Source organism: Mesorhizobium sp. M0923 (genome assembly GCF_040319365.1).
Taxonomy (GTDB): domain Bacteria; phylum Pseudomonadota; class Alphaproteobacteria; order Rhizobiales; family Rhizobiaceae; genus Mesorhizobium.
In genome coordinates this window covers 113,362-170,126 of sequence record NZ_JAMYNW010000015.1, presented here as the reverse complement: position 1 = coordinate 170,126, position 56,765 = coordinate 113,362, and the positions used below count along the sequence as shown (strand labels likewise).

The window sequence follows — 56,765 nt, the reverse complement described above, 5'->3', positions numbered from 1 at the left end:
GTCGACTGGCTTCGTCGCCACCATGACCTTGACCGCACCCGTTGGCCCGATCACGTCGTTGCCTTCAGCGCGCGGATTACAGCAGCCACCGTCTTGGTATCGGTGCCCCGGCCGACGCGCATCGCGATGCCGTCGATCTCAAGCTCGATCACTCCGACGTCTCGGGTGGCTTGCCCTTCCGCTGCTTCGGTGGATGCCTGGCTACAGGTTCCGGCTCCGTCACAACCGCCGGCACAAAGGCAGGAGAATCTTGCTGCACCGAAGCGACCTCATTCGCCGAAAACTGTGAGGCTTGGTCGCAAACGCGAGCTGGTGGCGGAGACATGTGATGAGTGGAACGTATCACTACAACTCCCGCCGCCGCGATCAGGCCGGCATCGAAGCTCGGATCAAGGACATCTGCGCCACACGGGTCCGTCGGATACCGGCGCGTGCATGTAATGCTCACGCGCGAGGGCTGGGACATCAACATGAAGCGAACCTATCGATTTTACAGGGACTTGGGCCTGCAGCTCAGGAACAATACGCCGAAGCGGCGTGTGAAGGCGAAGCTGGGGAAGGCCGGGAGGAAGCCGTCGGCCCGAACGACGTCGGGGCGATGGACTTCCTCCACAATCAGCTCGCGACGGGCAAGAAGATCCGTGTGCTCACGGTCGTCGACACGTTCCCAGCTATGTGCCTGTGCTCGACCCGCGGTTCAGCTATCGGGCGGAGGATGTGGTCAGGGCATTGGAACAGGTCTGTCCAAAGATCGGCTATCCGAAGACGATCCGCGTCGACCAAGGCTCCGAGTTCATCTCCCGCGACCTCGACCTATGGGCCTACGCGAAAGGCGTGATGCTCGACCTCAGCAGACCGGGAAAGCCCACCGTCAACGCCTACATCGAAGCCTTCAACGGCCGCTTCAGGGCGGAGTGCCTGAACGCCCATTGGTTCTTGACCCTTGCCGACGCCGCCGAAAAGTTGGAGGATTAGCGCAGATACCACAATCCTGTTCATAACACCCATCTGTCTATGTCGTTGAAGCGAATAGGTTTTGCTGATCAGAGTGCGATCCTGTGGGGTATTTTGGATTCTGCCTCGCACGCCAAACAATGCTCTGAGCCACCGGTTCGCCGAGCGTTGATCGGCTGAAGATCCACGGACCATCCGGCAGGGGATGAACCCCGGGATGAACCCCCATCGACCTCGCCTGTCTCGACGGCGAGCCTGAGTGTCTTCGGTGCAATGCCGAGCAAACGCGCCACATCATGGCGCGCCTCCTGCCGTTCCCGAGTGAGGTCGCCGTCGGCGTGGTCGAGGATCAGGCGGACCATCAGCTTCGTCAGCGTCCGGCGCGTCTCGGCGGGCAATGTCTGCCATTGCGGCGTCCGCGGCGTCTCGACATCGTGCGGATTGGAGAACAGATCGAACTGATACGTGGTGAGCTGGCGCGGCATGGACATCTCCGCGATTCGCCTCGTGAGAGCCCAATGCGGCGCTCGAATCTCGCATTTGCGATGGGTACCCGAAGCGGGTGCAACATCCTGCAACAGCGTCGCCAAGGCGCGTAGCGCAGCAATATCGACATGGGGAGCGGCGCCAACCTGCCAGGCGGCGCTAGCCACCCGATCAAACATCCAGGCTGGAATCTCCAGCCACCGATCGGATCCCCGACCAGAGAGGCTGCAACGGAAAACCTCTCCACCCGCCTTCTCGACCTCCTCATTAATATGGGCCAGGCTCCCGGCCCAAGGATGCCACGGTAAAGAAGCTCGTGCTCCGCGATCCCGTGGCCGTTCTGTCGTCGTGTTGGATAACGAGGGTGCGCCCGCATGGGGCGATCGGCAAGGCCCGATTTCGTTGCTCAATCCCGATGGCGCCGCCAGCCCGTCATCGTGAGAAAGCCGGGAAACTCTACCTTCCGGCGGTCCAGAGAATGGTATTAGAGCAAGCCATGCCACGGGTAAAGAAGCTCGTGATCCAAAGACGGGGAGCACCTCAAAACGTGAACAGGGCTAACTTATAAACGCGGACAAACGAGGAGCACGTCAGACCCCGCCAATGGGACAAGCGTATCGGCGTCTAACGCGATCACGTCGGGAATGATGTATTCCAGCTTGCGGAGTTTGTTTCCGCCAAACGCGAGACCGGAGTTGCAGTCCTCGCGTTTGGCTGGATTTCCACCTTTCCCGATGCTTGCCGAGGCGGTCGAGCTTCTCGATGGGCATTGGTCCCAAAGGTGAGCGGATAGGCGTTCGAATTTTCCAGCATGTTCGATCCGGCAACACGGGATCGAGCTGCAATAAGCTTGCACGCGTCATCTCATTGTCTGGCTTCATTTTAAGTTACCTGCCATCTCCAACATTCCCGAAGAGACCTTCAGTATTTCGATTGCCTCCGCATCCCGGCGTGCTTCGACAATTCACCGATGCTTATGGAACCGAAAAACGGCATCAGTCGAGATCAGAACGACCGGAATTGGGTCGCCGCCAATCATAATAAGCGCAGTATTCCGTGAACGATCGCCCGATGTTCATGATTGATTAAAGTGGCACGAAACTGAGCGCTGGCTTATCACCGCGCCTCAACGGAGCAGCGATAAGCCGCCCACCGGAACGAGCTGAGCCACGTCCGAATCATTCCTCACCTCATCATCGTCTGTCGGGTGATATCCAACTTCCTTGCAACTCCCGAAACGCTCGGCTCCTGCCAGCTCTGCAAGCGCAGCCCGACCGCCAAATCAGAAAGAGCACACTTACGAAGTAGGCTACCTGAAGGAGCAGCGAACAAGCCAGCGTTGTGACCACTACTGTGCGGATGGAATGCGAAGCGACGTAGGCAGCCAGAGCGTTGCTGCACAGGACCAGCCACAAAACGCGACAAAAGTTTTTAAAGAGCAACGCCGTTCTCCTGGTTTGTCGGCCATGTCACGCAGCGTCGGCCGCAAGATGGGTCTGGCAGTTCTTGGGGCAAACGCGGGCGCAGGCTCCGCAGCCAACGCAGCGGCCGGCCTGGTCGACGACCATGATCATGCGATTGAGCTCGCCATCGAAATCGTCATCCTCGTCGTCGCAGGCGCCGAGGGTTTCACCCGCGTCATCGACGCCGTAAAGATGCATGACCTCGCGCGAGCAGACCTTGAAACAGCGGCCGCAGCCGATGCAGGTCGTGCCGTCTATAGCGGTGAGATATTCCGGCATCCATCCGGAGCCGTCGCGGGTGGTGAATGTGCTCCTCATCGTAACTTCTTCATTGCAGCGAGCTCTCTCTTGGCACCATCCAACTCGGCAAAAACAGCGGACGTTTCCTCGGCAACTTCCTCTATCTCCGTCCATTTTCCCGGGAGATCCTCTGCAAGGTCGCGCAATTTCATCTTGGCAACCGCCGCGCGCAGCTGAAGCTTTCGGACTTTCTTCCCCATCTCATCTAGCTTTGTCATAAACCCTTCCTCGAAATCGGTTCATCACGCCCGCGCCACGTCGGGATAGGCTTCAATGGCTGCGGTCGCATCGTCGACCAGTTTCGTACCGGCCTCCGCGAGCTTCCAGAACGTCTCGAAGCCGAACCGGTGGACGTCTGGACAGAACGACCAACCGCCCGGCCGTGAAACGCACGCGCCCGAAGCCCTCATGGGGTTTCATCTCCATCATTGGCGGTGTCATCAGGCCGGAGCGCTCCTCGATCGCAAGCTCCACGGCGGTGTAAAACATGTCGAGCCTCCAGAGCACGTCCGGATCGGGATCTCCGATGACAGGGATCGCACGGCGCTGCTTCTGGTGACGATGAAGTCGGCCAGCAGCTCGGCGTCCGATTTGCCTTCCCATAAGCCGCAGGACTCCTGAGCACGGATCAGCCGCACGAGGCATTTGACGAACGGGGGGCAAGGGCCGCCTCGTCCTCGTTGACAGCAGGGCTGACCGCGGTTCAGGCATTTCATATTCTCCTCTGCAGTCCTCTTCTCGATGGACGATTTCCTTTTTCGGAGACGCCTTTTCGTGCAGACTTGCGCAGCCGACGCCCGGCTCGGGGCCGCCAGTTCCAAATAATTGATGCCTCGGTGGCCGAGCTTGGACGTGTCTTCGACTGCGAGGCCTTCCACGCGGATTCGAGTCGAACATCACTTCCACCGTGATGCGGCCGCAGGTCATTACAAGATTCGAGCCTCGAACCCGCTGCAAACAATCCATCTTGTGCCGCATGGGGCCTAGTTGCGGCCACGCCAGGGAAATGGACAAATTGGCCAGTAAACATTCCGACCATCCACCTTTTTAAGTACTCTTCTCGCCCGGCCGCGCTTTAGCCACTTCGGGAAGCTTGTTTTGCGAAACCGCACAGAGAGCGCCGTAACAAACCTTTCCACCCCTGTAGTTGGTCAGAGCCTGCAGCAGATCCCGGAGAAGGTGCTGTTTCAGTTCGTCCGGGATAGGCTCCGAACCGTCCAGTGACTTCAGTGCCAGTTCGACCAACTCGATCGCGCGATCGTTGTTGCCGTTCTCGTGATAGTACCGGGCGACCGCCGGATAAGACCGGAACTTATGGCTGTCGCCTTGTGGGGGATTCAGTGTCAGGATGTGTTGGGACAGTTCCTTGCCCATCGCGAAGCGCTCGGCAGGGGGAAGGCGCGAATGGTTATTAGCCGGATGGAAAAGTTGGTCTAGCGCCGAAACCATCCAATCCTCGGAGTTTTTGTCGATCGCGTCGCGAACCAATTGGCGCATGACGGGCAAGCCGGTCCACATGTCTTGAATTTTGTGAAGCAACAGATGCGCATGAGCCAGGCGGAAATTGATGTCGTCCGGCATCAAGGCGATGCCCTCTTCGATCGCCCAGAGCGCTGTCTTCCAATCTTCTAACTTCACCGCCGCCCAGAATCTGTCATCGATCGGCTGCTTCAACGCTTGTTCGCGCGCGATTGGTTCGCTTGTGGCGGTCCGCTCCGTATCGGCGGCTTTAGCTTTATCGCTGATGCGCCAGCTGCCGTTGAGCACTTTCGGCAAAACCTCATCGAGTTGGCTCGGATGACCGATAAAGGCGATGTGGCCGTCTCGGTCGACCACGAACGAGGTCGGAATCCCAACAGAAAAGCTGGGTTCCCTCCAAAGCTTCTTCATTTCACCTGGGTAGTCGAACGCGATCCGATAGTTCAGATGCGAGCACTTTTCGGTCAACCACGCGTCCAACTTGGTTCGAGCCTCAATGGCCGTTGGAGCGTCTTCATCAGCCGCGACGCCGACGACCTCAAGTCCGCCGTCCTTGTATTTTTCCTGGAGCCGCATCAGATCGAGCATCTCCGCCACACATTGTTCGCACCAAGTTGCCCAAAATTCGACGATATACACTTTGCCGGGTTGGAAGTTCGTCAGGGGCTCGCCACGAAGCCAGGTGTCCACTTTGATCGGAGGAGCTGGTGACTTCATCTGCAATACCATGCTGCTCTCCAAAGCTGTTGCCACAGGTTGCGCGATCTTATGCGCGAGCTTGTTCCCTCTTTAGAGAGGGGCACACGGCAGGAAAAGGAGAGCATCGCTCGTCTCGCGCGTCTGCGTGCAGTCAGCTTTCAGGCAGTGTTGCCGCATCACAATCCGCAAAGGCCGTGCCAGCGCGCTCAGCGGGCAGTAAGCGCATGAATCGCTTGAAAAAGCCTCCAAATGCCAAGATGGCCGGTTGTATTGAAGCCGACATCTTTTCTGCCGCTGTCAGGTTTTGGACAAGCATCACGCGCTTCGCGTCGGCAGAAAAGCGTGGCCACAAATGACTGAACAGGTATTCTGGCTGAGCGACGAGCAGATGGACATCATGACTGGGTTGGCTGCCGCCAGGCTCGTCGTCATCATCCGCTCGCGTCACAAAATCTAGCTTGAGCTTCTTGCCGTTCCGGTCCGGAAGCGGTAGCGATCTCGCCATTTGCGATTGCAAGGGGCCGCTCCATCCGAGCGCGGCCTGTGCCCCTAGCCCGCCTTGCGATTGAATTCCTGGGCTGACGACTCGGGAGTTTTTCACGACCGAAGCCGTCCAGCTGTGGCTCGCCAAACAGCCATCGTCAGATCGACGATAATGTGGCGAAAAAAGTCAGGCCGAGTGCCGGCATGTGCCGGCCGGTGAACTCTCCGGGCTTCCTGCTTTGTGCCGGATATTTCTGTGTTCCCTGTGCTCAGGCGCTGCAGGGACCGCCTAGTGCGAATGTGAGCGTTGTCGGATTTGACCAGCCCCAAAGACCGCTCGGTCGCCACGCGGGTCGGGCCCGGACCGCCTGAACCGCTGAAGATGCGGCCGTCCTGACTCCTAGCCCGGCTATCGTGCCAGACGGTGACACCGTGATTGATACGATCGATTCCTGCCGAACCCGGCAAGAGCCCGACCGTCCCGACTCGAAGTTGAGGGGCGTCGGCCTCGGCACGGTCATCGCGCTGTTCAGCTCCCGGCCAGTAGTCAGGAGAGATCGTGATACCGCCCATACGATGCCGCTGAAACGACTCTCTTTGACCTGACGCCGACCTGCGAAGCCGTGATCTTCACTGCATTGAGGACTGCCCATATCTCTGCCCGGCCGTTGGTCCACGGGGCCTTGGTCGTTCGGTGCTCGATGTTGTTCGTGGCGCAAGCGTATTCGAAAGCATGGGCCCAGAAGCGTTCGCCGTTTGCGATGGCCTCCTTGATCAATGGCACGGCCGAACCGCCGGCGCCGGGCGTCGTGAACTGGATGCCGTTGTCGGTGAGCACGGTGTGGATCTTGTAGGGAACGGCCGCGATCAGGCGCAGCAAGAAGTCTCTTGAGACGGCGGTGGCGGCCTTCTCGTGCAGTTCGACGAAGGCAAACTTCGATGTCCGGTCGATGGCGACGAACATGTGCAGCTTGCCCTGTTCGGTGCGTACCTCGGCGACGTCGATGTGGAAGTAGCCGATCGGATAGCTCTTGAACTTCTTCTTTGCCGGCTTGTCGCCCTCAACGTCCGGCAGGCGGCTGATGCCGTGACGTTGAAGACAACGCTGCAGTGACGAGCGCGTCAGGTGCGGGATCGTCGGTTGTAGGGCATAGAGGCAGTCATCGAGCGGCAACAGAGTGTAGCGCCGGAAGGCGACGATGACGGCCTCCTCCTCGGGCGAGAGAACCGTCGATGCGGGGCTCTTTGGCCCTGTCGGCAGATCGGCCACCGAGGTCCGCTCCCGCCATTTGGCGACCGTCTTCTGGTTGATCCCGTAGCGTTTGGCCAGCGCCCTCAGGCTCTCTTGACTATGCTGTATCGCTCGACGGATCGCCTCTGTCGTCGTGGCGCTCCCATGCAGAACCTGGCCCATAGCGCATCCTTTGATTCGGAGGACAAGGATGCCCCATCAAGGCCTGGGATCAAACATCTAGTCGTCCGGCTTCTCGAGCGAGTAGCCGGCCGACCTGACGGTGCGAATGACGCTACCTGGCGAGGCCGTCTTCAGCGCCTTTCTGATCCGGCTGACATGGACGTCGACGGTGCGTGCACCGATGTGGATATTGTTCGGCCAGGCGGCGTCGATCAGCTCGTCTCGGCTGAAGACCTTGCCGGGATTCTCAAGCAAATGCCGCAGCAGGTTGAACTCGAGAGGTCCGAGATGGATGTCGTGGCCATTGCCGCGAACTCGGTGGGCATCGAGCTTCATCTCAAGGCTGCCGCAGCAGAGCCAGCTGCCGTTTTCGATCCCGTTTGAACCCGGCTTCGGCAGCGCCAGCTTCGTCCGTAGACAGTCGAGCAGCTTGGCCGGCGCGAAGGGCCGCACAAAGCTCTCGTCAATACCTGCCTTCAAGAGATCGAGGTGCTGGTTCTCGGCGCCGGGCGCGATCAGCGCAATTACGGGCAGGCCGCCGGTCCGGGGCTCCCCCTTGAACCGGGCGCAGATTGTGGAGCCTGTCGCGCTTGCCGGCCCGCAGTCCAGTACTACCGCCTGGAGCTCCCGTTCATCGGCCAATGCAAGTGCTTCCTTCACGCCGCCTGCCGGCTCACTCGTGAAGCCGTCCACCCCCAGAATGTGGCTGAGGAACAGATACAACTCCGCATCTTGCGAACAGATCAGGACCCGTGGCTTCATCAGCGCTACCCCAAGAACCACATCGGCCTCGACCGCCTCGATTGAGAGGGCTGGCCATCGCATGTCCTCAAGGCCTGACATGATCCCCTTGACCGAAAATCGGTTCCATCACGCCCGCGCCACCTCGGGATGAGCCTCAATGGCTGCGGTCGCATCGCCGGCCAGTTTGGTACCGGCCGCGGCGAGTTTCCAGAACGTCTCGAAGCCGAACCGATGGACGTCGCGTAGGGTCTTCGACAGAACGACCAACCGCCCGGCCGTGAGAAGCACGCGCCCAAAGCCCTCATGGCTCATCTCCATCATCGGCGATGCCATCAGGCCGGAGCGCTCCTCGATCGCAAGCCCGACGGCGGTGTAAAACCTCTCGAGCCTCCACAGCACGTCCGGATCGGGATCGCCGATGATCGGGATCGCACGGCGCTGTTCCCTGGTGATGATGAAGTCGCCCAGCAGCTCGGCGTCCGATTTGCCTTCCCAAGACCCGTGGGAATCATGAGACCGGACCAGCCGCACGAGACATTTGACGAACGGGGTGGCAAGGGCCGCCTCGTCTTCGGCGACAGCAGGGCTAACCACGGCGTCAGACATTTCGCCCACTCCTCATTTCAGTCCTCGTCCTCGAAGGACGGTTTCTGTTCGGCGACACCTGCCTGCGCCAGCACCTTGCGCAGCCAAGGGGGAGGACACGTCCTGAGCATCATCTGCGTGCGCAACAGCACCTCTTGGATGCTTTGGGGGTGCGGCACTTTGATCGGATGAATTTTTGCCGAAACAACCTTGGCTGCCGAAGGCCCCCCGATAGCCAGACAAAACAGCAGATGACAGCCCTTCAGCGCGGCCACCTTCGGGGTGATGCGGTCATCGCCCTCAGTTCGGTGCTTCCCGCTCTCGTCGGAAACGTCATCGAAGGCTACGGCTTCGACGAGATTCCACTCCTCGCGTCCCACGTCGTAGACAGCAAAGCGCCTGGCCGAACCGAAATGGGCATTGAGGTTCTTCATGTCCTGCGTGGCGATCGCCACGCGCAATGCGCCGGCTTGGCGTTCCGGCGTCGGTGCGTGAACCTCGTCAGTGACGAGCGAGAGGCGACGAACGGAGCTCATCTGGCATTTCTCGCTTACGGAGTGGATCAAGCGCCTCAGTCGTCGGCGCGTGCCGGTTGGCTTCAAAGATGTTGGCAACCTCGAAGATCAGGTCGCGGGTCCCCCGATAGAGGATTGTGAGCTTGTGCTGGCTGCCGAGCCGGTCGAAGATCGGGAAGCCGACCCGCATGAGCGGAATGCTGAGGCGCTGCGCCGCCTGGCGGCCATGGGAATGGGTGACGAGAAGATGAGCGCCGGCGCCAAGAGCTTCCAAATCGCCGAGATCGCCGATCTGAACCGACTGCGCCGGTACTTCCTCCAAAATTTTCGACATGTCGGTCGTGGTGACCGCCGCCGCGATTTCGGAGCCCATTCCGATGAAGAAGCTCGCGAGTTGGTAGAGTTGGTCTGGTTCAGCAGCGATCGCAATTTTCTTGCCTCCAAAGTTGAAATGTCCGTCGAGCAACGCGTCCTGCAACTGCGCCCGGCGACGGCGCACCCGAGCCGGCGCCGGCGCGCCCGAAACCGCGGACAGCAGCGAGACGAACCGGTCGGCGTCCTTCAATCCAGTCAGCGACCGGAACAGCACGTAAGGCACGCCGGTCAACCTCTGCAGCAGCTCGGCCGGGCGGCGCATATGCTCACCGATGACGATGCATTGCTCGGCCGTGCCAAGCTCGCGGATATCCTCGACGCTGGTGCCGCCGTAGGTGGTGGTGACCCAGCGGTCGGGCACCGTACCGTCGAGCGAGCCGGAGACGTCCGGCAGAATCACGGGCTTCAGTCCAAAGCTTTCAACCATCTCACGCAAATGCTCGATATCAGCCACAGTGAGGTTCCAGCCAGGCAGGATCACGATCTTCTTCGACTGCCGCGCCTGCTCGCCGGGCCGCGTAATCCTTTCGATCATCGCGGTGACAGCCTTGGCCCAGCCCTCTTCGATCGCGCCGTCGAAATCCGGTGTGTTGGCTAGCACCACCTCCGTACCCGCGAGTTCTTTCGTGCGCTTCAGCCTGATATTGGCGATATCTCCTGCGCAGTCTTCGCCACGGGTTTCCACCAGCGCCGTCGTGCAGACCCCGATCAGCGTTGGCTTTGTGCGGGCCTTGAGGTTGAGGATTGCCTCTTCCAGATGGTCTGCCCCGCCGAGGATCGTCGCCACCTCGTCCATCGCCGTTGTCTGCAAGGGGATGGCTTCCTTGAAATGCCGCACGAAGAGCACGAGCGCGAAGCTGGTGCACCCCTGGCTGCCGTGGAACAACGGCATCGCGCCGTCGACGCCAAGAAAGGCCAAGGCGGCACCCAGCGGCTGCGATGACTTCAGCGGATTGACCGCCGCCGCTTTGGTCTGGGGAAGGATGCGGACCATCGGCTTTCCTCAACACTCGCCGAAATCGTCGGCCGTCGTGCCGGCGAATTCCTGGACAGCATGCAAGGTCGCGGCCTCGCTTTTCGTGCGCGGCAGTTCCTCCCTCACCGCAGGCTGGCAATCCCATGGTGCCGGCTCCCGCACCTGGCACCAAATCGGGTTATGAATGGCGAGGTCGATCTGGCGTACGAGTTGCACCACGCCTTCATAGCCGGCGTAAGGGTGTTGGCGCTCCTGGTTGATATCGAGCCAGGGTGTCTTGGCCTTCAGCGCGATGAATTGCGTGCGCCCGCCCGACAGCATGATATCGGCCTTGTGTTCTGAGAGCATGGCGTAAAGCTCGCGCGCTGGCATCTGCTCGAACATGTGGTTGTCGTCCTTGAGGATCTGCTTGATGCGCTCCTTGTCTTCGACGGTCGACTTCTTGACAGAGGTGCCGACGATCTCGATGCCGATCTCCATCAGCGCATGGACGACCGACCAGGACTTCACACCGCCGGTGTTGAGCAGCACGCGCTTGCCTTCGAGCCTCGGCCGGTAGGCCGCGAGCTTCTTCCAAGCGATCGCCTCCTCATCTGCAATCATTGCCTCGGTGCGGTCGAGGATCTCCGGATCGGCACCCTTCTTCACGAGCAGCTGAGAGATCTGTCGGAGCGCTTCCGAGGTGTCGGTGATGCCGTAGAAGGAGCCCTCGAAGAACGGAATATCCCAGCGCTGCTCCATCTTGCGGGCGAGATTGATGAGCGCGGTCGAGCACACCATCATAGCCGCCCGGGCGCGGTGCGCGGAGGCAATGTCGAGGTAACGCGCGTCGCCCGGAATGCAGGCGCGCACCCGGATGCCGAGCCGATCCAGCAGCGGCTTCACCAGCCAAAATTCGCCCGAGAGGTTGAATTCGCCAAGAATGTTGATGTCGTAAGGGCCGGCATCGTCGGGCTCCACCGTGCCGATGACATGCTCGAGCAACGCCTCGCCGGCAAGCTTGTTGCCGAGATTCTTGGAGCCGACGAAGCCCGGCGCATTGACCGGCACCACCGGTAGGCCGAACTTTTCCGCAGCGCGCCTGCAGACTGCCTCGATGTCGTCGCCGATCAGCGCCGTCACGCAGGTCGGATAGACGAAGATAGCCGGCGGCCTATGCGCTTCCTTGATCTCGCGGATCGCTTTGAAGAGTTTCCGCTCGCCCTGCCCCATCACAATATCGAGTTCGGTGAGATCGGTGGTGAAGCTTGTGCGCCACAGCGTTGGCCCGGACGAAGCCGCACCGCGGTTGTCCCAGGAATTGCCCTCGCAGGCGAGCGGCGCATGGATCAAATGCGCAACGTCGGTGATCGGCTGCAGCACGATCTTGGCGCCATCGAAGGCACAGCCGCCGCCCGCCGCCCCGGGGGTCAGTGGCTTCGAACAGCCCTTTTTGCGCGCCTTGGCATCCTTGCCGCGGTTCTGCTCGCAGGCGGGCTCGTTGAAGACATCCTGGATCTTGGCTCTGAGCGAGGACATTGCGTCGGTCTCCAAAGTCCCTCGAGAAGACGACCGGCCAAAGCCGACCGTCACGCTTAGCGGGTGAGGTCATACGAATAGTCCGTCACGCCCGTCTCGCTTGTCTCGCGATCGAGCTTGTCGAAGATCTTGTCGAGGATCGTCGTCAGTACGCGCAACCCGCCTTGGTAGCCCATGAGCGCAAAGCGATGGTGATGGTGGCGGTCGAAGATCGGAAAGGCCAGCCGGATCAGCGGCGTGCCGGTGTCGCGCTCCAGATACTTGCCATAGGAGCTGCCGATCAGCAGGTCTACCGGCTCGGTGAAAAGCAGCGAGCGCATCGCCCAGAGGTCCTTGCCCGCCCAGACTTGAGCATCCTTGCCGAAGGGCGATGATGCAAGCAGCTCCTTCAACTCCGCTTCCCATGCCGAGGTGCCGTTGGTGGCGAGGCAATGGGTCGGCTCGCCACCCGTCTCCATGATGAAGCGGGCCATGGCGTAGACAAAGTCCGGATCGCCATAGATGGCGTATTTCTTACCGTGCAGCCAGGATTGGCTGTCCGCCATGGCGTCAACAAGTCGGCCGCGCTCCAGGCGGATTGCCTCGGGGATTTGCTTCCCGGAAATCGCGGAGACCTCCATCAGGAAGTCGTCGGTCGCCTGGACTCCGAGCGGGTAATGGAACGAGGCAGTCGCCTGCCCTACCCCCTCGCAATACTCCAGTGTTTTTCGGGTGTTGTAATGTTGTAGCGAAAGTGTCGCTTCGGCGTTGAGCGCCTTCCTCACGTCTTCGATCTTGGTGCCGCCGTCGTACATGCGGTATTCGCCGTCCGACGGCGTGTCGAACTGGTCCGAGGCGTCTTGGATTAAGGTATAGGACACGCCTATCAGATCGAGCAGGCGCTTGAGTTCCCGGTTGTTGCCCACGCAAAAGCCGTCGAAACCCGGAATGACATTGATGGTCCCCTCGGCTTCCGTGCGCTCCTCGCCTTTCCAGAAATGCTCCAAAATGCCCTTGACCGTAACGTCATAGCCGTCGACATGGCTACCGACGAAGGCCGGCGTGTGGGCGAAGGGCACGTCGAAGTCGCGCGGAACCGAGCCTTGGTCCTTGGCGTTCTCGATGAAGCTGTGCAGGTCGTCGCCAATGACCTCGGCCATACAAGTCGTCGAGACGGCGATCATCTTCGGGTCGTAAAGTTGGTACGTGTTGGCGAGCCCGTCGACCATGTTCTTCAGGCCACCGAACACTGCCGCGTCCTCGGTCATCGAGGAGGAAACTGCCGAAGCAGGCTCCTTGAAATGGCGCGACAGGTGCGAGCGGTAATAGGCCACGCAGCCCTGGCTGCCGTGGACGAAGGACATGGTTCGCTCGAAGCCCGCGGCCGCGAACACCGCGCCAAGCGGCTGGCAGGCCTTGGCGGGGTTCACGACAAGCGCTTCGCGAGCGAGGTTCTTTTCTCGGTATTCCCACGTCTTGGTGAATTCGCGTTGGTCGGTAACGACCTGGTCCGGGTGCGGACATTCGAAATTCAGCCTCTTCTCGGCGAGCATCTGCCTGTATTCCGGCTCGCGGAACAGGGGAGCGTGGTCGAGAACTTTTTCAGCCAGCTGCGGCATGGGTGGTTACCTCTTTCCATCTGGCCCGCCATACGGCGGCACAGGGACGTCGAAACGTTTCAGGTCTCCCGCGGACAAAGCGCCACAGGCGTTCAACGGCCTCCCGGCTTCCGGGAGGCCAGGTTTTCATTCGGCTGCGATCGCCGCCGACGGCTCGGCTTTTTTCTTCCAGGGGGCGTCGTAGAGGTTCCAGACTGGGTTGTTGATGGCCAGATCCATGTCGCGGGCGAAGATGGCGAAGCCGTCGTAGCCGTGATACGGGCCGGAATAATCCCAGGAATGCATTTGACGGAACGGTATGCCCATCTTCTGGACCGGGTACTTTTCTTTAATGCCGGAGCCAACGAGATCAGGACGGATCCCCTCGATGAACTTCTCCAGCTCGTAACCAGTCACGTCGTCATAGATCAGCGTGCCCTTCTTCACGTAATGACCGGTACGCTGATAGTCGTCGTTATGGCCAAATTCATAGCCAGTGCCGACGATCACCATGCCTAGATCCTCATATGCCGTGACGACGTGACGGGGGCGCAGCCCGCCGACATAGAGCATCACCGTCCTGCCTTCGAGGCGCGGCCGGTACTTGGCAATGACGGCATCGACCAACGGCCGGTATTTGGCGATGACCGCCTCGGCCTTGGCCTCGATTTCCGGCCCGAAATGCTTGGCTATCTTGCGCAGAGAGGCTTCAGTCTGGGAGGGGCCGAAAAAATTGTACTCCATCCAGGCGATGCCATACTTTTCCTCCATATGCCGGCAGATGTAGTTCATCGACCTGTAGCAATGGATGAGATTGAGCCTGGCCTTTGGCGCTCGTTCTATTTCGGCCAGCGTAGCGTCGCCCGACCAGTTGCCGACCACGCGCAGGCCCATCTCCTCGAGCAGGATGCGGGAAGCCCAGGCGTCGCCGCCGATGTTGTAGTCGCCGATCACATTGACATCGTACGGGCTGGCCTCGAACTCGACGTCCTTCTTCTCGAACACCCAGTCGCGGATCGCGTCGTTGGCGATGTGGTGGCCGAGTGATTGCGAGACGCCGCGGAAGCCCTCGCAGCGCACTGGCACGATCGTCTTTTCGTGCTCCTTGGCCTTGTTGCGGGACACCGCTTCGGTGTCGTCGCCAATCAGGCCGATCGGACATTCGGATTGCACGCTCATGCCTTTGTTCAGCGGAAACAGTTCCTCGATCTCGTCGATGATCCGTTCCAGCTTCTTGTCGCCGCCGAAAACAATGTCCTTCTCCTGGAAATCGGAGGTGAACTGCATCGTGACGAACGTGTCGATGCCCGTCGTGCCGACATAGTAGTTGCGGCGTTGAGACCAGGAATATTGCCCGCAGCCGACCGGGCCGTGCGAGATATGGACCATATCCTTGACTGGACCCCACACCACGCCTTTCGAGCCGGCATATGCGCAGCCGCGGATCGTCATCACCCCGGGGATGGACTTGATGTTCGATTTGACCTCGCATTCGGAAAGGACCTCGTTTTCCTCGCCAGCGTCGTCGCCGCTCTTTGCGACGCTGAGGTGCTTTTTGCGGCGCTTCGCCGCCTTGTCAGGATATTGCGACAGCACCTGCTCGATAAGCTTCGCATGGAGGGCGCCGTCATTCTCGTATTCCAGGCTCATGGGACCCCTTTCAAGGTTCAGGGTGACGCCTCACCAACGAGGCGCCGTTCTTTGAAAGGCGCGCCAGGTCAAGGCCGCGCCTCGTTCGGCAGCGGTCGTTACTGTGCGGCCGCCTTGGCCGCTTCCTTGACCTGAAGCTCGGCAAGCATCTGCTCGTCAGTCTTCATGATGCCGAAGTCGAGCAGCATTTCCTCGAGCTCCTCCATGGTGATCGGGGTCGGGATGGTGCCCTGGCCCGAATTGGCATGGATCTTCTCGGCCAGCGCCCGGTATTCCCCGGCCTGCTTGGAGTCCGGCGCATATTGAATGACAGACATCTTCCTGAGTTCGGCGTGCTGGACGATGTTATCGCGCGGCACGAAGTGGATGAGCTTGGAATTGAGCCTGGAAGCCAGCGCTTCGGCGAGGTCGAGCTCGCGATCGGTTTGGCGCTCGTTGCAGATCAGGCCGCCGAGCCGCACGCCGCCCGAATGGGCGTATTTCAGGATGCCTTTGGCGATGTTGTTGGCGGCATAGAGCGCCATCATCTCGCCGGACATGACGATATAGATTTCCTGGGCCTTGTTCTCGCGGATCGGCATCGCGAAACCGCCGCACACCACATCCCCGAGCACGTCGTAGGAGACATAGTCGACATCGTCGTAGGCACCGTTCTCCTCGAGGAAGTTGATCGAGGTGATCACGCCGCGGCCGGCGCAGCCGACACCCGGCTCAGGGCCGCCCGACTCCACGCATTTGATGCCTTTGTAGCCGACCTTGAGCACGTCCGCGAGTTCCAGGTCTTCCACCGAACCTTCCTCTGCCGCGAGGTGCAGGACTGTATCCTGCGCCTTCGCGTTCAGGATCAGGCGGGTGGAGTCGGCTTTGGGGTCACAGCCGACGATGAGGATTCTCTGCCCGAGGTCGACAAGGGCGGCGAGCGTATTTTGGGAGGTGGTGGACTTGCCGATGCCGCCCTTGCCGTAAAAGGCGATCTGACGCAAACCTGACATGTAGCTTTCCTTCCTTCGTTCCATTCATCGCGGCTGCCGCGACATGAATGCCGGTCGGGCAGCTGTCGCCGCCTCGCACCCAAGGATCTCAAGACTCGTGCCAATTTGGCTGATCGAACCGAAGAATAATTTCATGGTTGCTTTTCAGGGATTTAGCTTGAGGCCAAAGAAAGGATCGTCGGAACAAGCCGTGTAGCGGAGCCGACAATGGCGACATAAAGCGTCGGATCGCGATCCTCAGTCACCGCATTCGTGAACCGCATCGTTGTGTCGAGGTGGGCGAACAGCATCTCGACCTCTAGCGTTAATTGCGGGATGCTGCGAACTCTTCTGTTCCGGCGAGCTGACGTACTTGGTTCTCGCGTGTCCTCATCGACACTGCGCGGAATCTTGCGCGCCACGCTGGCATACCATCGATCCACGGCCATCCATCCGGGGCCACGGGCGGATAATTCCGCCATATCACCAACCCAAGGGGACTCGGCTCACTTATCGGCGCAGGAGTTCAGTATCGGCGTCATCGCCTTCACATGTTCGTCGATCCGCTCGAGCACTTTCGCTGCGACAACGTCGCGCTCAGGCAGATGCCACCAGTGCTCGTTCACGAGTTCGACGGTCTCGACCACTGCCTTCAGGACTGCCGGCTCCGGAAGCCTTGCACGGTTCGCAAATGCTTTCCATCGCGGTGCTGCTAGCGCCTTGAACGAGCGCTCCCCTCCAAGTGAAAGCGCCATGGCGTCGGCGGGAATATATGGCACGGTCGACAGAACGTCGTAGATTGGTGCAAGCACCGGCTTGTCGCCGTTGCCTGGATAAATCAAAGACCAGTTCTTCAGGTGCATGTCGCCATTGCCGGTGATGACCGTCAGCACCACGCGGCGGACGAATTCGAGAGCCGCCGTAGGCGAGACGGCCACGCCAAGGGCCAAGGCTATGTCGTGATAAGCGGCCCCCTCATATTTGCGTGAGGGATAGACACCAAAGACCTGAGCGAAATCCTCGATGTGTATCCTCTCGCCATCGGCGCCGCGATCGAAGCGTTTGACGAGAAGGACCTTGCCCTCCGACAGCGTGTTGAATTCTTCGGGAACGCCCTCAAAATCGGACTTCTCGACCAGTTCGCATTCAGGAACCTCCATGCCGATTGCTGCAGCCAGCGCCAGATTGGCGAATTCGTTCTCGGAAACGCCCGGAAACGCCGTCGAAGGGAACTTGGCGATGTACCGGCCCTGCTCGTCGTCCATCGGCAAGGTAAGGCCGCCGCCTTTTCCAGTGTTCTTCATGACCGACAGCTTCATTTGCACGCCGGCAAGTGAGAACCGTGCCTTGGGCTTATCCTTTGAAGCATCTTGCGAAACCGCTATCGCGCCGTCACTGGGCAACGCCCGTACGGCTCCCGGCAGATCGGCGCCCAGCGCCGCTAAAAGATCGAAATCATTGCCTGGCCGCACATTGCCTTCGTGGTGCTTTTCCATCGCCTCGCGCAATTTCTCCTCCGGCAGGAGGTTCGCGAAGAAAGCGGGCAAGGCGCCCGCCAGAGGCTTCGGATCTTTCCGCAATCCTCCCGTCGCTGCCCGGAACGACAGGCTGAAAACCGGAAAGCCGCCCGTCGCGCGGTAGGCCTCATCGAAATTGAATGCATTGAAATCGCCCGGCGTCCTAACGATTGTGCCGATCTTCAGTGCGTTCAAGAGCACGTCCAGCGACGGGATCGTCTTAGGTGCGCGAAAGACTGGAGCCATGATCGTCATCGTCAGGTTGAGAAACAAAGGCGGGTCGATCGTCATCATCATGCGGACGCAATAGAGCCTGGACAGCCGGCACCATGACTTGCGGAACCAGCATCATTTCCAGACCGAGCGCGCGAGCGATATTCATGAGCGTCGTCGCACGCGCCGCTGCGGCTCCCTTTTCGATGTCGCGATAGCGGGGACGGGATATACCCGCCAAGTCAGCGACCTGCTCCTGCGTCATGGCAGCGGCCAGCCTCGCCTGCCTGAAAAGCCCACCGATTTCGCGCAAAATTTCCGATTCAGAGTCGATCATGATACGTATACGATCTATTCCAATCCGCAATGATACGCAAAGGTATCTCATCCAGCGAGCAAGTCAAAACTTTTATGATCTGTTCGCGTATCATATATGAAGATAATGATATGCAAAGAGATCAATCCTTCTTCGAGGATCTCTCAGGCTTTAGCGCCGCACAGCGAGCGACGTTCCTCCGAGAACAGCTGCTATGGCCACCGGGCTCCTCTGATGGCGCCGCCGGTTTGCCAGGCTTCTTGCGGCCTGCGGCCTGGCGCTGCTCTTCTTTTTCGGCCTCGATCCGGCGCTCTTCTTGCGCCCCCAGCTTGGCCTCGGCTTCCAGCGACGCCATCGCCTGCTGGATCTTGGCCAGCCGGTTCTGCTTGTCGCCGGCCCAATCCGGCATCTCGTCGCCGCGCTTGTCCTTGCCGAAAGTCACGTCGTCCTCGGCATCCGCGGCCTCGGCCGCCGTCAGCATGCGAGCGACCTCGGCTTTCAATTCCAGCTCGCGCTTCTTCATGCGCTCATAACTCATCGCCTTGTGTTTCGACGCGTTCGCCTTGATCTTCTTGCCATCCAGCGCGACATGGCCGATTTTGACCAATCCTGCCGTCGCACACAGCTTCAGAACCTGCACGAACAGCGCCACGAGCGCCTTCAAATGCCGCTTGCGGAAGTCGCTGATCGTCCGGAAATGCGGCGGATCGAGCGCCACGATAATCACAAAATCATTCCGTTCGCGGCAGGCCCTGGCCGGCTGTTTTCGCCAGCTTTGGGCCATCCACCGCCTGTCGCGTTCCTTCGCGCCCCTCTGTCCCTCCAGCATCAAAAGGGCCGTCGCGGCGCACCCGCCCTTCCTGCTCAAATCACATTCAATTCCCGAAACGGCCGCCCGTCGGCGATCCGGCTGTACCCGAACGCCGAGCAATCCACCGTGCGATAGCCGCCATGCACGATCAGTTCGCCCAGCGCTTTGCCGACCGCCGGCGCCTGCTGCAAGCCGTGGCCGGAAAAACCGTTGGCGAAGAAGAAATTCCCGACCTCGGGATGCGGGCCGATCACCGCGTTCTGGTCGAGCGTGTTGTAGTCGTAATGGCCGACCCAGGCCCGCGTCGGCTTGATCGCCTCGAAGGCCGGAATGCGGGTCGCCAGCACCGGCCAGATCACCTCCTCGAACAGCGGCCAGTCGGGCTCGAAATCGCCGGGGTCGGCGGGGCCTTCGCCCTCTTCCGGCTCGGCGCCGCCGGTGATGTAGACCGAACCTTCCGGCCGGACATAGATGCCGCTCGGGTCGACCAGCAGCGGCATGTCGTCATATTTTTCGCGCGCCTCGAAGACGAAGACATTGCGCTTGCGCGGCTCCACCGGCAGCGCCAGCCCGGCCATTGCTGCCACCTTGCCGGCATTCGGCCCGGCGGCGTTAACGACGGTGCCGGCCTCGAGCCGCTCGCCATTGTCGAGGGTCACACCGGCGACGCGCTTCCCCTGCCGTTCGATACCGGTCACCGACGCCGTGATGAAATCGATGTTCTTGCTTCGCAGTGCCTTGCTGAACAGCATCAGCATCGCATGCGCGTCGAACCAGCCTTCGCCGCTGCGGCCATAGGCGCCGGCGGAAATGCCCTCGACCGACAGCCACGGAAAGCGGCGGACGAGCGCCTCCGCATCCTCGAGCACGATGTCGGCGCCCTCGGCCATCTGCGCCCTCGTGGTTGGCCCGCAGGATCGGCAGCCCGTTCTCGCCGGCAAGGATGAGGTAGCCGCCTTCGCGAAAGCCGATATCGGCGTCCGCGCCAAACTCTTCCCTGAGCCGCCGGAACAGTTTCAGCGTGAACTGCGACAGCCGGATGTTTTCCGGGATCGAGAACTGCTGGCGGATGGAGGCGCAGGACAGCGTGGTCGCCGCATGGGAAAATTGCGGGTCGCGCTCGACAAGCGCGATCGAGCCCGAAAACCCTTCCTCGCGCAGATAATAGGCGACCGAGGAGCCGACGATGGCTCCGCCGATGATGATGACGTCGTAATGCACTTTTTCGCCTTTCCGGTTCTAGGCGCCCGCCGCGTGCGGGCGATGCCGGCATCAACCGGCGGGCAGATGTGCCGAGGGCAACAAGCGCGCCTGACGCAACGCCGCCAGATCAGCCGAGCCGGTGCAGAAGCAGGCGACGGCCAACTGGCGGATGACGATCTCGAAATGCGCGACAACCGCCTCGGTGGATACCCTAGCCGCGCGCAGCACGCCGGCCGCCTGCCCGGCGATGTCCGCGCCCAGGCGGATGGCCTTGGCCACGTCGACGCCGTCGCGGACCCCGCCCGACGCGATCAGCTTCACCCTTGGCAGCGCCCGACGTACCGCCTGCACGCTGGCCGGGGTCGGAATCCCCCAATCGGCGAACGCCATCGCTACTGAGCGGTCGGCGGCATCGCGGGCGCGCTCGCCCTCCACCGCGGCCCAACTGGTGCCGCCGGCGCCGGCGACATCAATCACCACCACGCCCGCCTCGACGAGCGCACAGGCCACCGAAGCGGACAGGCCCGACCCCACTTCCTTGGCCACGATCGGCACGCCCACGCTGCGCGCGGCGCGAGCGATCTGCGCCAGGACGCCGCGCCAGTCGCGGTCGCCCTCCGGCTGTACCGCCTCCTGCAGCGGATTGAGATGGACGATGAGTCCATCGGCCTCCAGCGCATCCACCGCCCGGCGCGCCAGGTCGAGGCCGTCGGCCTCGCGCAGTTGCGCGGCGCCGATATTGGCCAGCAAGGGAATGTCTGGGGCCAGGCGGCGCAGCGCGCGCGTCAGCCCCTGGGAGTTGCGGGATCGCAGGCTCACGCGCTGCGAACCGACGCACATCGCGATCCCCAAGGCTTGCGCTGCCTCGCTCAGATGCCGGTTGATGGCCTCGGCGCGTGGCATGCCGCCGGTCATTGAGCTGATCAGCAGCGGCGCGCGCATGGTCTTGCCCAGCAGCGAGGCGCGCAGGTCGATCTGCGTCAGGTCCAACTCGGGCAATGCGCAGTGTTCGAAACGGATGTACTCCCAGCCGGCGGCGACCGTGGCCGACGCCGTTCGCCGATCCAGCACGATGTCCAGATGGTCGTCCTTGCGCCGGCTCAGGGCGGTGTCGCTCATGCTCGCTCCATCCGTCGCATCGGGCGACGGCGTTGCGTCGGATCGGACCGACGGCAGCGCGCGCAAGCCGCCGCCTCCCGTGCGTTCAGGCCGGCGCACGCTGGCCTCCCCCCGCAGCATCGCTGCGGTAGCGGCTGGTCGAGGTCTGGTAGTACTGGGCGCGGATGGCCGCCACGGCCTCGATCAACGGTCCCCACGGCGCGGGAAAGCGTTCTTCCGCCATCACCCGGTGCAGCATGCGCGTATGGCCGGCCAGCTCATCGTTGAGGAACTCCACCACAGGCATAGCCGGATAGCGCTGCAGCAGCAGGATCGCCGCGTTGTCGGCCTCGCCGGCCGACCTGTCCTTTTCGCGTCCATGCAGATCGTTCTGCAAGCGCCCTATCGCGGAGATGAGCCGCGGGACCTGGCGAAACGCCGGACGCGCGCGCAAGGTCGCCATGTCCAGTCCCCACAGCAACGACAGGCAACAGAACACGTTCGTGTAGGCGATCGAATCGATGCCGTTGTGCAGGTACTCGGCGTAGGACCAGCGTTCCGCCCCTGCCGCCTGCGCGTGTCCGGCGCGCAGCGCCGCGCAGTAGCACCGGGTATCGTCGAGAAGCTGAGCATAGTCGCGAGGATCGTAGGCGAGCGCGGCCAGCGAAGCGCGCAGCACAGCGCAGCCATCGAATCCGGGGAGCGCGCACGGCACGCCGTGCCCCAGCGCCTGCTCCACCGCGGCGAGCTGCTCCGGCGCGATCAGGCCAAGGTCGTTGCAATCGTCGAGCCAGAACAGCAGCGCCAGTTCGCGATAGAACGCCACGATCAGCGTTTCGTCCTGCGGATCGCGGCCGGTGCGGGCGCTGGTGTGGCGCAGGCTCTGGTGGATGCGCTGCAGGATGTACTGGCCGCCCCTGACCGCTTCCACGGCATGCTCGTGGGCGAACCCGGTCAGGGAACGCCCCCACTCCAGCACCTGCTGCAGCGCGCGTTCGGTCTGGATCATGGCGCCGCTCCTGCTCCCTCGGCCAGGACGCGCCGCCCCCAACGAAGCGCCAGCCACAACCCGGCGAGTTCTGCCACGCGCACCACCCGGGTGGGGCAATACAGTTCCTTGCCGATCCACAGCGGCGTCTGCGGCAATGCATGCGCCGCATGGCGGGCGAGCATCCACTCCAGCGCACGCGCCACCGCCTGCGCGATGCGCCGGCGCCCTGTCGGCTCTTCGCTCCCGTCCATCACGTGCAACGCGAACAGCGCATAGGCGGTTTCCTCGAATGTGGACGCGCGACCGGCGCCCCAGCCGCCATCGCCGCGCTGCGCCTGCAGCAGCGCCGCCAGCGCGCGCTCGTCGCGCCACTGGGGCTTGCCTTGCGCCAGCGCAGCGACCGCATGCGCGGTGGGATACAGCCACGAAACGTGCCATTTCTCGTTGTCCCATAGACCGTGCGGGTTGCGATTGGCCTCGACGTAGGCGCTGGTGCCGGCGGCGGGCTTTCCCAACATTCGCAACGCATGCAGGGCATGGATGTTGGTCGACACCGAGGCATTGCGCTCGCCGGGAAAGGTGACGAACAGCTCGCCGATTTCGAAATGGCGCAACGCATCGACCGCCGGGTCGCGGCCTGCAAGGCGCAGGACGCACATCGCAACGGCGGTGTCGTCCGCATCGGCCGCGAAGTGCAAGGCCGGGCCCAGACCGCGCACGCCCAGGCGGGCGTCGAGCTGCGCGACGATCACTTGCACCGCCTCGGCGAGCGCGGGATGCGCGAACAGACCGGCCAGATGCAGGGTGTAGAGCGACCAGCATGGCTCGAACACATTGATCGGCCAGACATTGGGAACGACACCTTCGATGCCGCTGCGCGTCGCCCGCGATGCCGCCTGCAGATACGCGTCGGCGCGCCCGACCTGCGGCGTGCTCCCCTGTGTCACGGCGTGCGCACGCCACGCGGCGGTGGCCGCCGGACTGATGCCGATGCTGCCGTAGTCATCCGGGCATGCGGTGGTCGGCGACGTCCCCCAGGCTTCCCAGGAGTGCAGCAACGGATGGCCGCTCGGCAATGTCGCCACCGCCCCCAGCTTGACCAAGCACGCTTGCCGCAACGGCAACAGCGCCGGGTGGCGCGGAAACGCCACGCCGCCCAGCAAGGATGCGGCCTCGCCGCACAACTGCGGCAGGATCAGCTCCGCGCCGATCGGGGCGTCTTCCGGCACCGCATGCGCGTAGGGATCGGGGTGGCGCTCGAGGAACTGGGTTGCAGCCTGGACTGCGTGGGCAGTGCCGGGAAGAAGATCGGCACGCTGCAATGCCAGCAACGCCGCCCACGTGGGCGCATGGCGGAACAGCGGGAAGTGCGCGCTTCCCCATCCGCCATCGGCCTGTTGCTGCGCGATGAGCCACTCGTATGCGTCCTGCCGACCGGTGACGTTGCCGTGGAACTGCAGAGCTCGCGCCGTGTCGTAGACGGACGGACCGACGCTGCCGCCGTCGCTGATCTCGCTCAGCAGGCGGCGCAATTCGGAAAGGATCTGTTCGGACAGCGCGTTCACGCGGGACGTTCCTTCTGCAGACGGTTGACGAGAACCAGGATCGGCAGACGCCGCGCACATCGCCGCGGACTCGGACACAGTGCAGCATGCACCGCTGCCGCCGGCCGATCGCAGCGGCACAGGGGCGACTCCATGCGGACGGGCGTGCTCATGCGCATGGCGCGTGCTTGAATAGATACCCGTTGGCCCGCTGCAGTATCTGCGCCAACCGTTCCGCACGCGGCCCCAGCGGGGCGATGGCTTCCCCGGCGTCGCGCAACAAATCCAGCGCGAACTGGCGCGCTGCCTGCAGCCCCATGATCGACGCGCAGGTCGGCTTCTGCGCCGCCGCGTCCTTGCCGGGGGTCTTGCCCAGCGTCGGGGTATCCGCTGTCGCGTCGAGAATGTCGTCGACCACCTGCAACGCCAAGCCGAAACAGGCGGTGTAGCGATCGAGCGCACAGTACAGCGCAGCGTGCGCGGCATCCTCCGCGATGGCGCATAGCGCGCCCATGCGAACGGACGCGCGCACTAACGCTCCGCTCTTCATCCGGTGCATCGCCACGATCCTGTCCAGCTCGGCGTGCTTTCCGACCAGCGACAGATCCATGGCCTGCCCGCCTGCGGCACCCTCGGCGGACACCGCCTGCGCCAGTTCGCGCACGAGCGCGATACGGTTGTCGCCCGGCGCATCCAGGCTCGCCAGGGTCAGGAAGGCGTGCGCCTGCAGCGCATCGCCGACCAGGATCGCAGTGGCTTCGCCGAACTTGACGTGCACGGTCGGAAGGCCGCGGCGAAGCACGTCGTCGTCCATCGCGGGCAGGTCGTCGTGGACCAGGGTACAGGCGTGCATCATCTCGATGGCGGCGCCGACGTCGTCGAGCATGTGCGCCGGCGTGTCGGCCAGTGCGCCGGCAGCCAGACAGAGCAAGGCGCGGGTGCGCTTCCCGCCATGCAAGGTGGCGTAGCGCATCGCCGCCATCAGCTCGGTCTCACCGTCGTCTTCGGCGCAGAGAAGACGCGCCAGCGCCTGTTCGACCCGCTTTGCGCCGTCCTGCATCCAGATCTCCGGCAGCAGCCTGCCGGATGCGCCGCGCGCCTGCGCACCCAATCCGCCGAGGGCGGAAACGCCAGTTCGGTCGTCGTGTAGCGTGGAACCGGTCTGCATGTTTTTCATGTCCTTGTACCTGACACGAGATGGCCACGGCGAGCGCCAAGCCGCCGCGGTGTTGCCGGCGTCGCACCGAGCGCGTGCGCTGAGTGCAGCAATGCCGCGCCTCGCCGGCGCCGCTGCCTCGCCACACGGGCATGCGATGCCAGCTCATGAAAAGCCTATTCGGATTGCCATGGAAGGATGTGCGGTCGGGTAATAGCGCCGGCCTTTTTCGACGCCGCTCAGCAACCGCGGCCGCACCCCGGCCTTGTGCATGGTCAGCGCCAAGGCGATGCAGAACTGCACCATTTCCAGCCATACCAGGTGGTAGCCGATGCAGACGTGTGGGCCGGTACCGAACTGCAGCATGTCCACCGGCCGGATCGGCTCCGTGCGTTGCAGCCACCGCGCCAGGCGGAACTGATCAGGCGCCTCGTGCAGCAGCGCCGAGGTCGAGAAATGCAGCAGCGGGATGCACAGATGGGTGCCCGCGGGAATGCGCCGTTGGCCGAGTTGCAATTCCTGCAGGGCGCGACGCGGCAGGAGCGTGGTCGCCGGATGCAGGCGCAGCGTCTCCCGGAACAGCGCCTCGGCGACCGGACACTCCGCCAGGTCCGCGTGCCGGGTCGGCATCGCGCCCACGCGTTGCGCCTCCTCGACCAGGGCGTCCCACAGCACAGGCTGCCGCGCCAGCTCGATCACCATCCAGGCCATCGTCGAGGCAGTGGTGTCGTGACCGGCAAGCAGCAGCAAGCGGATATTGGCGACCAGGACGTCATCGGAAAGCGCATCGTCGCTGCGGTCGAAGGCGCTCACCATGTCGTTGATCAACCCGGTGCGCGCGGCATGCGCGCGCGCGTCGCGGACGAACTGGCGCAACTGCGCGTCGATCCAGTCTCGGGCGGCGCGGCCGCGCCGCAAGGGCAGTCCTGGCAGGTCGACCGGGGGCGCGACGATCAACTGCAGCAGTTGCCGGTACTTGCGATGCCATCCCGGCAGGTCCTGCGCGGGGATTCCCATGAGGCTGAAGATGAGCTTGAGCATCAGGTCGCCGGTTTCGCGCAGGATGGTTACGTCGCCGCGGTCGCGCCACGCCTGCACCCGCGCCCAGATGACGGGCGCGAACAGGTCGCCGATGCCGGCCTGGGTCAGCCCCTTGGGCAGGAACGCCGCCTTGATCGCATCGCGCGCCTGCCGGTGTGCGCCGCCGTCCTGGGCAACCAACGTTCCGCCAAGCAATTCGGGCGCGATCTCTTCGATCAGCGCCGAGGACACGTCCTTGTGCCGGAGCAGTGCGAACGCATCCGGATGCACGCAGGTCATCAGGTGTCCGGCAGGGCCGAAATCCAGCCAGAAGTGGCTGCCCAGCGTCCGTTCCGCGCGCCGCAGCAGGCGCGGCAGGTCGCAGACGATAGCGGGAAGATGCCCGACCAGGGGGAAAGCGCCGGGCATGACCGGGATGTCGTATCGCAGCCGGTGCCGACGGTTGAGCGGGTTGAGCAGCATGTCCATCAGCAGCGCGCCGCCGCGGCCGCTTCGGCGGTGTCGCCGGCAGGCCGCGCGGCGCAGCTGTTGCCACCGTCGGCGTACGTCGGCACATGCGCCAGCATGCCGCCGTCGATGCACACGACCTGGCCCGTGATGAACGCAGCATCGTCGGAGAGCAGGAACGCCACCAGCGCCGCCACGTCCTCGGGGCGGCCGACGCGCGGCAGGAGCTGGTGCCGGCGCAGATGCCGTTGCATGCACTCGTCCAGCTTGGCGAGGAGACGCTCGGTCATGACGAGACCCGGCGCAACCGCGTTGCAGCGGATCTGCGCATGACCGTACTGGGTGGCGAGCGACGCCGACAGCATGTTCATCGCCGCCTTCGACGCGGCGTAGGACGTCTGCGCGGTGTCACCGCTGAGCCCCTGGCACGACGACATGTTGACGATCGCGCCACCGCCGCGGGCGATCATCCGTGGGATGGCCTGCCGGCAGCAGAGCAGCGTGCCGCGCAGATTGGTCGCCATGGTCTGATCCCAGACCGCCAGGTCCAGCTCGAGGATCGCGCGGTCGCGCAGGGTCAAATGCATGGCGCTCGCATTGTTCACCAGCAGGTCGACCCCGCCGAAGTGCCGCTCCGCCGTCTCGAACAGCGCTGCCACCGCCTGCTCATCGGCGATGTCCATGGCCAGGGCCAGCGCGTGGCCCGCTTCAGCCGCGATCTGAGCGGTGCAGGCGATGGCCGCCGAGCCATCAATATCGGCCACCACCACTCTGCCGCCCCCGCGCGCGATGGCGAGGGCGCATGCCTTGCCGATGCCGGCGCCGGCGCCGGTCACCACGGCCACCTTGCCTTCAAACCGTCCATCGTGTCCTCCTGGATTGCGTTGGTCTTTCGCGGCATGCCGCTCGGCCTCCGCCGGAGAAGGCGCAGGGTCGGCGCTGGCGCGCTCGCCATCGCCAGCGTCGCTTTCGATGACCCGAATGGCGGCGACCGGGCACTGGCTGGCCGCGAGCCGCACTGCGGCGTGCAGCGCCTGCGGGACCGTCGCCACGCACACTTCGGCCACGCCGTCCGGTTCGCGCTGGCGAAAGGTGCCCGGCAGCGTCAGCACGCACTGCCCGGTGGTTCCGCACAGATCCTGGTCGACCACGACGCGCATCTCAGCCCCCCTGCGCATGCAGCCGCACCGGCAGCGCGCGGAACGTCCTAAGGAACGCGGAGGGCTCCCGGGTCGGCTGCTCGGCCAATGCCAGCGTGGGGAAGCGCGCCTGGATCCGCGGCAGGCTCTCGGCCAACTGCACCCGGGCCAGTTGCGCACCGAGGCAGAAGTGGATGCCGTGGCCGAAGCTCAGCATGATCTTCCCGTCGATCGACATGCCAGGACTGGTGCCGTAGAACCGCGCGGGATCGAAGCGGTCGGGATCGGCGAAGGCGTCCGGGTCGCGATTGCCGGCCGCGATCAGCACGCGCACGTCCGCGTTCTTCGGGATCACCACGCCGCCCAGTTCGATGTCGCGCTGGGCGATACGCGGAATGGAGCTGAACATGGCGGGCGCGTCGCAGCGCAGGACTTCTTCGACGAATGCCTTCACCCCCACGGCATCTCCTTGCAGCCAGTGCCGCTGTTCGGGATACGCCAGCATCGCCAGGACCGCATGGTCGATGGCCGCAGCAGTGGTGGCGAAGCCGCCCAGCAGCATGCCCCACAGCATGCTGATCAACTCCGCATCCGACAGCATGTCGGCATCGTCGTCGTGTGCGCCGACCAGCATTGACACGATGTCGTGGCGGGAATCGGTGCGCTTGCGCTGTATGAGGTCGCCGAAGTAGGCCTGCACCCTGGCGCTGGCCGCGTCCGCCGCGGCGAGCTGGGGATCGCTGGCGTGCGGGCTCAGGCCTTCCAGAATGGCGCTGATGCCGGCGACGAGCCCGAACATGTCGTCCTGGGGCATGCCGAACAGTTCGCCGAAAACCAGCATGGGCAAGGCCAGCGCGAATTCCCGATGCAGGTCCACCGCCTCCCCGCGCTCCAGCGCGGGCGCCATGCCGTCCAGGCGCGCTGCGACGATGCGAGCGATGGTTGGCCTCAGGTTGTCGATCTGGCCCATGGTGAAATCGCGCGAGATCAGCCGGCGCAGACGCGTATGCGTCGGTGGTTCCTTCATCGCTAGCGTGGACGCCAGCAGATTGAGTGACAGGCTGGTCGCCGCACGCGGGAAATAGCGCGCCAGTTCGCCCGGCGCCGGTCCCCGAAAAGCATCGCCCGTGGCCTTGAGCGCCCAGTAGATGTCGGCGTGGCGGCTCAACAGAAAGAGGCCCGACGCCGCGCGATGCACCGGATCGTGCTCGCGCAACCACCGCATGAACGGATACGGGTCGTGGATGCACGCTGGCGACGCCAGTTCGGCGAAGGCGTCCCGGCATGCTGCCGTGGTCTCTTGCACGTCCATATTGGTTACCTGTTGGCTGGCTGATCTGACCGGCGCGCGCCAGGCGCGCCGGCAAATTGCGGAGAAGATCGCGATTCCCGGCGGCGTCCGCGCATCACCAGAGCACCGGGAACTCCTCGAACCCGCCAGTGATGATCTCCTTGCGCAACTTCAGTTCTTCGGGCGCCACGGCCAGGCGCAGCGCGGGAAAGCGCTGGAAGATCGAACCGAACACCACCTTGAGTTCCAGCCTGGCCAGCGCCGCGCCGATGCAGTAGTGCGGCCCGTAGGAGAACGCCAGGTGCGGGTTTTCGTCGCGTCCGATGTCGAAGATTTCCGGGTCGTCGAAATGGCGCGCATCGAAGGACGTCGCCGGCAGGCCGACAAGCACCTTGCTCTCCGCAGGAATATCCACGCCCGCGATGGTCACGTCGGTCCTCGGATAGCGCATGATGCCGTCCCAGCCCGCGCCCGGCGGGTACATGCGCAGGATTTCCTCCACCGCCTTGTCCACCAGGGATGGATCGCCGACCAGGCGTTCGCGCTGTTGCGGATGGCGGAACATGGCCAGCAGGCCGAATTCGATCTGCGCGACGGTGCTCTCGTGCCCCGCCACCAGCATGCCCGTCGCCAGGCCGATCGCCTCTTCCTCGGTCGCCTTGCCCTGGTCGACCGCCGCGAGCAGATCCGTCAGCAGGTTGTCGCCAGGATCCTGGCGCTTGTCCCGCATCTTGCCGCGAATGTAGGCGCGCAGTTCTTCCCAGGCCAAGCGCGACGCGCTGCGCGGGCCGCTTTCATGCTGGTGCGTCATCACCTCGTCGGACAGCCCGGCGAAAAAGGCGTGATCCTCGTAGAGCACGCCCATCAGCGCGCTGATGACCATGGCCGGAAGTGGAAAGGAGAGGTGGCGCCGCAGGTCGGCGGGCTGGGGCTGGGCCGCCAGTGTCTCGAACAACTGCGCGGCGATCACCTCGACTTGCTGCGCGAGCAGCTTCACCCTGCGGTTGCTGAAGGCCGGCGCCACGGTCGTGCGTAGCCGGGCATGCTCGCCCCCCTCGTGCGAGACCAACCACCCCGGCGATCCGAGAATCACCGAATCCGGGGTGAATGCCGCCGGCGGCATTCCCGAGGGCCGGAACGCCGCGTCGGACAGCACCGCCTTGGCCTCGTCGTAGCCTGTCACCCACCAGCCTTCGTGCCCGGACGGGAAGCGCACGCGGTGGATCGGACCGTTGGCGCCTAGCGCCAACATCTCGGGCGAGGGCTCGATGTGATCGACGCGCCACATCGGCAGCGTCGGCAAGGGTTGTTCGGACATGGTGGCACTTCACTCTGTAGCGATGGAAGGGCGAAAGGTGACCGGCGAGCGCTGCGGGCAGCGAATGACCTAAGACGGCATGCAGACGACGTCCTCCGCGGCGTAGCCCGACTCGATTATCAAGATCGGCCAACGTCTAACTGCCTAGGCATACCGCGCGGCGAGATGCAGAACTTTGCACCGTCGGAGTTCAGGCTAAGGTAGGTGTGGTGGGCCTTGAGTCGAAGCCGGCCATCAACATTTCCTGCGCAAGGGGTCGACAAGGGCGGCGAGCTGTTTGGTAGGGGCGGTTTCGCCGAGGCCCCTTCCCATAGAATGCTATCTCATGCGGATTTGACATTTTGCTTTTCTTTCTTCGTTCCATCGATCGCGGTGTCATCCACGAAATGAAAGTCGGTCGGCGGCTCCCGGCCCGCAACGAAGGAGCATCAAAACTCGTGCCAATTTGGCCGACCCAGCAGAAGAAAAAATTGTGATTTCTTTTCAGCGGCCTAGCCTGAGGCCAGACAAGAGCTCGGCGAAATAGGCCGGTGTCGCGGACCAACAAAGGCGACAGAACAGTGTCGGATAGTCGTCAGACAGCCGGCGACACCTTCTTTATCAGTTGTCCTGTCCTGGAATGAGGGCAGGCCCCCTGACCGTAGATCGTGTCTCTGGGAGTGGTGTACCTACGGCATTGGTCGCCGCGCTCTCCGGCAAGGGCCGGAATGACAGCGCGCCGGCAGGCTGATGAGCGGATCATCGCTCATCCGGCTAATGGTCTCAAGAGTAGCGCGCCCGCTGCACAGCCCATTCATCGTTCTGTTCTAGGAGCAATGCGCCGACAAGTCGGACGATGGCGTTGTCGTTGGGGAAGATGCCGACAACCTCGGTGCGCCGCTTGATCTCGCCATTGAGCCGTTCGATCGGGTTTGTGCTGTGCAACTTGGTCCGATGCTCCCTGGGAAAGCTCATGTAGGCGAGCACGTCGTGTTCGGCATCGTCCATGATGGCGGCGAGCTTCGGCACCTTGGGCCGGATCTGGTCGGCAACGGCACGCCACTGCACGCTTGCGGCTTCCGCCGTCTCCTGGGCGAAGGCGGTGGCGATGAAGGCCGAGACGACGCGGCGGCCGCTCTTGCCGGCATGCGCCATCACGTTGCGGGCGAAATGAACTCGACAGCGTTGCCAGGTGGCGTTGAGCACCTCGGAGGCCGCCGCTTTGATGCCTTCGTGGGCCGGCACGGCTCAAGGCCCCATCTGCTCGGCGGCTCAGGTTCGCATCCAACTGACGACATGATGCCATCGGTCCAACCATCGTACGCTCAAGTCCCGGACGCTCTTATTCTCATCTACGTCCTGCTCGGCGTGGCCCCGCCGGCGGCCGCTGGATGGCCACAAGTGCTTTGACAATTTTTAGGCTGGCGCTTGCAGCCTCGCCTGAGAGTAGTTCGCGACTTGCGACCGAGAAGGATTGTATCGATCTCGGAGCCTGGTCGCGTCCCACCATCAGACGCGCGAATGATCAATGCGCGAAGTGGTCAACTGGCTGACATCAAGGCTTGGCCAAACGGCTGGAGTAGATGCCCTTGCGTTCGTGAGCGGACGGCTTGACGAGCGATGGGACGCTCGCCCGCATTCTGACTGCTAATCGGCAAAACTTCCGAAATTGTCCTGCAGCTTTTGCAGCCGCTCGCTGCGTTTCTTGACCGATGGGCCAAGACGCTGGATCACCTCATCCACAAGAAGACCGAGGAAGGTTGTCACTGGCGCGTTACTTTCCCAGAACATATCGACGTCGGTGGCCACTCGGAACACGTTGTCGGTGAGTTCCTGCGCCCAGTAGCACACGGAGTCCGTGATTATGACAAGATTGATGTTCGCCTGCGAGGCCTGCCGGGCCAAGAGCATGGCCTGCTTTGCGTAGCGCCGGACGTCTACAACAATGAGGAGCGGCCTTCCGGTTTCGTCTGCGAACAACTCGCTGTAGGTGCCGCTGGCGCCGTCCATGAAACCGACATTCGGGCGGGCGTATTCGAGGCGGAGGGCAAAGTCCATGGCCAGGCCGCGCACAGTCTGAAAGCCAGCCACATAGACCCGATCGGCCTTGGCGACCATCTCCCCCACTTCTCCGAAACGTTCTGTGACGGCTTGCTCATAGGCGCTGATGACAGCCTTCAATTCCAAATCGAGACTTGCGGCACGATGCTGCGCGGCACTACCCGCCTCTTTCCTGGACCGCTCAGCGGACGTCATGCGCTCATATCGTTCTCCGACAAGCCAGGCAATCTGATGGATTGTGCTGCCCAGTTCCTCCTTAAGTGCGGCGAGATTCTCATAGCCGAGTGAACGCAGGAAGCGCCCGACGGTCATAGGGCTGAGTTTGAGCTTGCTCGAGACCGAAGCCGCGGTTTCAAAGGGTATGTCGCGGATATTCGTGACGAGATAGGCGGCGATGGCGCTTTCCGCCTTCGAGAAGGTCGCCTGCCGTTCCTTGATCTTCTCCACGAAGGGAAAGGAGGGCGGCTCCGGCTGGGGCGCTTGCTTGCCGCTCATGCGTTCATTCGTCCATAGTTGCGCATAACCTCCTTTACCGCATCGTGCTCGATGGCGGCAACAAGCCTGTGCTCGCGCCCCACCATCGATTCGGCCGCCACCATGGCGTTGATGATCGCTTCCTCCACCGCCTGCGCCGTGGCCTCAAACAGGAGGTCGAGCCTGTTGTTCGGTAAGAAAGCGAGATCGCCGATAGCGGGTGCTGTGGCCGACTCACTGGTGGTCAGGTTTACTGTCGAGAAGGCAAGGCAAAGGTCGCCCGATCCGTCTCCTGCCGGCGTGCCCGTGCGGCCGATGCCGAGGCCCGCCCGCCGTGCGAGCCGCTCCAGCTGGGTTGGCATGAGAGGCGCGTCTGTCGCCACCACCGCAATGATCGAACCCTGCTCGCCGGCCCAAAGCCGGTTCGATGTGAGGTGTTCGCCGACAGGAACGCCGAGAATTCTGAGGAGCGGTCGAATTCCAAAGTTTGCCTGAACGAGGCAGCCGACGGTATAGCGGGAACCGAGCAAGTCGACCACGCGAGACGACGTCCCGGTGCCGCCCTTGAACTCGAAGCAGATCATTCCCGTCCCGCCGCCGACATTACCCTCGGCCAGCGGTCCGCTGGAAGCACCATCCAGAGCCTCCTTCACATGCGCGGCGGTAACGTGAAAGGCGTCCATGTCGTTAAGGTAGGCATCGCATGTCTCGCCGACCACGGGCAGCATGAACTTATAGGGTCCGACGCCGGTGTCGGGCTTGTCGATCATCCATTCCAGAATCGACTGATGAACGGTTCCAAGGCTGTGGGTATTGGTGATGGCGATCGGTCCCGTGAAATAACCAGCCTCCTTGATCCAGTGTGTTCCAGTCATTTCGCCATTGCCGTTAAGGGAGTGGAATCCCGCCCACACAGGCGCCCGAAGAGGACCGCTGCGGCCTCGCGGAAGGATGGCAGTGATACCGGTGCGCGCTGGTCCTCTGCCCGACGGCGGCGCGTCGCTGATCACGGTCGAATAGCCCACCTCTACGCCGGCAACATCGGTTATGGCGTTATGGGGACCGGTCTTTCCGGAAAACGGCAGCCCTAGTTCGCGTGCCCGCGGCTTCGCCGAAGCATCACATGCCAAGCGTTGAGTGGTTTCCATTGGTATCCTCGTCTGTTGAATTTCCAGTCCCTCGTACTTTAGCGAGCATTCGCGCCAAATGATAGCTAAATAATATTCTTTACAGTATGATACTTTTGTAACAAAATTAGTCAGACACACGTTTTCAGGATTGGCTTCCTGAGCGCGATATCTGATCTACCCGTTCCCTGTAGAAGGAAGCATGATGACGAGCTCCATACCTTCAGCTGCACTGAGCCATCTTCAGGATCGCAGCCCGTGGCTGTGGCTTAATGCAGGGGCGCGGGCTTATCCGGCGGATGTGCCCGAGTTGACACGGCAAGTTGACGAGGCTCGCGACCGGCTGCGCCGATCTGAAAGGTTGATCCGGGCGCTTTTTAAGCTCTCCGACACCGGATACCCACCCATCTACTCGCCCCTACTTCCGATCACGGGGATCGAGCCCGCACCGACAGGACCGTGGTTCGTCAAGGCTGATCACGCTTTGCCGATTGCCGGCTCGATAAAGGCGCGTGGCGGCTTCCACGAGGTGATCGCGCACGCCGAACGACTGGCAATCGAAAACGATTTGATTGAGCCGGGGCAGGATCTCCTGCCGCTGGCGTCTTCCGAAGCGCGAAATTTATTTGCGCAGCACTCCGTCGTTGTCGGAAGCACCGGCAACCTTGGAGTTAGCATCGGTCTGTTCGGCGCGGCTCTCGGGTTTAGGGCCGTCGTGCACATGTCCACCGATGCCAAGGCGTGGAAAAAGCAGCGGCTGCGCGACCATGGCGCGACCGTTGTGGAACACGCAGGTGACTACGGCGAAGCAGTCGCACGTGGGCGGGAGATAGCTCTAGGCGATCCAAGCGCCTATTTTGTCGATGACGAGCAATCCGCCGACTTGTTCAGTGGCTATGCCTGCGGAGCGTATGAATTGGCAGATCAACTTGCTGCCGCGGGTGTGCTTGTGGATTCTGAGCATCCGCTAGTCGTGTATCTGCCTTGCGGGGTTGGTGGCGCACCCGGCGGGATCACCTATGGGCTAAAGCTGATATTCGGTCCGCAGGTACATTGCTTCTTCGCTGAACCGACCGACTCTCCTTGCATGCTGGTGCAGATGTTAAGCGGGCCTGGCAAGGCGGTTTCCGTCTACGACATCGCACTGACCAACCGCACGGAACTCGATGGCCTCGCTGTGGGAGCGGCTTCGATGTTTGTCGCGCCTCTGCTCTTCGACCGTTTGGCCGGCATATACACCATCGGCGATGCAGAAGCCTTTGGCTGGCTTCTTCGGCTGCATTCGATCTGTGGTATTGACGTCGAACCCTCCGCTGCAACGGCACTGGCGGGACCATCTCGCCTTACCGACGTTGCGCTCGGCTCGGTCCCAAAACTTTCGCAGGCAACCCATGTTAGTTGGACAACTGGAGGCTCATTGATGCCATCGCACGAGTTTCAAGCCTATCTCTCATGCGGTGAATCCCGGAACGCGTTTATACGCAGACAACATGACATCGCCCCTTCTGCAGTTGCTTAATGCGTTTTTTGGCCGAAGGGCCAAGACGGCAGATGACGTCGTCTACGATAAGATTAAGAAAGCTTGTCACCGGCGCATTGCTTTCCCAGAACATGTCGGCATCAGTGGCGATCCGGAAAATATTGTCCGTGAGATCTTGTGCCCAGTAGCAAGCCGCATCCGTGACGATCACGAGATCAATGTTCACATGTGAGGCCTGCTGCGCCAAGAGAATGGCCTGCTTCGCGTAGCGTCGGACATCCACGACGATGAGAAGTGGCTTTCCAGTTCCGTCCGCGAACAGTTCGCTGTAGGTACCGCTGACGCCATCCATGAAGCGGACACGCGGGCGCGCGTATTCGAGACGCATGGCAAAGTCCATAGCTAGGCCGCGCACGGTCTGAAAGCCCGCCACATAAACCCGATCCGCTTTGGCGGCCAATGCGACAACGTGACTGAAGTGTGCCGTGCGAGCCAACTCGTAGTTGCTGACGATTGCCTTCAGCTCCAAGTCGAGACTCTTCGAAAGGTCCGGTGCGGCTCCGTCCTCCTCGCTGTTGGAACTATCCGGCGAGATGATATGCTCATAGCGCTCGCCCACGAGCCAGTCGATCTGATGAACGGTGCTGCTCAACTCCTCCTTCAGGGCGGAAAGGCCTGCATAGCCGAGGGAACGCAGGAAGCGCCCCACCGTCATAGCGCTGACATTCAGCTTGCGGGAGATCGAGGCCGCCGTCTCGAACGGGATCTCCCGGAGATGGGTGAGAAGGTAAGTCGCGATGATGCTTTCTGCTCGCGAGATTGTCGCCTGCCGCTCCTTGATCTTCTCGACGAAAGGATAGGCGACAGGGGCCTGATGCGCCGCATCTTTTCGGCTTGTGCTAATCAGTCGTCCATATTTGTGCATGACGTCCTCTAGAGCATCATGGTCCGTCCTCGGACGGTGTTCCGATGCGGCAGTAGGAATGGACTACCTTCCCCTACTTTACTGCGCATCAGCCCCATCCATCAGCCGTTCCCGTGACGAGCCGCTGCTGCGGCTCAAATGGACACCGGTACACATGTCAGTAATCACGATGATCGCCTGGCCGATGAAGCGATGCGGCGACCGAAAGCTCGTGATCGCCGACATACGAACGAACGGATCTTGAGCCAAGCGTCGTCAAGACCTCGTTAGGTATAGAACCTATTGCTTTGGCGAGCTCATCTAGCGATTGCGACGGGCCACAGACCTCGACCAGATCACCGAGCGACGGCTTTAGATCGGCTGCCGAGCTAAGGTCAATGATCGATGTGTCCATGGAAACCCGACCGATGACGTGGGCTGACCGACCTTTATAATAGACCTGCAGTCGATCCTGATTCCCAAGACTTGGGTAGCGCGGATATCCGTCTGCATAACCCAAAGAAATGACCCCAATCAGTCTGTCCCCTTGGAGCCGGAAAGCTCGTCCGTAGCCTACATACTCTCCTTGCCTATGAGTCTTCACCTGGAGGAGCCTCGCATTGGCTGAAATGATCTGTCGAAAGGGGTTGCTGCGGGTCACAAACGGATTACCGCCATAAAGACCAATACCCGAACGCACCAAGTCGAAGTGAGCACTAGAACCGAGGAAGCACCCTGCCGAGTTCGCTAGCGAGGCCCGTCGGAGCTCTCCAAACTCCCTTCGGACTTGCCAGAAGGTCTCAATCTGCTCCCCGTTGCGAGGATCTGAAGGATCGTCGGCGCAAGCAAAGTGGCTCATGATCAGATCGAAATACTGCGTGCGGCCTGCGATCAGACGTTTCAGGGCAGGCAGTTCCTCGACCCGGAAGCCGAGCCGATTGATCCCGGTGTCGACATGAAGGGCGGCCCCTCCAGTCCAGGCTTCACGTTCGCAGAACGCGATCCAAAGCCGAACCTGAAGTTTCGACGTGAGTACTGGTTTGAGGTTGAGCCTCTCATAGGCGGGTTCGGTTCCAGGAAGAAGACCGTTGAGGACATAGATCTCGCCAGCGGAATTGTGCCGGCGAAGCCGAGCCCCTTCCTGGAGATGAGCCACGAAAAAGGTTGTGCAACCGTTCGAGGCCAATCGGCGAGCAACTGCACTGAGTCCCACCCCATAGGCGTCCGCCTTGACGACTGCCGCAACGGTGGCACCAGGACAACGAGCCCGGAACTCGTCGTAGTTCCAGGCAAGATTGTTGAGGTCAACCGTTATGTCGAGTGAATGGCAGTGAAGCATTGGTCCTGGGCAGTGACTGCAACCTTCTAGGAAGCGGAAATGGCAGCGAAGCTGCTATTGGTTATCGCGATCCATAACGGATGCGGCTGGTCTCGATCTTGCGAACCTCTTCGCGATGCCTATGGGAGATCTCATTGGAGGCAGCCAGCCCAACGACATGGCACAGATCGAATCCGGCTTTTGCGAGCATCATCGGAAAGATGCTTCCTGCTGTCAGACCCGGGACCACATTGACTTCGAAGAAATAGACGCGTTCATGGTCATCGACGATGAAATCGAGGCGCCCGAAGGTGTGGAGCCTGAACTCCCGAGCAATCTTCGTTGATATCGAGGCGATGCGGGTCTGAAGGTTGTTCTCAATGTTATGGAAATCAACAATGTAGCTGCCTTTCTGCGTCTTCTGATCATAGCCCAGAAATCCCGAGGGATTATTGATCCGCGCAACCGGAAGTACTGTAACTTCATGGCGGTTGATCAAGACTCCGCAGGTGTACTCTGTTCCGACAATCCGTTGCTGGACTAAGAATGAGGCGTCATACGCAGCGATCCGTTCGGAATAGGAACGAAGGCCCTCCTCCGACAGATTGTCGACACACTCGGTGAGGAAGGATCCTCCGAGCGTGTTCGGCTTGAGAACACATGGTCCAGCAAGGTACCGCAGAGCCTCGGCTATGCTGGCGTCGAGATCACCTTGGGAGACGTGGATCGTCGGAATGGGAGTCAGATCGTGACAAAGTCGATTGGCGATTAGGCCCTGCAAATACTTATCTGCGGAGAGCATGGCCGCAGTCTTGTCACCAAAGCTGCCCGGGACATCATAGAACTGGGCAAGAGCCTGGATCTGCCCGTCCTCTCCGTCTTGGCCCTGAAGAAGTGAGAAGACGAAAATGCTGTCATTTTTTAGTATATAAGCGAGCGAGGTGAGCGGATACGTCTCGGCGCGATTCGTAAACTCATCATGCTTGGGAAGGCGATCCCGGTAGAGGGCGAGCCTGAGCAAATCCCCGGATCGGCTGATATAATAAATAAATGCTGGCGAAATACTCACATCAACAGCGTTGTTAAGGACGTCAGCGAAGTGATTGTACATTGCAATCGACCAGTCGTGTTCAACGGACCGTCCGCCATACATGAGTGCCAATTGCATGCTCGTTTCCTCTTCGGAGTGAGTTGCGGGGCGGCTTATTGCCGAGCTTGGAATTCGCCGCCTAGGCCGATCGCCGATTAGCGAGGGACTCGGACCAGTTTCAAGACCTTCCCATCGGTGAGCCCTCGCGGACCGCGAACGTCATCGCTCCATCCTCCCGGACGCTGACATCGTAGAACATGCGATCGCGCACAGAATTGCCCCGATTGAACGTCAATATTCGCGGCTTGATCTCGGCGATCTGCTCCATATCAACGTACGCGGAGGAGCAAACGATGATCTCGTCTCCGACCTGGCAGGTACGAGCGGCAGCTCCGTTCAGCACACAGCAACGGGAACCCCTTTCACCATAAATGACATACGTGCTGATACGCGCACCTGACGCCTTGTTCCAGATGTCAACGAATTCCAGTGGAAAGATCCCCACCTCATCGCAGTGATCCGGGTCCAGTGTGATCGAACCGTGGTAGTTCAGATCCGCATCAGTGACAGTGATGCCATGAAGCTTGGCGGCTACGACTTTTCTCATCTACTTCCTCTTTAGGTCATGGAACGCTACGCGGGGTGGGACGTGGTGGATTTGCCGGTGCGTCCACTCCCGTAGAAGGCGATCTGACGCAGACCTGCCATGGTGCTTTCCTCTCTTCGTTCCATTGGTCGCGAGGAGCCGCGGCATGCGTGCCGGTTGGCCGCTGCCGCCGCCGTGCACTGAGGGAGTTTCAAAACTCGTGCCAATTTGGCGGATCGAGCCTCAGAAGAGATGTTGTGCTTATTCTTCAAGGGCTCCCATGAGAGTGCGGCAAGCGCCGGGCCGAACGGTATTGTGTCGCGGCCGTGACAAACCCGACAGATGTCGAGCGAAATCCAACAGATTGGCAGATTTTACGACGGCTCAAAGCCGGACACGAACGGAGCTCAATAATAGGCCCGGTGCGTACGTGCTGCGAAAACGGCCAACTGAAAGAACATTCAGCGAACGGCTATTTTTTTGACCTCGGCCCCGATGCGCCCGACGGTGGCCCTATGAACGCGAAAGAGACGAGCGATTTCAGCTGCTGAACGGCCTTCATTTAAATGCCGATGATTTCGGAGCGCTGATCGGGCGTTAGTTTCGGACGGCGTCCACCCTTTCGCCCGCGTTCGCGGGCTGCCTGTAGACCCGCCATCGTGCGTTCCCGCCCGGTAGCACGCTCAAATTCGGCGAACGAGCCGAGCATCTGCGTCATCATGCGTCGCGCCGGCGTCGTCGTGTCAATTGCCTCGGTCAACGAGCGGAACCCCGCGCCGGCAGCTTCGATCTTCTCGAGGATGAGAAGCATGTCCTTGAGTGACCGCGTCAGCCGGTCAAGCTTCCAGACGACAACGACATCCCCCTCATCGAGGTCATCGAGCAGCCGGTGCAGTTCGGGCCGATCCCAACGTCCGCCTGAGGCTCTTTCTTCATGGATCCGCTTCCAGAAGGCTCAACAGCGTCGGAAACATACGCCGGTAATGGCTGCCATAGGATGACCGGAAAACCGCATGGACCCGGCCCTGATAGGAACCACCGGCCTTGTACTCGCGGACAACCGCGGCAAGTACCGCCTGATCAGCCACGGGAAAGATGACATCACACACTGCCCCATCCGGTGTCGCAATGCCCGCCTCAGCAATCCGCGCCAGAATTCGCTCCTTGCCGTGGACCTTCTGAAAATCCTTCGCGATCGTCTTAAGACCCTGCGTTCCGCCATCGTTACATCTTTGTGCACCGTCTCGATCAGAAGATCGACAACAGCGTCGACGATTTCCCGCTCGCGCCGAACAAGAGGCGTAGAGGCCGAGCCGGCGCGGTTCTGGACGCTGGCGCACCTGCCGGGCCGTCTCCTGGCCGATCCGACGATAGAGTTGTGCCAAAAGTGGGGCGCCGCCAACGCCAACCAGATCTGCGGGAAGCCGCAGGGACCGTATGAAGGAAAGCGTTCCGCCACGGCAAGGATGCTCTCCAGCCCAACCCGGCCAGGATCCGCCTTCATTCGTGTTGAAGCCAGTCGCACCCCGGCGGCGATCCGTTCTAGCAGGGCGCTTTCAAAGCCGCGCCGCACCGAGCGGATCAATCGTTTCACCTCGCCGTCAGCCGGGCTTTGGAGACCATAATCCCGCCACCACAGACAAACCTGCTCAACCATCGCCGCTGAGGAGATTGCCGTGGGGCAAATCTCTCGTTCGAGCCAAGCAACATGTGCAGCCCGATCATCCGCTGTCGTGCGCCGGAGGCCCAGGAAGGCTAATATCTCCTCCCGATGGCGGCGGCCGGTCCGGCCGGCCCAATCGTAGCGATCGAGATCGGCCAGCGCGGCGGAAAGCTGCTCGGCAAGATAAGCAACAGGCTCCGCTGGAATCTCACTCGCGTGATCGATAAATCTTCCCGCCCAGCGGTACATCTTCATCTGCGCAGCAAAACCAAGCCTGGTCCGTAACGGCTTTGTCTCGATCAGCGCGAGTTACACCATCTGGCGAGTTCCGCGCTTCTCAATTCTGCTGCACGCCACGCTCCCACAGTTAGCCTTCCGATGCCTATCTTTGCGTGAGAGTATGTTCCCTTCAACACCGAAGCAGAAGATTCTCCATCTGTTCTTGCAGTTGGCCGTTTTCGCAGCGACGTACGCACTGGGCCGAAAGGCAGCGTATCAAGATCAGTAAATCTGACGCGCTCTTTGCCGGATTGATAAACACTGCAAAGATTGTTGAGTTTCGTGCCACAGGAACAATGGCGTCAGAGCCTTGGGCACCGGAGCAGATGCAATTCACATCCTATTCCCCTGAGGCTATCGCTTCTATCTGGCTGGTTTACACCGCCCGAACCAAACCCTGACGCCAACTTGCGTGCGGGATTTGCCGCTCCGTTTGCATTCCACCGCTTGGCTAGCCGGTGGTCGCGCCTCGGCGATTTTTCGGTCGGGCTTGCGACATTCTTGTCCAGTTTCGAACATAAAGAGGGTTGCAAATAGGACAGGCGTGGAGAATTCGATCCTCACGGAATCAGGGCGCTTGCCGAAGAGCGCGCGCTCATGGTTGCTGCGACAGGCGCGTGTTCGCGATAGCCGTGCCTCCGCACGCAAGAACACGCTAGCGGCACACGCTACGCAATCGCTGCAGTGCCCGCCGGTGTGAGGCAGTGCATCGGCTCGGCTTCCGGTTCGTCTTTGCCCAGCCGGGGCGGAAGCGCCGAATATCCGCACCATACAGCACCGTTGTTGCGCGTGGTGAGCAGGCGGTTATAGCGCGCGCCCGATCTTCTAAGACACGGCCTCCGGGAAAAAGGGGGCGGTCCAAAAGCATCTCTATTTGAAATGGCACGCCGCTTGCTGCTCCTGGTCAGAGCCCCATCAAAACACGATGAAAGCGACTTGCGCCATGCCCGACACGCGAAGCTCTAGACCCTGGCCTGAGGAGACGGTGCCCGTTCCCGGTGAACATCGGTACATCATCTCCTCCGGAGGTCCCTCCTCGGCAGCCGCTTTGCGCACGGCTGGTCAGATGGCGGCACGCCAACACATGGCGCTCGCGCAATTGCCGTCTACCGGTTCTGATCAGCAAGAGCCCCATCAAAGAGCCACCGAAGCCAAGGTCGGCGGGTCACTGGCAAATATCGACAATACGCCGAACCAGCTCAGTAACGCGGGTCGCTTGCGTGAAGTCACATTTGAGGCCTCCACACGCGTCCGATATTGGCTACTTCGGGCCCGCTATCACTTTGTCCCGGGCACGAGCGCGAGCGATGGATGCCGCTTCCGGCGCCATAGCCGTGGAAAGATTGCCCCAGCGGCTCGACAGCCTCCACTTGCTCAGATCGATGGCGTTCGGGTGACGAAGACCAGCAGCCAAGACGTTCCCCTACATCGGGATGGAAAAAGGAGGGTGCGAGCCGCGAGGGCCTCATTTCATGCCCGGCATACGAGCCTTTGCTCGGTATTGCGCCAGCCTCTGCCAGAATCCGGCGCGCCAGTTTTTTCCTGAGGAGCAAGTTGATGACCGTTCAAAAGAAGGTTCCCTTCGTCACCTTTCTCACGCGTGTTCGCGATGAGTCAGTCCAGGGCCCAAATCCATATCGCTGGGAAGAAAAGACATCTGACGACTACTTTGCCGGCAAGCGCGTCATCCTGTTCTCGCTGCCTGGCGCCTTCACTCCGACCTGCTCAACCTACCAACTGCCCAATTTCGAAGAGCTCTATGATGAGTTTGAGAAGGAGGGAATTGACGCGATTTACTGCGTCTCCGTCAACGATGCCTTCGTCATGAATGCGTGGGGGAAGTCCTTGGGCCTTCAGAAGGTCGAGCTCATCCCCGATGGCTCAGGCGAGTTCACACGCAAGATGGGCATGCTGGTCGCAAAGGACAATCTCGGCTTCGGGATGCGCTCCTGGCGCTACGCCGCCCTGATCAACAATGGCGTGGTGGAGCAGTGGTTCGAGGAGGAAGGTTTCTCGGACAACTGCGAGGCCGACCCCTATGGCGTCTCATCCCCCCAAAACGTTCTCGAAACGCTGAAAGCCGCCGCATGACCTAGAAACGTCTCACTGGTGCCATTTCCCGCCCCAAGAGGCTCCTCGACAGGATTATCGCGCTCACCATGCAATCCTCAGCAAGCCTGCTTCAGCGCCAGAAGCAATCCATGGTCGCATCGCCTCAACTCATTGAGTCGATTCGCTTGCTGCAACTGGCGCATACTGAACTGCATCAGTTCGTGGAGCGGGAAATCGAGAAGAACCCGCTCTTGGAATCTGCGTCAAACGATGGCGGGCCTTTTGGCGATGTTTCGATTTCGGGAGCGGATCAGCCTGTCGGCCCTGGCGGAAACGCCGTTGAAGGACCGACCGGGGCAGGTTCGCCTGAACGGCTCGGGCAATGGAAATCACTTCGCAACACGACCAACAACCCGTCCGGCAATGGCCCTTCCCTCGACGAGTTTGCCACCCTCGCCGAAACATTGCACGACCATGTCGCTCGTCAGATCGCCCTCACTGCATTCACACCACAGGAGCGGCTGATTGCTGGCCAGCTTGCCGCCGATCTGGAAGACACTGGCTATCTTCGGGCAAACCTTTTGGAGCTGGCCGAGAGCCTGAATGTCCGTGAGGCTGTTGTGGAACGGGTTCTCGGAACGTTGCAGCAATTTGATCCACCGGGAGTTTTTGCGCGAAATCTCAGAGAATGCCTCGAGATCCAGTTGCGCCAGCGAAACCGGCTCGACCCGGCAATGGCAGCTTTGGTTGCCAATCTTGAAATGCTTGCGCGACGCGATTTTGAGGCGCTGAAGCAGCATTGCGGCGTCGATGAAGAAGACCTTCTCGACATGATGCATGAGATTCGGGCGCTCGATCCCAAGCCTGGGAACAGATTCCAATCCGGTGCGTCTGAATCAATCATACCCGACGTCTGGGTCACGCCATCGCCGCAAGGCGGGTGGCAGATCGAACTTGATCCCGCCACGCTGCCGAAGCTGCTGATCAACCAAACCTACTATGCCGAAGTCACGCGTCAAACTGCCCAAAATTCGAAAGATAAAGCATTTCTCGACGAATGCTTGCAAAATGCGAACTGGCTAATCCGCAGCCTCGATCAGCGCGCCAAGACCATTGTTAAGGTTGCGGCTGAAATCGTGCGTCAGCAGGATGCCTTTTTGGAACATGGCGTCGCCCACCTGCGGCCTCTCAATCTTAGAACCGTCGCTGATGCGATCGGCGTGCACGAGTCAACGGTAAGCCGGGTGACCTCGAACAAATACATGCTTACCCCGCGCGGAGCCTTTGAGTTGAAGTATTTTTTCACCGTCGCGATCGCGTCCTGCCAAGGCGGCGATGCGCACTCCGCCGAAGCCGTCCGCCATCGGATCAAAGCGATGATTGCCGCAGAATCTCCCGGCGACGTGCTTTCCGATGAGGACATCGCTGTCCGACTGAAGGAAACCGGCATCCATGTTGCGCGCCGCACCGTCACGAAATATCGCGAGGCAATGAACATCCCCTCCTCCGTGCAACGCCGCCGGGAAATGCGCTTGTGTTTTTAAATTTGGGTCAAGGCAGCCAACTTCATGTTGCATTGCATCCAAAGTGGAGACTTCGTTCATGACCCAATCCGCGGCAGGCGTCGTGGACGCTGTTCTGCACGACTCAGAAAAGCCCGTCCAACCGTCTGGTCCCGCATGGGGTGCGGTCATTTCGCTTTCCTTGGGCACGTTCGGGCTGGTGACGGCAGAGTTTCTGCCTGTTAGCCTGCTCACGCCCCTCGCGCATGATCTCGGTATCACCGAGGGAGCGGCTGGACAGGCGATGACGGCGACCGCTATCGTCGGGGCGATCTCGGCGCCGACGGTGGCCATCATCACAAAGCGCCTGGACCGCAGGATCGTCATGTGGGCGATGACGCTGCTGCTGATCCTGTCGGACGTTCTGGCGGCCGGCGCGTGGTCGCTGGCGGTTCTCCTGACTGCACGCGTCGTGCTCGGCATAGCGCTCGGAGGCTTCTGGTCGATGTCGGCAGCACTGGCAATGCGGCTCGTTCCAAGCCACCTCCTGCCGCGCGCTATGTCGATCATCCTCACCGGCGTTTCCGTGGCTACCGTTTGCGCAGCTCCAATCGGCGCTTATGTCGGCGATATCTGGGGATGGCGAAGCGCCTTCATGCTCGCCGCAGTCGGCGGCGCGGCTACACTGCTGGTGCAACTCATAACCATTCCGAGACTGCCTCCGATTGGAGTGGCTAGCTTCCGCAGCCTGTTGGATGTGGCTAAGATTCCGATGGTCAAGGTCGCGCTTGTGGTCGTCCTGCTGGTCGCTTCCGGCCACTTCGCCGGAATCACTTATATCCGCGCCTTCCTCGAGAAGATTCCCGCGCTTGACGTCGAGACGATCTCGCTTGTGTTGCTTGCTTTTGGCATCGGCGGATTCTTCGGCAATTTGGCCGGCGGGCTTCTAGCCGAGTACAGTCTCAAGGCAGTCGCGGCCCTTGCACCGCTGCTCATAGCGATAGCCGCTGTTTCGCTGCTGACGACGGGAGCATCGGCCTTCGCCTCGGCGATTGCGGTTGCAGCGTGGGGCTTTGCCTTCGGCGCGGTGCCGGTGGGATTACAGACGTGGATGGTGCGGCGGGCCGTTCCCGAGCAGGCCGAAAGCGCCGGTGTGCTGATGGTCGTAGCATTCCAAGTGGCAATCGCAGCCGGCGCGATTTTCGGCGGAGTATTGGTGGACAATGCCGGGATTACCAGTGCCATTGCCTACAGTGCTGTTGCCACGTTCGCCGCCGCCCTGACAGTGTTCCTGCTCGGCCCGAAGCGCGAAACCTAGACCGCCTGACAGAAGTGGCCTCAGCAGCGCAGCGGGACGAGAGATGCGATGCACGGCGCGGCGCGGCGCGGTCCTCCGCACGATTACGCATGGACCAGCGCAAGCGCCTCGCCGGCTTCACCTCCGGGCCACGCGACCTTCGCCGCCAGACACGCGAACCTCGCCGGCACCGGTTTCCATTTGGCGACGGTGAGCGCTGCCGGCGCGATGGAACCCTTGCTGGCGGTCATATCCTTCACGACAAGCGGGGATTCTGGGCAAGCGACAGCTACGCGCCGGCCATGCCCGTCAGAACGCCGGTGACGATGCCGCTCGATAGCGCAGACAGGTCGCGAATTGCCAGTCGTGTCAACGGCGGCCGGATTATCGTCGACCGCGCTACCTTGTTTCGGCCGCAGACTATCGTTCGGCAGCTTGATGATGTTGACCACATAGCCTAGGAGCTATATATGACTTGGGAAGTCGTTTTTGGCGATGAGTTCGATGGGGAGTTCGAGGCGTTGCCCCAGACAGTCCAAGATGAGCTATTGGCCTCGGCTAAGCTGCTCGGTGTGTTCGGGGCCCCAGCTGGGGCGACCGCATGCGGATACCTTGAATGACTCGTCGTTCGCGAACATGAAAGAACTTCGCTTCGACGCTGATGATGGTGTCTGGCGGGTTGCGTTCGCATTCGACCGGAAGCGGAAGGCGATCCTGCTCGTCGCCGGCGATAAGTCGGGCGTGAGTGAGAAGCGCTTCTATAAAAGTCTGATCGCCAAGGCGGCAAGCGCTATCAAGGGCATCTCGACCGTTTGGCGGCGGCGAAGAAGGAGAAGAAGTGATGGGACGCAAGCTTGACGACCTAATCGCTGCGCTCCCCGAGGATCGTCGGGAGCGGGTCGACGCGCGTTTCGAAGAGTTAAGGGGAGAAGTCGAGAGTCTCGGCGATTTGCGGCGTGCCGCTGGAAAGGCCCAGGCCGAAATCGCTTCGGTCCTCAAGATCAAGCAGCCTTCGGTCTCGAAGATTGAGAAACAAGCCGACATGTACTTGTCTACTCTTAAAAGCTACGTCGAGGCGATCGGGGGGCAACTCGAACTCGTCGTTCGCCTTCCCTCGCGCGCGCCCCTCCGTATAGAGCGGCTCGGCGACGTCGTGGCTCCCAAAGCCGTCTCCGTGCGTAGCGTTAAAAGAGCGGCAGGTGGACGTAATCGCACAAAGGCCGCACGCGCCGGCTGACCTCACTCTGTTTCGGCTAAAGACTACCGATGGGGGAGATGGTCTCGTCGATGCAAGGAGTAGGTATGAGCAACGTCGGCGAAGCGCCGCCCGCGCCTGCACGATCTGCGGCACACATTTGCGGTGCGCGCGCTGCAAGGCAGTCCGGCGGACCGAAGTCGAAGCGGCGCACATATGGCGGCGCTTGCGACCTACATGGGTCACGTCAACATCTATGCGACCTACTGGTACCTGGAGGCCACCGCCGACCTCATGCGCGACGTCGCCGCGGCCGGTGAAGGGTTCCTCACCGAAGGGAGGCAATCATGACGCCGATTGCTCCCCTCATCGAAGCGTTCCTCGATGAGACACTCGCCCGCCAGCGGGGCGTCAGTCGGCATACGCGCGACTCCTATGCCCTGAGCTTCCAGTTGCTCTTCATGTTCGCTGCAAAGAGGCTGAAGTCTCGCCATCGGCGCTGATGCTGGAGCAACTCGACGCCGGCCTCGGTGACGCGCAATGTCCGGCTGGCGGCCATCAAGTCCTTCTTCCGCTTCCTCGAATACAGGCAGCCGGCAGCCCTGGAGCATATCCGCCGTGTCCTGGCGATCCCATTCAAGAAGACGGATCGGCGTCTGGTCCCCTATCTTCTGCGGGAGGAGCTGCAAGCGGTGCTCGATGCCCCGGATCCCGGCACGCGCGATGGCATCCGCGACCGGGCCATGCTGCATCTGGCGGTTTGTGCGGGTCTGCGCGTGTCCGAGCTAACGGGGTTGAAGCTCGAGGACATCGACCTGTCGTCCATGAGCATTCGTGTCCTGGGCAAGGGGCGGCGGGAACGGACGCTTCCCTTGTGGAAGACCACGGCCGCAGCCCTGCGCGCCTGGCTCGCCGTTCGCGGGCGGGTCGCAGCACCCGAGGTGTTCGTCAACGCCCGGGGAGAGCCGCTGAGCCGATGGGGCTTCGCGTATCTCCTCAAACAGCATGCAGCGACCGCCGCTCGAGCGCATCCTGGCCTCGACAAGAAACGCATATCGCCCCACGTGCTCAGGCACACATGCGCGATGATCATCCTGCAAGCAACGCAGGACATCCGTAAGGTGTCGCTGTGGTTGGGGCACGCCACTCTGCGACCACTGAAATCTCCACGCGTGGCGATCCGACAGAAAAGCTCGACGCCATGGAATCGATCGTTCCACCACATCTGCGGCGCGGCGCGTTCCAGCCGTCCGACAGGCTCATCGCGCCCCTTCGTAATGGTGAGTCGGGTTGGCGGCGGCACACACAAGAGCGCGATCAAGTCGCTGCCAGCTCTCATTACTGGATTTGCCCATAAGGCAGGTAATGGGCGTCGCCCATTAGCTACAGCAACCGGCATTGCCCGAAGTGCCAGGGCGCGGCGGCGCGGACATGGCTCGCCGAGCGGGAAGCCGACCTGCTGCCGGTCGGCTACTTCCATGTCGTGTTCACGCTGCCGGCCGAGGTCGCCGACATCGCCTTCCACAACAAGGCGACCATCTATGACCTGCTGTTGCGTGCGGCATCGGAGACGATGCTGACCATCGCCGCCGATCCGAAGCATCTCGGCGCCCGTATCGGCATCACCGCCGTCCTCCACACCTGGGGCTCCGCGATGACCCACCATCCGCACGTGCACATGATCGTGCCGGGCGGCGGCATCGCGCTCGACGGGAAGCGCTGGGTATCGTCGCGCCCGGCCTTCCTCCTTCCGGTGCGCGTGCTCGGCAAGCTTTTCCGCCGCCTGTTCCTGACCCGGCTGATCGCGCTTCACGACGCCGGCCGGCTCGCCTTCGTCGGATCGATGGCCCACCTGGCCGACCGACGCGCCTTCCTGCGTCATCTCGATCCTGTTCGGAGCAAGCGCTGGGTGGTCTATGCCAAGCCGCCCTTCGCCGGACCTGAAGCGGTGCTCGCCTGTCTGTCGCGCTACACGCACCGGGTCGCCATCTCCAACCGACGCATCATCCGTTTCGACAAGAGCGACGTCACCTTCCGCTACAAGGACTATCGCCGCCCTGGCGCCGACCGGCAGCAGGTCATGACGCTCACCGCCGACGAGTTCATCCGTCGGTTCCTACTCCACGTCCTGCCGCGCGGCTTCCATCGCATCCGGCACTATGGGCTACTTGCCAGCAGTTCCCGCAAGACGAGCCTCGCGCTCGCCCGCGAACTGCTCACGGCCGCGCCTCCCGCCACGAACGATCCATCGGCCGAACCGGACAACTTCCGCCCGCCATGCCCATGCTGCGGCGGACGCATGATCGTCATCGAGGTGTTCGAACGGTGGAGGCAGCCGCGCGGACCGCCACATGATTCCCCATCAACCGGGAGCAGCACGCCATGACCCGGCATGGCATGGTCCAGCCTTCAGCCGCAGGCACTCAGCCTCCGGCAACGAACCCACGCGCGTGCATGGTGATCATCGGTGCCGACGGGGCCGTGTCAGGCCGCAAGGCGAGCCGGCGATATCGCTCGGCCGGAAGACGGGGCGGTCCATTCGCATCAATCCCGGCGCTTCTCGACGGCGGTCGCACCATCCCCGACACCAGCCGAAAATCGAAATCTCCATAGCCATCGCCCGTGGCCCGCGGGTTCCTTCCTCGGGGACTTTCGTACGCCTGCCGGCGCCCGAAACTCTTCACGGAAGGGGACTGTCCGTTTTGGAAGGCAAGCTCGAGAAAGCAGTCGTCGCATGCGAACCAGTAAGACTCGACAATAGTTCTGATCTCATGGCGAGTCACTTCAGGTACAGAACTGCGAACGCCAGTTTTCGTCGAATCTGCGCTCGGCGCGGCGAGCTTTGCAGCAATCCCACCCGCGATCTCCTGATGCGAACCTCGTTGTCTGCGACCTCGATGCGTTGAGCAAGCGCTCGCAAGTGGTCACGGCGGTAACCGCCACCGGGTAGCCGAATGCACTCCCAAGCCGCCTCGGTTCTGAGACGGAAATGGGCTGCACCTAACTCCCGGAGATTTCACGCGGGTCAGGGTATCTTCACGATGCCGTCGCAGACGGGGTACCGTGGACACCCCCAGAATGGCTTGCCCGCGTATCTACCCCGACTGGCAATTCGCCGCCGCATGACGGCTCCGCACTTCGGGCAGAGAACCTGTCCGACCTTTGGTGAAAATGCCCTGTTTCGAGATTGCAGCGTCGGTGGCGAGACCGCCGTCGCAGAGAAGGACGATTGCAGACGAGAGGTGGCAGCAACCATGTCCGGAGTCGAAAGACTCACTGGGAGGACAGACAGACCCACATATTTCGCATCGGCCGCGCTCGCTTCGTAATGCCGATGCGCCTCTGCTAGGGTTTCGTGTGGTCGCCTGACAGCAGTTTCGATCCGTCGAACCGCATCCCGCAGCTGGTCCGCTCCGGTTGCGAGGCGCTTCTGCAAGTCGCCGCGCATTTGCGCAACCTTCATGTCGATTTTCTGCTTCTCGACCTGATCGGAAGGCGTGGGATTCGGATTGAATACGAACCGGGTTTCGTGCGCGGCCTTCCAGTTGAGGAGATGCTGCCGACGGACTTCGCCGATACCCGGGACGCGGGTTACATTCTGGTCTATGTCCTCGGCCGTCTCGTATCCGTATGCGACCAGGGTCTGCGCGAGGCCACGGTTAATTGAAGTGATCTTGTCCTTGTCCACCCGGAAGCGATCCAGGTAGTCGGCAAGCTGCATCTGCTTTCGGTTCGCCTGGTACTCGCCATGCCATCTCACTTGCAGCTGCGGAAGTTCCCGGTATTCCTCCCTGGCCGTCGTCAGTTCGGCCTTCAGGCTTGCCGGTTCCGTTGACCCTGCATTCTGGTGGAACGTCTTGAGTTCCGCCTCGAAGGCGACCCTGGCTCGATCCAGTGACTGTTTGATTTGATTCTGTTCGGCAGGCGATGCGCTGAACCTGTTGAAGCTGAAAACGGCCAGCGCGATGGAGATATAGAAAACCGCAGGCATGTAGAAGAGCAGAAACGCCGCTGCTCCGAATGCGAGAATGCCGAGGCTCTGCTTTGTGCGGCGTCCCATCGCCGCGTCTTTGGCTGCTTGACTCGCCGTGGCCGATATGGCGGGCAGGTGAGGGATGACTTTCTTCGGATCGGGGAGCGCGACGGCTTCGATCTCCGCCCACACACGGTCGATGTCGAAGTTGATGATGGAGGCGGTGCGGGCGGCGTAGTTCGGCGGAAACAGGACGGTGCCGAACTGGTTGTCCACCGCGCACCAGGGGCAACTTCCGGCCGCCCGCGGGAAGTAGTGCTCCTTGTGGGAGGCGCACTGGACCAGAGAGGCTTCCACGGTGTTCAGATGCGCGACCCACTCCTGCGCCGTTGGCCTTCTCAGGCTCGGATCATTGGTGAATGCCTGCTCGAACGCGACCGCGACCGCGTCTGGCAGCATCGTCGGCCGGGGGCCGTGCGGCGGCGGCGCCATGCCAGTGTTGCGACGCCTCGAGTAAGCGTAGCGACCCTCGGAGATCGCGCGCTCCAGCGGCATTTCGTCGGAACCCGAGTATTGGCCGGCGAACGGATGTTTGCCGAGAAATAGCAGCTGGAAGATCGCGACAGCCAAGCCGAAAGCGTCGTGGTTTCCGGTGCGCACTATCCCGTCGAGCGAGTGTCCCTGCAGCTCGGGCGCGGTGTATTCTGGAACACCTACCCGGCACAGATGACTGCGGCCGTCCCGATTCACCTGGAAGCTGTCCGCGTCGATGATCGCGACGAGCGCGCGGTCCGAAATCAGAAACCCTGAGTGGTTAATGTCACCGATGATGCAACCCGCGTCGTGGACGGCCGCCACGGCCGTCGCAAGGTTCCGGGCAGTGTGGACGAGGAAACGATAGTCCGCTTGCGGAAAGTTGTGCTTGCGGGCCTTGGGCGAATACAGTTCGTGGAGAGGCTTCGAGCTTCCGACAACACTCATCGTGAAGCCGACGAAATTGCCTCTCGCGTCCGTCGCGACTTCTATTGGGAACGACACCAGCTTCGTGCGGGAAGCAAGCTGGCCCCGGACGATGGCTTCGACTTTCTCGAAGCGCGGGCGGTCAGGCTTGAAATAGACCTTGATAGCCTTCGCCGGGTCGGAAGCAATAAGATAGACCTCGCCTTCGCCGCCCTTTCCAATGCGCTTGCCCAGCGCGACTGGCCTGCCGCCGATGTGGATCAGAGGGGCGTTCATATTTGTATGGCGACGACCAGCGTCTTGTCGTCATCCGTCCGTTCGTCGATTTTCGGCGATCCAAGGTACGTATGCAGTTGCTGGGACAGCTGACGCTGCATTCCGGCCGTCTCGGCCTTGTTCATGGAGCCTGCCATCGTGTCGAAGAAGCTCGACGGTGCGGTCCGGTTCGCGAAGTCAAGCACCAGCCGCTCGATGCCGTCCGAGAACAAGGCGACGGCGTGAGGAGGATCGTCCAGCGTCGACGTGCGCAACCGCGCTCCGCCGTTGTCGGTAACGAAAAACGTCGTCGAAGCGTACTCGCCGGATTCCGGCCACGAAACGCACTCCCACGGGCCGTCTGTATCTGACTGCTTGACGATCGCGCCGTCTCCGACATGGGCGACGAACATCCCGCGAGAAGCGGTCATCGCGAACAGCATGGTGCATGCGAAATCGCGCATAGTTAGATCGTGACGGACGGCTGTTGCCGAGATTGAGTCCCTAACGTCGTCGATCCATTCCTCGAACAGGTCGCGATCGGGAACCCTGCCGTGGTCGCGGGCCTTCGCGGTAAGAAGGCGGCACGTCATGACTGCTCCGTATCGCCCGTGGGAGGCGCTCCCTGCGCCGTCCGAAACCGTGGCGATCAGTCTGCCGTACCGGGCTTCAACGCAACGGTAGGCATCCTGGCGATGCGAACCCGAGCGCTCGTGCGAGGTGCCCTTGCGGGAAGCCGCGATCCATTTCCACTTGGACACGGATCAGCCAGCGACTGCCCAGCCGTCCGGCGCGGTCGGATTCTGCAGGGGAACCTGGTCTCCCGGCTTCGACTGTGAAACCGAGGAAAGCGAAGCCGAAAGCCACCGGAAGAACTCGGCGAAAGCGAGGCCCTTGAGCTTCAGTGGAATCCGGGTAGCGATCTGCCCAAGAACTCCCATGTCCGCTCCTTCCACGCCCACGCAATAGAACATGAATTCCTTCCTGTTCTCGCCCTGGCGAACGGCCTGGGCAGCGGCGTTCCAGGAATCGGTAGGCGCGCCGTCGGTGATCAGGAAGACCCAAGGGCGGTAGTACGGCGTTCCGTGCGCCTTGTAGGCGGCCTTACGGTCGCGAAGCATCTGGAGGCCGTGCGTGACGGCCTCGCCCAGAGGCGTAGCCCCGGCTGGCTCGAGATGGGGCGGATAGAAGCCGTCTACTGTTACGAACTCGGTCACAGTCTGCACGGGACCGAAGGTGACGATGGCGATCTCGACGCGCTTGGCGGCGAGGCTGTCTTCCGCGAGAGCCTGTTTGAAGGCGGTGATGCCCTCGTTCAGCTGACGCAGCGGCTCTCCGGCCATGGAACCGGAATTGTCGAGCAACAGAATACAGGGACAGCGCGGCTCCGTGTTTTCGATCAGATCCGCCCCGCCGAATGGCGTTTGCTCAAACTCGCTCATGTTTGCCCCATAGATGCCGCAACGATATTATTCAATCTATAGTCGCAAGGGGTCAAGCGTTCATTGTTGACGATACCCGGAATGACCGTGATGAGGCGCATTGCTGACCGACAGCCGCGGGACCGAGACCGGACTGGCGGCTCTTAGCGGTACAATGGTAACCAGACGTTGTTGGTGTGTTCTGATCAAGGCCTTCTTGCCGCGTCCAATACCTCTCGGGCGGCACCGACACGCCGGGCGCCTGTGTTGTAGGCGCGTCGATTTGAGCATAGTCCTTACAGTATTCGCCAACCGACTCGACTCATCATCGCTTTCGCCACATCATGTTCTTGGGGAGGCGCCTGGGGGATGGCATTCCGATTTCGTAAATCTATAAAGATCGCGCCGGGAGTCCGGATAAATCTCAGCGCGAAAAGTGCCAGCGTGCGGGTTGGACCAAAAGGAGTTGGGTATACAGTTAGCACAACAGGCAAAAAGCGCCTTAGTGCGACTATTCCCGGGACCGGTCTTTCTTATTCGAAGGGTGTTTCTTCGAAGCGCCAGTCAGTGCCTAGCGCGCCATCGCAACTAGGTACTTCTCAAACCAAGTCGTCTTCGAAAGGCCCGATCGCGCTTCTGCTACTTTCCGTTGGCGCAGGACTGGTTTGGTGCAGCGCGCCGTCCAACGAAACCAAGATTACCAATGAGCGCTCCCCGACGAACGGGTCTGTACAGTCAGACCTAAAGTCCACGACAGGAGACGCGGACGCTCGAACCTCCCAAGCTACAGGCGCTTATGCCGGGCCCGCCTCTTCCGTTCAAAAGACATTTTATAGCACCGCAAATGTTCGCCTACGGACATCCCCATCGGCGGATTCGCCGATTGCGCTCACCGTTCCAGTTGGATCCGCGGTATTGTCGTCAAAGCGCGAAGGGCCTTGGCATTACGTTTCATACGGGAACTATTCGGGCTGGATTCTAGGCGATTATCTCGCGGAGCCTCGTCCTGAACCAGCGGCAACTTCGTCGCCGATAGCACCGCAGGCCTCAGGCGCACTGCCAACTTCTGACAACAACACAATCTCAGGCCGCGCTACCATCATTGACGGAGACACGATTGATGTTGCTCACAAGAGTGCGTTTAAATGGCGTCGATGCGCCGGAGAGTGCTCAGTTCTGCCGGAATTCGAAGGGAAAAAACTATCGCTGCGGTCAGTCAGCCGCGAAAGCGCTTGATGCCTGGCTGGCGAAGTCCCGGCCCGTGACTTGCACATTCGTAGAGTGGGATCGCTATGGCCGCTTCGTCGGTGACTGCTATCGCTCCGACGGCGCGGCGGTGGCAACATGGCTGGTCAGCGCCGGCCACGCGATGGATTGGCCGCTCCATTCGGGCGGCGCCTACGCGAGCTATCAGGACGAAGCTCGGCTGGCGAAGCGAGGCATCTGGCAAGGCGAGTTTCAACCGGCGTGGGAATGGCGTGCCGCGCAGCAGGCGGCGCCTAAGCCTGAAACCACGAGTCCAGTTCGACTGCTCTCCGGCTCATGCGACATCAAGGGCAACATCAGCAACAAGGGCGTTCGCATCTACCACTCCCCCGGCCAGCGTTTCTATGACGAGACAGTGATCAGCCCAGCCAAGGGCGAGCGGATATTCTGTTCAGAGGACGAGTTGGTTGGCGTCGGTCGAAAAGGTGACTATAGCTCCAACGTGCTTGGACTATGGTATAGTCTGAGCCACTGCAGGTCGATGTCCGCTTTTTCAGCGTTGCTGGTTCTGTCAACGTCTAGGTGGGAAGCCGTTCGCGCCATCCATGTCCGATTTTGGGGCCGTTTGCTGTCCGTCCGGTTATTGCCGAGGGACTAGTTAAAGCCGCCGTTCGGCTCACGTGACAGCGGACTGGCTGCTTTTCGGACAGGGGATGGCGTAAAGTTGCCGTTCAATCTGTCGACTGCTGCTAAGCCTGTCACTCACACGTCGAACGGCAGCTTTGTGCTACGGCGGATCGTTCCGGAGGTCCTTGATTGCCTTCTTCACCTGATGCTTCCAGGGATCCGGAAGCGAGTCCGCTTCGCGCTCGATCGAGTTGATGGCCCGAGATCCGTTGTCTCGCTTCGCAATGCTCCTGATGATCCGACCAGCATCGCCGGCACGCGCCGCCGCCAGCGCGATGTCCCTTGGCCGCCAGTTCGAGTTCAGGAACGACCGCGCGAGCTCGCGCCGCGCGACCTTGCAGCGGTCCCAATCCACAAACGGGAACACGTAGGAGAGGAAATCTGGAAGGCTTTCCCTCTGGAGTTCGCGATACACGGAGGGGAATGCGGCGGCGATGATGGGAGACGCAGCCTCCGCCTTCACGTTGGTCGCGAAAGACAGCAGTTTCGACGACGCCAGGAGGAAACCGCGGTGATTGACTGGATCGGAATCCCATAGCAGGCGGCCAACAGCCTCCCCCCCCTGATAGGACAGGTCGAGCGTCCTCCTACTGACCACCGTGTCGGCCAGCGCGATCGGGTTCTCGAGTAACTTGGCACGCACCGATGGAGGTGACCTGTCGAACAGCGTCAGGTTGCTGCTCGCCAAGCCAGCCGGCACGCCTTGGCCCGCGCCAACCCTCAGAACGCGCACGCCGTCAAGCTGCGCTCCGGCGTGGTCGAGCAGGGTCGAGACTATACTTTCTCGCTCGGCCCCGAAGTCCTTGGGAAGCACAGCCTCCAGTCCAGAAACGGCGATCGACGCCGCTCTCGGGCCGTTGATGCGAGGTAGAATCCGCATAACGAGCCCAATGTGATCCGCAGGCTGCAGCCGGACATTCTCGACGATGCGGGCCAATACTTCGGTCGCAGAGGGTAGTTCCCCGACCAGCACAAGCACGTC

The 56,765-nt window shown here is 61.7% G+C and carries 47 protein-coding genes and 12 pseudogenes (1 of these 59 running past the window's edge); 14 read left to right on the top strand and 45 right to left on the bottom strand.

Annotation, left to right across the window (positions count from 1 at the left end; translation table 11 throughout):
• Positions 1-337: 337 nt before the first annotated feature.
• A pseudogene (locus NKH89_RS24120) lies at positions 338-972 on the top strand (DDE-type integrase/transposase/recombinase); the annotation flags it as partial.
• Positions 973-1,043: 71 nt separating this feature from the next.
• Here the strand turns inward: NKH89_RS24120 and NKH89_RS24115 are convergent.
• From NKH89_RS24115 to NKH89_RS23950, 34 genes and pseudogenes are all read right to left on the bottom strand, one after another.
• A complete protein-coding gene (locus tag NKH89_RS24115; protein WP_352910285.1) occupies positions 1,044-1,619 on the bottom strand; it encodes a hypothetical protein in 576 nt (191 codons plus the stop codon).
• Between the two features lie 416 nt (positions 1,620-2,035).
• Positions 2,036-2,253: pseudogene (locus NKH89_RS24110) on the bottom strand (1-aminocyclopropane-1-carboxylate deaminase); the annotation flags it as partial.
• 380 nt (positions 2,254-2,633) lie between these two features.
• Complete coding sequence (locus NKH89_RS24105) at positions 2,634-2,789, bottom strand: exopolysaccharide production repressor protein (RefSeq protein WP_352910305.1); 156 nt, start codon at positions 2,787-2,789, stop codon at positions 2,634-2,636.
• Positions 2,790-2,909: 120 nt separating this feature from the next.
• The gene (gene fdxB, locus NKH89_RS24100) at positions 2,910-3,221 is read right to left on the bottom strand and encodes a ferredoxin III, nif-specific (protein ID WP_352910283.1); all 312 of its coding nucleotides are present in this window, start codon (positions 3,219-3,221) and stop codon (positions 2,910-2,912) included.
• Positions 3,218-3,421: a CCE_0567 family metalloprotein gene (locus NKH89_RS24095; protein ID WP_352910281.1), complete on the bottom strand. Its 204-nt coding sequence runs from the start codon at positions 3,419-3,421 to the stop codon at positions 3,218-3,220. Before NKH89_RS24095 ends, fdxB begins: the two co-directional genes overlap by 4 nt.
• A gap of 24 nt (positions 3,422-3,445) precedes the next feature.
• Positions 3,446-3,903: pseudogene (locus tag NKH89_RS24090) on the bottom strand (NifX-associated nitrogen fixation protein); the annotation flags it as partial.
• A 347-nt stretch (positions 3,904-4,250) separates the two neighbouring features.
• On the bottom strand, positions 4,251-5,411 hold the full coding sequence (locus tag NKH89_RS24085) for a TlpA disulfide reductase family protein (protein WP_352910279.1): 1,161 nt from the start codon (positions 5,409-5,411) through the stop codon (positions 4,251-4,253).
• Between the two features lie 121 nt (positions 5,412-5,532).
• A complete protein-coding gene (locus NKH89_RS24080) occupies positions 5,533-5,898 on the bottom strand; it encodes a hypothetical protein (protein ID WP_352910276.1) in 366 nt (121 codons plus the stop codon).
• A gap of 525 nt (positions 5,899-6,423) precedes the next feature.
• Positions 6,424-7,278, bottom strand: a pseudogene (locus tag NKH89_RS24075) (DDE-type integrase/transposase/recombinase); the annotation flags it as partial.
• A 57-nt stretch (positions 7,279-7,335) separates the two neighbouring features.
• The gene (locus NKH89_RS24070) at positions 7,336-8,001 is read right to left on the bottom strand and encodes a response regulator transcription factor (RefSeq protein ID WP_502896932.1); all 666 of its coding nucleotides are present in this window, start codon (positions 7,999-8,001) and stop codon (positions 7,336-7,338) included.
• A gap of 147 nt (positions 8,002-8,148) precedes the next feature.
• A complete protein-coding gene (locus NKH89_RS24065; protein ID WP_352910270.1) occupies positions 8,149-8,628 on the bottom strand; it encodes a NifX-associated nitrogen fixation protein in 480 nt (159 codons plus the stop codon).
• Positions 8,629-8,645: 17 nt separating this feature from the next.
• Entirely contained in the window at positions 8,646-9,143 is a 498-nt protein-coding gene (nifX, locus tag NKH89_RS24060) for a nitrogen fixation protein NifX (RefSeq protein ID WP_352910268.1), read from the bottom strand.
• A complete protein-coding gene (gene nifN, locus NKH89_RS24055) occupies positions 9,109-10,491 on the bottom strand; it encodes a nitrogenase iron-molybdenum cofactor biosynthesis protein NifN (RefSeq protein ID WP_352910265.1) in 1,383 nt (460 codons plus the stop codon). The genes nifX and nifN overlap by 35 nt, the downstream gene beginning before the upstream one ends.
• A 9-nt stretch (positions 10,492-10,500) precedes the next feature.
• Entirely contained in the window at positions 10,501-11,991 is a 1,491-nt protein-coding gene (gene nifE / locus NKH89_RS24050; RefSeq protein WP_352910262.1) for a nitrogenase iron-molybdenum cofactor biosynthesis protein NifE, read from the bottom strand.
• Between the two features lie 56 nt (positions 11,992-12,047).
• Entirely contained in the window at positions 12,048-13,589 is a 1,542-nt protein-coding gene (nifK, locus tag NKH89_RS24045; protein WP_352910259.1) for a nitrogenase molybdenum-iron protein subunit beta, read from the bottom strand.
• Between the two features lie 126 nt (positions 13,590-13,715).
• Positions 13,716-15,218 (bottom strand): nitrogenase molybdenum-iron protein alpha chain, encoded by a 1,503-nt coding sequence (gene nifD, locus NKH89_RS24040; protein WP_352910256.1) that lies wholly within the window; start codon positions 15,216-15,218, stop codon positions 13,716-13,718.
• A 98-nt stretch (positions 15,219-15,316) separates the two neighbouring features.
• Positions 15,317-16,210 (bottom strand): nitrogenase iron protein, encoded by an 894-nt coding sequence (nifH, locus tag NKH89_RS24035; RefSeq protein WP_352456984.1) that lies wholly within the window; start codon positions 16,208-16,210, stop codon positions 15,317-15,319.
• Positions 16,211-16,362: 152 nt separating this feature from the next.
• The gene (locus NKH89_RS24030) at positions 16,363-16,671 is read right to left on the bottom strand and encodes a hypothetical protein (RefSeq protein ID WP_352910252.1); all 309 of its coding nucleotides are present in this window, start codon (positions 16,669-16,671) and stop codon (positions 16,363-16,365) included.
• A 24-nt stretch (positions 16,672-16,695) separates the two neighbouring features.
• A complete protein-coding gene (locus NKH89_RS24025; protein ID WP_352910250.1) occupies positions 16,696-17,952 on the bottom strand; it encodes a type II toxin-antitoxin system HipA family toxin in 1,257 nt (418 codons plus the stop codon).
• Positions 17,927-18,256 (bottom strand): helix-turn-helix domain-containing protein, encoded by a 330-nt coding sequence (locus NKH89_RS24020; RefSeq protein ID WP_352542096.1) that lies wholly within the window; start codon positions 18,254-18,256, stop codon positions 17,927-17,929. Before NKH89_RS24020 ends, NKH89_RS24025 begins: the two co-directional genes overlap by 26 nt.
• Positions 18,257-18,757: 501 nt before the next feature.
• Positions 18,758-18,941: pseudogene (locus tag NKH89_RS35865) on the bottom strand (transposase); the annotation flags it as partial.
• Positions 18,942-19,099: 158 nt separating this feature from the next.
• Positions 19,100-20,267, bottom strand: a pseudogene (locus NKH89_RS24010) (NAD(P)/FAD-dependent oxidoreductase).
• A 51-nt stretch (positions 20,268-20,318) separates the two neighbouring features.
• A complete protein-coding gene (gene fni, locus NKH89_RS24005; RefSeq protein ID WP_352910248.1) occupies positions 20,319-21,368 on the bottom strand; it encodes a type 2 isopentenyl-diphosphate Delta-isomerase in 1,050 nt (349 codons plus the stop codon).
• 85 nt (positions 21,369-21,453) lie between these two features.
• A complete protein-coding gene (locus tag NKH89_RS24000; RefSeq protein WP_352910245.1) occupies positions 21,454-22,356 on the bottom strand; it encodes a terpene synthase family protein in 903 nt (300 codons plus the stop codon).
• Entirely contained in the window at positions 22,353-23,903 is a 1,551-nt protein-coding gene (locus NKH89_RS23995; RefSeq protein ID WP_352910243.1) for a hypothetical protein, read from the bottom strand. The genes NKH89_RS24000 and NKH89_RS23995 overlap by 4 nt, the downstream gene beginning before the upstream one ends.
• A gap of 148 nt (positions 23,904-24,051) precedes the next feature.
• On the bottom strand, positions 24,052-25,050 hold the full coding sequence (locus tag NKH89_RS23990) for a polyprenyl synthetase family protein (protein WP_352910303.1): 999 nt from the start codon (positions 25,048-25,050) through the stop codon (positions 24,052-24,054).
• A 153-nt stretch (positions 25,051-25,203) separates the two neighbouring features.
• Positions 25,204-26,547 (bottom strand): cytochrome P450, encoded by a 1,344-nt coding sequence (locus NKH89_RS23985; RefSeq protein WP_352910241.1) that lies wholly within the window; start codon positions 26,545-26,547, stop codon positions 25,204-25,206.
• The gene (locus NKH89_RS23980) at positions 26,547-27,371 is read right to left on the bottom strand and encodes an SDR family oxidoreductase (RefSeq protein WP_352910301.1); all 825 of its coding nucleotides are present in this window, start codon (positions 27,369-27,371) and stop codon (positions 26,547-26,549) included. Before NKH89_RS23980 ends, NKH89_RS23985 begins: the two co-directional genes overlap by 1 nt.
• 27 nt (positions 27,372-27,398) lie before the next feature.
• Positions 27,399-27,686: pseudogene (locus tag NKH89_RS23975) on the bottom strand (ferredoxin); the annotation flags it as partial.
• A gap of 1 nt (position 27,687) precedes the next feature.
• Entirely contained in the window at positions 27,688-28,977 is a 1,290-nt protein-coding gene (locus NKH89_RS23970) for a cytochrome P450 (RefSeq protein ID WP_352910238.1), read from the bottom strand.
• A 94-nt stretch (positions 28,978-29,071) separates the two neighbouring features.
• A complete protein-coding gene (locus NKH89_RS23965) occupies positions 29,072-30,274 on the bottom strand; it encodes a cytochrome P450 (RefSeq protein WP_352910235.1) in 1,203 nt (400 codons plus the stop codon).
• 668 nt (positions 30,275-30,942) lie between these two features.
• Positions 30,943-31,492: pseudogene (locus NKH89_RS23960) on the bottom strand (transposase); the annotation flags it as partial.
• Between the two features lie 408 nt (positions 31,493-31,900).
• The gene (locus NKH89_RS23955) at positions 31,901-32,809 is read right to left on the bottom strand and encodes a MurR/RpiR family transcriptional regulator (RefSeq protein WP_352910233.1); all 909 of its coding nucleotides are present in this window, start codon (positions 32,807-32,809) and stop codon (positions 31,901-31,903) included.
• The gene (locus tag NKH89_RS23950; RefSeq protein WP_352910298.1) at positions 32,806-33,936 is read right to left on the bottom strand and encodes a DmpA family aminopeptidase; all 1,131 of its coding nucleotides are present in this window, start codon (positions 33,934-33,936) and stop codon (positions 32,806-32,808) included. The genes NKH89_RS23955 and NKH89_RS23950 overlap by 4 nt, the downstream gene beginning before the upstream one ends.
• 184 nt (positions 33,937-34,120) lie before the next feature.
• Between NKH89_RS23950 and dsdA the strand changes: the two genes are divergently transcribed.
• A complete protein-coding gene (dsdA, locus tag NKH89_RS23945) occupies positions 34,121-35,434 on the top strand; it encodes a D-serine ammonia-lyase (RefSeq protein ID WP_352910231.1) in 1,314 nt (437 codons plus the stop codon).
• Here dsdA and NKH89_RS23940 read toward each other — a convergent pair.
• The 5 genes and pseudogenes from NKH89_RS23940 to NKH89_RS23920 form a co-directional block, all read right to left on the bottom strand.
• Complete coding sequence (locus tag NKH89_RS23940) at positions 35,391-36,320, bottom strand: MurR/RpiR family transcriptional regulator (protein WP_352910229.1); 930 nt, start codon at positions 36,318-36,320, stop codon at positions 35,391-35,393. The two genes, dsdA and NKH89_RS23940, sit on opposite strands and share 44 nt — an antisense overlap.
• A gap of 157 nt (positions 36,321-36,477) precedes the next feature.
• Positions 36,478-37,638: an alanine racemase gene (gene alr, locus NKH89_RS23935; protein WP_352910226.1), complete on the bottom strand. Its 1,161-nt coding sequence runs from the start codon at positions 37,636-37,638 to the stop codon at positions 36,478-36,480.
• A gap of 61 nt (positions 37,639-37,699) precedes the next feature.
• Positions 37,700-38,785: a D-alanine--D-alanine ligase family protein gene (locus NKH89_RS23930; RefSeq protein WP_352910223.1), complete on the bottom strand. Its 1,086-nt coding sequence runs from the start codon at positions 38,783-38,785 to the stop codon at positions 37,700-37,702.
• 100 nt (positions 38,786-38,885) lie between these two features.
• A complete protein-coding gene (gene panD, locus NKH89_RS23925) occupies positions 38,886-39,314 on the bottom strand; it encodes an aspartate 1-decarboxylase (RefSeq protein ID WP_352910220.1) in 429 nt (142 codons plus the stop codon).
• 440 nt (positions 39,315-39,754) lie between these two features.
• Positions 39,755-40,236, bottom strand: a pseudogene (locus NKH89_RS23920) (recombinase family protein); the annotation flags it as partial.
• A gap of 70 nt (positions 40,237-40,306) precedes the next feature.
• On the opposite strand from NKH89_RS23920, the gene NKH89_RS23915 reads away from it, so the two are divergent.
• Entirely contained in the window at positions 40,307-40,918 is a 612-nt protein-coding gene (locus tag NKH89_RS23915) for a hypothetical protein (RefSeq protein WP_352910308.1), read from the top strand.
• 11 nt (positions 40,919-40,929) lie between these two features.
• Here the strand turns inward: NKH89_RS23915 and NKH89_RS23910 are convergent.
• Positions 40,930-41,205, bottom strand: a pseudogene (locus NKH89_RS23910) (DUF4158 domain-containing protein); the annotation flags it as partial.
• Between the two features lie 1,587 nt (positions 41,206-42,792).
• Here NKH89_RS23910 and NKH89_RS23905 point away from each other — a divergent pair.
• The 3 genes from NKH89_RS23905 to NKH89_RS23895 all read left to right on the top strand — a co-directional run bounded on the left by NKH89_RS23905 (position 42,793) and on the right by NKH89_RS23895 (position 46,107).
• Entirely contained in the window at positions 42,793-43,326 is a 534-nt protein-coding gene (locus NKH89_RS23905; protein WP_352466644.1) for a peroxiredoxin, read from the top strand.
• A 68-nt stretch (positions 43,327-43,394) separates the two neighbouring features.
• Positions 43,395-44,831 (top strand): RNA polymerase factor sigma-54, encoded by a 1,437-nt coding sequence (gene rpoN / locus NKH89_RS23900; protein WP_352910217.1) that lies wholly within the window; start codon positions 43,395-43,397, stop codon positions 44,829-44,831.
• Between the two features lie 58 nt (positions 44,832-44,889).
• A complete protein-coding gene (locus NKH89_RS23895; protein WP_352910215.1) occupies positions 44,890-46,107 on the top strand; it encodes an MFS transporter in 1,218 nt (405 codons plus the stop codon).
• Between the two features lie 83 nt (positions 46,108-46,190).
• Here the strand turns inward: NKH89_RS23895 and NKH89_RS35860 are convergent, their stop codons facing one another.
• Entirely contained in the window at positions 46,191-46,337 is a 147-nt protein-coding gene (locus tag NKH89_RS35860; protein WP_023801988.1) for a hypothetical protein, read from the bottom strand.
• Between the two features lie 385 nt (positions 46,338-46,722).
• Here NKH89_RS35860 and NKH89_RS23885 point away from each other — a divergent pair, with 385 nt between their 5' ends.
• The 6 genes and pseudogenes from NKH89_RS23885 to NKH89_RS23860 form a co-directional block, all read left to right on the top strand.
• Positions 46,723-46,944, top strand: coding sequence for a type II toxin-antitoxin system RelE/ParE family toxin (locus NKH89_RS23885; protein ID WP_352910213.1), 222 nt, complete (start codon positions 46,723-46,725; stop codon positions 46,942-46,944).
• A complete protein-coding gene (locus NKH89_RS23880) occupies positions 46,928-47,323 on the top strand; it encodes an XRE family transcriptional regulator (protein WP_023801991.1) in 396 nt (131 codons plus the stop codon). The genes NKH89_RS23885 and NKH89_RS23880 overlap by 17 nt, the downstream gene beginning before the upstream one ends.
• A gap of 174 nt (positions 47,324-47,497) precedes the next feature.
• Positions 47,498-47,632, top strand: a complete 135-nt coding sequence (locus NKH89_RS23875) for a hypothetical protein (RefSeq protein WP_352910211.1) — start codon at positions 47,498-47,500, stop codon at positions 47,630-47,632.
• Positions 47,629-47,784, top strand: coding sequence for a hypothetical protein (locus NKH89_RS23870; protein ID WP_352910208.1), 156 nt, complete (start codon positions 47,629-47,631; stop codon positions 47,782-47,784). The genes NKH89_RS23875 and NKH89_RS23870 overlap by 4 nt, the downstream gene beginning before the upstream one ends.
• A 27-nt stretch (positions 47,785-47,811) precedes the next feature.
• Positions 47,812-48,372: pseudogene (locus tag NKH89_RS23865) on the top strand (tyrosine-type recombinase/integrase); the annotation flags it as partial.
• Positions 48,373-48,662: 290 nt separating this feature from the next.
• Positions 48,663-49,667, top strand: a pseudogene (locus NKH89_RS23860) (IS91 family transposase); the annotation flags it as partial.
• Positions 49,668-50,306: 639 nt separating this feature from the next.
• Here the strand turns inward: NKH89_RS23860 and NKH89_RS23855 are convergent.
• The 3 genes from NKH89_RS23855 to NKH89_RS23845 are packed head-to-tail and all read right to left on the bottom strand — an operon-like array spanning position 50,307 to position 53,911.
• Positions 50,307-52,490: a helix-hairpin-helix domain-containing protein gene (locus NKH89_RS23855; RefSeq protein ID WP_352910206.1), complete on the bottom strand. Its 2,184-nt coding sequence runs from the start codon at positions 52,488-52,490 to the stop codon at positions 50,307-50,309.
• Entirely contained in the window at positions 52,487-53,230 is a 744-nt protein-coding gene (locus tag NKH89_RS23850) for a PP2C family serine/threonine-protein phosphatase (RefSeq protein ID WP_352910204.1), read from the bottom strand. Before NKH89_RS23850 ends, NKH89_RS23855 begins: the two co-directional genes overlap by 4 nt.
• 3 nt (positions 53,231-53,233) lie before the next feature.
• Positions 53,234-53,911 carry a vWA domain-containing protein gene (locus tag NKH89_RS23845; RefSeq protein ID WP_352910201.1) on the bottom strand — a complete coding sequence of 226 codons (678 nt, stop codon included), beginning with the start codon at positions 53,909-53,911 and terminating at the stop codon, positions 53,234-53,236.
• A 348-nt stretch (positions 53,912-54,259) separates the two neighbouring features.
• Between NKH89_RS23845 and NKH89_RS23840 the strand changes: the two genes are divergently transcribed.
• Positions 54,260-55,126, top strand: coding sequence for a DUF4236 domain-containing protein (locus NKH89_RS23840; protein ID WP_352910198.1), 867 nt, complete (start codon positions 54,260-54,262; stop codon positions 55,124-55,126).
• On the top strand, positions 55,011-55,754 hold the full coding sequence (locus NKH89_RS23835) for a thermonuclease family protein (protein WP_352910196.1): 744 nt from the start codon (positions 55,011-55,013) through the stop codon (positions 55,752-55,754). Before NKH89_RS23840 ends, NKH89_RS23835 begins: the two co-directional genes overlap by 116 nt.
• A 129-nt stretch (positions 55,755-55,883) precedes the next feature.
• On the opposite strand, the gene NKH89_RS23830 is transcribed toward NKH89_RS23835, so the two are convergent.
• A protein-coding gene (locus tag NKH89_RS23830) for a GAP1-N1 domain-containing protein (RefSeq protein ID WP_352910193.1) crosses the window boundary here: on the bottom strand, positions 55,884-56,765 show its end. It continues 1,734 nt past the right edge of the window; 882 of the gene's 2,616 nt are visible here — the last part of the coding sequence; its start codon lies beyond the right edge, outside the window; it ends in the stop codon at positions 55,884-55,886.

Excerpts from the sequence above, each read along its gene's own strand:
- nifH (WP_352456984.1), bottom strand. The coding sequence starts at position 16,210 with ATGTCAGGTTTGCGTCAGATCGCCTTTTACGGCAAGGGCGGCATCGGC.
- NKH89_RS23950 (WP_352910298.1), bottom strand. The coding sequence starts at position 33,936 with ATGGAAACCACTCAACGCTTGGCATGTGATGCTTCGGCGAAGCCGCGG.
- NKH89_RS24095 (WP_352910281.1), bottom strand. The coding sequence starts at position 3,421 with ATGACAAAGCTAGATGAGATGGGGAAGAAAGTCCGAAAGCTTCAGCTG.
- NKH89_RS23895 (WP_352910215.1), top strand. The coding sequence starts at position 44,890 with ATGACCCAATCCGCGGCAGGCGTCGTGGACGCTGTTCTGCACGACTCA.
- NKH89_RS23845 (WP_352910201.1), bottom strand. The coding sequence starts at position 53,911 with ATGAGCGAGTTTGAGCAAACGCCATTCGGCGGGGCGGATCTGATCGAA.
- NKH89_RS23965 (WP_352910235.1), bottom strand. The coding sequence starts at position 30,274 with ATGTCCGAACAACCCTTGCCGACGCTGCCGATGTGGCGCGTCGATCAC.
- NKH89_RS24025 (WP_352910250.1), bottom strand. The coding sequence starts at position 17,952 with ATGGCTCCAGTCTTTCGCGCACCTAAGACGATCCCGTCGCTGGACGTG.
- NKH89_RS24065 (WP_352910270.1), bottom strand. The coding sequence starts at position 8,628 with ATGTCTGACGCCGTGGTTAGCCCTGCTGTCGCCGAAGACGAGGCGGCC.
- NKH89_RS23840 (WP_352910198.1), top strand. The coding sequence starts at position 54,260 with ATGGCATTCCGATTTCGTAAATCTATAAAGATCGCGCCGGGAGTCCGG.
- fdxB (WP_352910283.1), bottom strand. The coding sequence starts at position 3,221 with ATGAGGAGCACATTCACCACCCGCGACGGCTCCGGATGGATGCCGGAA.
- nifK (WP_352910259.1), bottom strand. The coding sequence starts at position 13,589 with ATGCCGCAGCTGGCTGAAAAAGTTCTCGACCACGCTCCCCTGTTCCGC.
- alr (WP_352910226.1), bottom strand. The coding sequence starts at position 37,638 with ATGCTTCACTGCCATTCACTCGACATAACGGTTGACCTCAACAATCTT.
- NKH89_RS24000 (WP_352910245.1), bottom strand. The coding sequence starts at position 22,356 with ATGATCCAGACCGAACGCGCGCTGCAGCAGGTGCTGGAGTGGGGGCGT.
- NKH89_RS24020 (WP_352542096.1), bottom strand. The coding sequence starts at position 18,256 with ATGATCGACTCTGAATCGGAAATTTTGCGCGAAATCGGTGGGCTTTTC.
- panD (WP_352910220.1), bottom strand. The coding sequence starts at position 39,314 with ATGAGAAAAGTCGTAGCCGCCAAGCTTCATGGCATCACTGTCACTGAT.
- NKH89_RS23985 (WP_352910241.1), bottom strand. The coding sequence starts at position 26,547 with ATGGACATGCTGCTCAACCCGCTCAACCGTCGGCACCGGCTGCGATAC.
- nifD (WP_352910256.1), bottom strand. The coding sequence starts at position 15,218 with ATGAGCCTGGAATACGAGAATGACGGCGCCCTCCATGCGAAGCTTATC.
- NKH89_RS23870 (WP_352910208.1), top strand. The coding sequence starts at position 47,629 with ATGACGCCGATTGCTCCCCTCATCGAAGCGTTCCTCGATGAGACACTC.
- NKH89_RS23915 (WP_352910308.1), top strand. The coding sequence starts at position 40,307 with ATGGACCCGGCCCTGATAGGAACCACCGGCCTTGTACTCGCGGACAAC.
- NKH89_RS23940 (WP_352910229.1), bottom strand. The coding sequence starts at position 36,320 with ATGCACAAATATGGACGACTGATTAGCACAAGCCGAAAAGATGCGGCG.
- NKH89_RS23855 (WP_352910206.1), bottom strand. The coding sequence starts at position 52,490 with ATGAACGCCCCTCTGATCCACATCGGCGGCAGGCCAGTCGCGCTGGGC.
- NKH89_RS23930 (WP_352910223.1), bottom strand. The coding sequence starts at position 38,785 with ATGCAATTGGCACTCATGTATGGCGGACGGTCCGTTGAACACGACTGG.
- nifN (WP_352910265.1), bottom strand. The coding sequence starts at position 10,491 with ATGGTCCGCATCCTTCCCCAGACCAAAGCGGCGGCGGTCAATCCGCTG.
- NKH89_RS23875 (WP_352910211.1), top strand. The coding sequence starts at position 47,498 with ATGGCGGCGCTTGCGACCTACATGGGTCACGTCAACATCTATGCGACC.
- dsdA (WP_352910231.1), top strand. The coding sequence starts at position 34,121 with ATGACGAGCTCCATACCTTCAGCTGCACTGAGCCATCTTCAGGATCGC.
- NKH89_RS24085 (WP_352910279.1), bottom strand. The coding sequence starts at position 5,411 with ATGGTATTGCAGATGAAGTCACCAGCTCCTCCGATCAAAGTGGACACC.
- NKH89_RS24030 (WP_352910252.1), bottom strand. The coding sequence starts at position 16,671 with ATGGCGGAATTATCCGCCCGTGGCCCCGGATGGATGGCCGTGGATCGA.
- rpoN (WP_352910217.1), top strand. The coding sequence starts at position 43,395 with ATGCAATCCTCAGCAAGCCTGCTTCAGCGCCAGAAGCAATCCATGGTC.
- fni (WP_352910248.1), bottom strand. The coding sequence starts at position 21,368 with ATGAGCGACACCGCCCTGAGCCGGCGCAAGGACGACCATCTGGACATC.
- NKH89_RS23880 (WP_023801991.1), top strand. The coding sequence starts at position 46,928 with ATGGGACGCAAGCTTGACGACCTAATCGCTGCGCTCCCCGAGGATCGT.
- NKH89_RS23970 (WP_352910238.1), bottom strand. The coding sequence starts at position 28,977 with ATGGACGTGCAAGAGACCACGGCAGCATGCCGGGACGCCTTCGCCGAA.
- NKH89_RS23885 (WP_352910213.1), top strand. The coding sequence starts at position 46,723 with ATGAAAGAACTTCGCTTCGACGCTGATGATGGTGTCTGGCGGGTTGCG.
- NKH89_RS24115 (WP_352910285.1), bottom strand. The coding sequence starts at position 1,619 with ATGTTTGATCGGGTGGCTAGCGCCGCCTGGCAGGTTGGCGCCGCTCCC.
- NKH89_RS23905 (WP_352466644.1), top strand. The coding sequence starts at position 42,793 with ATGACCGTTCAAAAGAAGGTTCCCTTCGTCACCTTTCTCACGCGTGTT.
- nifX (WP_352910268.1), bottom strand. The coding sequence starts at position 9,143 with ATGAGCTCCGTTCGTCGCCTCTCGCTCGTCACTGACGAGGTTCACGCA.
- NKH89_RS23990 (WP_352910303.1), bottom strand. The coding sequence starts at position 25,050 with ATGCAGACCGGTTCCACGCTACACGACGACCGAACTGGCGTTTCCGCC.
- NKH89_RS23835 (WP_352910196.1), top strand. The coding sequence starts at position 55,011 with ATGTTGCTCACAAGAGTGCGTTTAAATGGCGTCGATGCGCCGGAGAGT.
- NKH89_RS23955 (WP_352910233.1), bottom strand. The coding sequence starts at position 32,809 with ATGAGCGGCAAGCAAGCGCCCCAGCCGGAGCCGCCCTCCTTTCCCTTC.
- NKH89_RS35860 (WP_023801988.1), bottom strand. The coding sequence starts at position 46,337 with ATGACCGCCAGCAAGGGTTCCATCGCGCCGGCAGCGCTCACCGTCGCC.
- nifE (WP_352910262.1), bottom strand. The coding sequence starts at position 11,991 with ATGTCCTCGCTCAGAGCCAAGATCCAGGATGTCTTCAACGAGCCCGCC.